The organism is Sulfitobacter sp. M22 (assembly GCF_021736025.1).
GTDB lineage: Bacteria > Pseudomonadota > Alphaproteobacteria > Rhodobacterales > Rhodobacteraceae > Sulfitobacter > Sulfitobacter litoralis.
On the sequence record NZ_WMEC01000004.1, the window covers coordinates 57,672 to 114,266 of the forward strand.

55 protein-coding genes, 4 pseudogenes and 1 other annotated feature (2 of these 60 running past the window's edge) are annotated in these 56,595 nt (G+C 57.7%); of the genes and pseudogenes, 32 read left to right on the top strand and 27 right to left on the bottom strand.

Annotation, left to right across the window (positions count from 1 at the left end):
* The 6 genes in view from GLP52_RS17125 to GLP52_RS17150 are tightly spaced (at most 11 nt apart) and all read left to right on the top strand, a layout consistent with a single transcriptional unit that may run on beyond the window.
* A protein-coding gene (locus GLP52_RS17125; RefSeq protein WP_237273798.1) for an ABC transporter permease crosses the window boundary here: on the top strand, window positions 1-735 show its 3' portion. The gene continues 372 nt to the left of window position 1, outside the view; only the last 735 of its 1,107 coding nucleotides appear in the window; the start codon falls outside the window, past its left edge; it ends in the stop codon at window positions 733-735.
* Window positions 735-1,661 (top strand): ABC transporter permease, encoded by a 927-nt coding sequence (locus tag GLP52_RS17130; protein ID WP_237273799.1) that lies wholly within the window; start codon window positions 735-737, stop codon window positions 1,659-1,661. Before GLP52_RS17125 ends, GLP52_RS17130 begins: the two co-directional genes overlap by 1 nt.
* A gap of 11 nt (window positions 1,662-1,672) precedes the next feature.
* Complete coding sequence (locus GLP52_RS17135; protein WP_237273800.1) at window positions 1,673-2,683, top strand: formamidase; 1,011 nt, start codon at window positions 1,673-1,675, stop codon at window positions 2,681-2,683.
* Window positions 2,680-3,360, top strand: coding sequence for a biuret amidohydrolase (biuH, locus tag GLP52_RS17140; RefSeq protein ID WP_237273801.1), 681 nt, complete (start codon window positions 2,680-2,682; stop codon window positions 3,358-3,360). Before GLP52_RS17135 ends, biuH begins: the two co-directional genes overlap by 4 nt.
* Window positions 3,357-4,892 (top strand): ABC transporter ATP-binding protein, encoded by a 1,536-nt coding sequence (locus GLP52_RS17145; RefSeq protein WP_237273802.1) that lies wholly within the window; start codon window positions 3,357-3,359, stop codon window positions 4,890-4,892. Before biuH ends, GLP52_RS17145 begins: the two co-directional genes overlap by 4 nt.
* The gene (locus GLP52_RS17150) at window positions 4,889-5,554 is read left to right on the top strand and encodes a cysteine hydrolase family protein (protein ID WP_237273803.1); all 666 of its coding nucleotides are present in this window, start codon (window positions 4,889-4,891) and stop codon (window positions 5,552-5,554) included. Before GLP52_RS17145 ends, GLP52_RS17150 begins: the two co-directional genes overlap by 4 nt.
* A gap of 65 nt (window positions 5,555-5,619) precedes the next feature.
* On the opposite strand, the gene GLP52_RS17155 is transcribed toward GLP52_RS17150, so the two are convergent.
* Window positions 5,620-6,228 (bottom strand): recombinase family protein, encoded by a 609-nt coding sequence (locus GLP52_RS17155; protein WP_027238575.1) that lies wholly within the window; start codon window positions 6,226-6,228, stop codon window positions 5,620-5,622.
* 94 nt (window positions 6,229-6,322) lie between these two features.
* Here GLP52_RS17155 and GLP52_RS17160 point away from each other — a divergent pair, with 94 nt between their 5' ends.
* From GLP52_RS17160 to GLP52_RS17180, 5 genes and pseudogenes are all read left to right on the top strand, one after another.
* Entirely contained in the window at window positions 6,323-9,226 is a 2,904-nt protein-coding gene (locus tag GLP52_RS17160) for a Tn3 family transposase (RefSeq protein WP_027238574.1), read from the top strand.
* 180 nt (window positions 9,227-9,406) lie between these two features.
* The gene (locus tag GLP52_RS17165) at window positions 9,407-9,691 is read left to right on the top strand and encodes a cupin domain-containing protein (RefSeq protein ID WP_237273804.1); all 285 of its coding nucleotides are present in this window, start codon (window positions 9,407-9,409) and stop codon (window positions 9,689-9,691) included.
* A gap of 220 nt (window positions 9,692-9,911) precedes the next feature.
* A pseudogene (locus GLP52_RS17170) lies at window positions 9,912-10,338 on the top strand (IS6 family transposase); the annotation flags it as partial.
* Between the two features lie 574 nt (window positions 10,339-10,912).
* Window positions 10,913-12,448, top strand: coding sequence for an alkaline phosphatase D family protein (locus GLP52_RS17175; protein ID WP_237273805.1), 1,536 nt, complete (start codon window positions 10,913-10,915; stop codon window positions 12,446-12,448).
* A gap of 111 nt (window positions 12,449-12,559) precedes the next feature.
* A complete protein-coding gene (locus GLP52_RS17180; RefSeq protein ID WP_237273806.1) occupies window positions 12,560-14,440 on the top strand; it encodes a PhoX family protein in 1,881 nt (626 codons plus the stop codon).
* A gap of 124 nt (window positions 14,441-14,564) precedes the next feature.
* On the opposite strand, the pseudogene GLP52_RS17185 reads toward GLP52_RS17180, so the two are convergent.
* The 6 genes and pseudogenes from GLP52_RS17185 to GLP52_RS17210 form a co-directional block, all read right to left on the bottom strand.
* Window positions 14,565-15,473 (bottom strand): annotated as a pseudogene (locus tag GLP52_RS17185) (IS3 family transposase); the annotation flags it as partial.
* A gap of 3 nt (window positions 15,474-15,476) precedes the next feature.
* Window positions 15,477-15,617 carry a hypothetical protein gene (locus GLP52_RS17190; RefSeq protein ID WP_237273807.1) on the bottom strand — a complete coding sequence of 47 codons (141 nt, stop codon included), beginning with the start codon at window positions 15,615-15,617 and terminating at the stop codon, window positions 15,477-15,479.
* A 93-nt stretch (window positions 15,618-15,710) separates the two neighbouring features.
* Window positions 15,711-16,954, bottom strand: a protein-coding gene (locus GLP52_RS17195) for an IS3 family transposase (RefSeq protein ID WP_237271147.1) whose coding sequence is annotated in 2 segments (ribosomal slippage) — window positions 15,711-16,651 and window positions 16,651-16,954 — 1,245 coding nt in all. Because the reading frame shifts where the segments join, the coding sequence is not laid out codon by codon here.
* Window positions 16,542-16,658: a sequence feature (AL1L pseudoknot), on the bottom strand. It overlaps the preceding gene by 117 nt.
* A 22-nt stretch (window positions 16,955-16,976) precedes the next feature.
* Window positions 16,977-17,213 (bottom strand): annotated as a pseudogene (locus tag GLP52_RS17200) (ABC transporter substrate-binding protein); the annotation flags it as partial.
* A 251-nt stretch (window positions 17,214-17,464) separates the two neighbouring features.
* Window positions 17,465-18,610, bottom strand: coding sequence for a CmpA/NrtA family ABC transporter substrate-binding protein (locus GLP52_RS17205; protein ID WP_237273808.1), 1,146 nt, complete (start codon window positions 18,608-18,610; stop codon window positions 17,465-17,467).
* On the bottom strand, window positions 18,607-19,191 hold the full coding sequence (locus GLP52_RS17210; RefSeq protein WP_237272869.1) for an ANTAR domain-containing response regulator: 585 nt from the start codon (window positions 19,189-19,191) through the stop codon (window positions 18,607-18,609). Before GLP52_RS17210 ends, GLP52_RS17205 begins: the two co-directional genes overlap by 4 nt.
* A gap of 519 nt (window positions 19,192-19,710) precedes the next feature.
* Here GLP52_RS17210 and GLP52_RS17215 point away from each other — a divergent pair.
* Complete coding sequence (locus GLP52_RS17215) at window positions 19,711-20,301, top strand: helix-turn-helix domain-containing protein (RefSeq protein WP_237273809.1); 591 nt, start codon at window positions 19,711-19,713, stop codon at window positions 20,299-20,301.
* A complete protein-coding gene (locus GLP52_RS17220; RefSeq protein WP_237273810.1) occupies window positions 20,282-21,526 on the top strand; it encodes a type II toxin-antitoxin system HipA family toxin in 1,245 nt (414 codons plus the stop codon). Before GLP52_RS17215 ends, GLP52_RS17220 begins: the two co-directional genes overlap by 20 nt.
* Window positions 21,527-21,593: 67 nt before the next feature.
* Here GLP52_RS17220 and GLP52_RS17225 read toward each other — a convergent pair.
* The 4 genes and pseudogenes from GLP52_RS17225 to GLP52_RS17235 all read right to left on the bottom strand — a co-directional run bounded on the left by GLP52_RS17225 (window position 21,594) and on the right by GLP52_RS17235 (window position 24,929).
* A pseudogene (locus GLP52_RS17225) lies at window positions 21,594-22,849 on the bottom strand (IS256 family transposase).
* 76 nt (window positions 22,850-22,925) lie between these two features.
* Window positions 22,926-23,834 (bottom strand): TrkH family potassium uptake protein, encoded by a 909-nt coding sequence (locus tag GLP52_RS17230; protein WP_336885948.1) that lies wholly within the window; start codon window positions 23,832-23,834, stop codon window positions 22,926-22,928.
* Complete coding sequence (locus GLP52_RS19625; RefSeq protein WP_336885949.1) at window positions 23,743-24,180, bottom strand: potassium transporter TrkG; 438 nt, start codon at window positions 24,178-24,180, stop codon at window positions 23,743-23,745. The genes GLP52_RS17230 and GLP52_RS19625 overlap by 92 nt, the downstream gene beginning before the upstream one ends.
* Window positions 24,181-24,263: 83 nt before the next feature.
* On the bottom strand, window positions 24,264-24,929 hold the full coding sequence (locus GLP52_RS17235) for a potassium channel family protein (protein ID WP_237273811.1): 666 nt from the start codon (window positions 24,927-24,929) through the stop codon (window positions 24,264-24,266).
* A 371-nt stretch (window positions 24,930-25,300) separates the two neighbouring features.
* On the opposite strand from GLP52_RS17235, the gene GLP52_RS17240 reads away from it, so the two are divergent.
* The 9 genes from GLP52_RS17240 to GLP52_RS17280 all read left to right on the top strand — a co-directional run bounded on the left by GLP52_RS17240 (window position 25,301) and on the right by GLP52_RS17280 (window position 33,272).
* Window positions 25,301-26,032, top strand: coding sequence for a universal stress protein (locus GLP52_RS17240; protein WP_237273812.1), 732 nt, complete (start codon window positions 25,301-25,303; stop codon window positions 26,030-26,032).
* Between the two features lie 126 nt (window positions 26,033-26,158).
* Entirely contained in the window at window positions 26,159-26,341 is a 183-nt protein-coding gene (locus tag GLP52_RS17245; RefSeq protein ID WP_237273813.1) for a hypothetical protein, read from the top strand.
* A 286-nt stretch (window positions 26,342-26,627) separates the two neighbouring features.
* The gene (locus GLP52_RS17250) at window positions 26,628-27,506 is read left to right on the top strand and encodes a LysR family transcriptional regulator (RefSeq protein WP_237273814.1); all 879 of its coding nucleotides are present in this window, start codon (window positions 26,628-26,630) and stop codon (window positions 27,504-27,506) included.
* Window positions 27,507-27,691: 185 nt separating this feature from the next.
* The gene (locus tag GLP52_RS17255) at window positions 27,692-28,360 is read left to right on the top strand and encodes a DUF4286 family protein (protein ID WP_237272877.1); all 669 of its coding nucleotides are present in this window, start codon (window positions 27,692-27,694) and stop codon (window positions 28,358-28,360) included.
* Window positions 28,361-28,429: 69 nt separating this feature from the next.
* Entirely contained in the window at window positions 28,430-29,389 is a 960-nt protein-coding gene (locus tag GLP52_RS17260) for a TRAP transporter substrate-binding protein (RefSeq protein ID WP_237273815.1), read from the top strand.
* A 97-nt stretch (window positions 29,390-29,486) separates the two neighbouring features.
* Window positions 29,487-29,996: a TRAP transporter small permease gene (locus GLP52_RS17265; RefSeq protein ID WP_237273816.1), complete on the top strand. Its 510-nt coding sequence runs from the start codon at window positions 29,487-29,489 to the stop codon at window positions 29,994-29,996.
* 2 nt (window positions 29,997-29,998) lie between these two features.
* Window positions 29,999-31,297, top strand: a complete 1,299-nt coding sequence (locus tag GLP52_RS17270; protein ID WP_237273817.1) for a TRAP transporter large permease — start codon at window positions 29,999-30,001, stop codon at window positions 31,295-31,297.
* Between the two features lie 11 nt (window positions 31,298-31,308).
* Window positions 31,309-32,514, top strand: a complete 1,206-nt coding sequence (locus GLP52_RS17275; protein ID WP_237273818.1) for an amidase family protein — start codon at window positions 31,309-31,311, stop codon at window positions 32,512-32,514.
* Entirely contained in the window at window positions 32,511-33,272 is a 762-nt protein-coding gene (locus tag GLP52_RS17280) for a hypothetical protein (RefSeq protein WP_237273819.1), read from the top strand. Before GLP52_RS17275 ends, GLP52_RS17280 begins: the two co-directional genes overlap by 4 nt.
* Window positions 33,273-33,402: 130 nt before the next feature.
* Here GLP52_RS17280 and GLP52_RS17285 read toward each other — a convergent pair whose 3' ends face one another.
* A complete protein-coding gene (locus GLP52_RS17285) occupies window positions 33,403-33,609 on the bottom strand; it encodes a hypothetical protein (protein ID WP_335755029.1) in 207 nt (68 codons plus the stop codon).
* 203 nt (window positions 33,610-33,812) lie between these two features.
* On the opposite strand from GLP52_RS17285, the gene GLP52_RS17290 reads away from it, so the two are divergent.
* Complete coding sequence (locus GLP52_RS17290) at window positions 33,813-34,028, top strand: hypothetical protein (RefSeq protein WP_237273821.1); 216 nt, start codon at window positions 33,813-33,815, stop codon at window positions 34,026-34,028.
* Here the strand turns inward: GLP52_RS17290 and GLP52_RS17295 are convergent.
* The 4 genes from GLP52_RS17295 to GLP52_RS17310 all read right to left on the bottom strand — a co-directional run bounded on the left by GLP52_RS17295 (window position 34,016) and on the right by GLP52_RS17310 (window position 36,474).
* On the bottom strand, window positions 34,016-34,450 hold the full coding sequence (locus GLP52_RS17295) for an ACT domain-containing protein (RefSeq protein ID WP_273073409.1): 435 nt from the start codon (window positions 34,448-34,450) through the stop codon (window positions 34,016-34,018). The genes GLP52_RS17290 and GLP52_RS17295 overlap by 13 nt on opposite strands.
* Window positions 34,451-34,654: 204 nt before the next feature.
* Entirely contained in the window at window positions 34,655-35,311 is a 657-nt protein-coding gene (locus GLP52_RS17300) for a transmembrane anchor protein (RefSeq protein ID WP_237273823.1), read from the bottom strand.
* 17 nt (window positions 35,312-35,328) lie between these two features.
* Entirely contained in the window at window positions 35,329-36,057 is a 729-nt protein-coding gene (locus tag GLP52_RS17305; RefSeq protein ID WP_237273824.1) for a HupE/UreJ family protein, read from the bottom strand.
* A gap of 60 nt (window positions 36,058-36,117) precedes the next feature.
* A complete protein-coding gene (locus GLP52_RS17310) occupies window positions 36,118-36,474 on the bottom strand; it encodes a hypothetical protein (RefSeq protein ID WP_237273825.1) in 357 nt (118 codons plus the stop codon).
* 81 nt (window positions 36,475-36,555) lie between these two features.
* Here GLP52_RS17310 and GLP52_RS17315 point away from each other — a divergent pair, with 81 nt between their 5' ends.
* Window positions 36,556-36,816: a metal-sensing transcriptional repressor gene (locus GLP52_RS17315; RefSeq protein WP_237272889.1), complete on the top strand. Its 261-nt coding sequence runs from the start codon at window positions 36,556-36,558 to the stop codon at window positions 36,814-36,816.
* Between the two features lie 7 nt (window positions 36,817-36,823).
* Window positions 36,824-38,146 carry an MFS transporter gene (locus tag GLP52_RS17320; RefSeq protein ID WP_237273826.1) on the top strand — a complete coding sequence of 441 codons (1,323 nt, stop codon included), beginning with the start codon at window positions 36,824-36,826 and terminating at the stop codon, window positions 38,144-38,146.
* Between the two features lie 228 nt (window positions 38,147-38,374).
* Here GLP52_RS17320 and GLP52_RS17325 read toward each other — a convergent pair whose 3' ends face one another.
* Window positions 38,375-39,094, bottom strand: coding sequence for a class II aldolase/adducin family protein (locus GLP52_RS17325; RefSeq protein WP_237273827.1), 720 nt, complete (start codon window positions 39,092-39,094; stop codon window positions 38,375-38,377).
* Entirely contained in the window at window positions 39,091-40,230 is a 1,140-nt protein-coding gene (locus GLP52_RS17330; protein ID WP_237273828.1) for a TauD/TfdA family dioxygenase, read from the bottom strand. Before GLP52_RS17330 ends, GLP52_RS17325 begins: the two co-directional genes overlap by 4 nt.
* A gap of 105 nt (window positions 40,231-40,335) precedes the next feature.
* Between GLP52_RS17330 and GLP52_RS17335 the strand changes: the two genes are divergently transcribed.
* Entirely contained in the window at window positions 40,336-41,223 is an 888-nt protein-coding gene (locus tag GLP52_RS17335; protein ID WP_237273829.1) for a LysR family transcriptional regulator, read from the top strand.
* A gap of 100 nt (window positions 41,224-41,323) precedes the next feature.
* On the opposite strand, the gene GLP52_RS17340 is transcribed toward GLP52_RS17335, so the two are convergent.
* The 5 genes from GLP52_RS17340 to GLP52_RS17360 are packed head-to-tail and all read right to left on the bottom strand — an operon-like array spanning window position 41,324 to window position 47,615.
* Window positions 41,324-42,106 carry a carnitinyl-CoA dehydratase gene (locus tag GLP52_RS17340; RefSeq protein WP_237273830.1) on the bottom strand — a complete coding sequence of 261 codons (783 nt, stop codon included), beginning with the start codon at window positions 42,104-42,106 and terminating at the stop codon, window positions 41,324-41,326.
* Window positions 42,103-44,121, bottom strand: a complete 2,019-nt coding sequence (locus GLP52_RS17345; RefSeq protein ID WP_237273831.1) for an acetate--CoA ligase family protein — start codon at window positions 44,119-44,121, stop codon at window positions 42,103-42,105. Before GLP52_RS17345 ends, GLP52_RS17340 begins: the two co-directional genes overlap by 4 nt.
* 10 nt (window positions 44,122-44,131) lie before the next feature.
* On the bottom strand, window positions 44,132-45,292 hold the full coding sequence (locus tag GLP52_RS17350; protein ID WP_237273832.1) for an acyl-CoA dehydrogenase family protein: 1,161 nt from the start codon (window positions 45,290-45,292) through the stop codon (window positions 44,132-44,134).
* Window positions 45,292-46,710 (bottom strand): carnitine 3-dehydrogenase, encoded by a 1,419-nt coding sequence (locus GLP52_RS17355; protein ID WP_237273833.1) that lies wholly within the window; start codon window positions 46,708-46,710, stop codon window positions 45,292-45,294. Before GLP52_RS17355 ends, GLP52_RS17350 begins: the two co-directional genes overlap by 1 nt.
* Complete coding sequence (locus GLP52_RS17360; protein ID WP_237273834.1) at window positions 46,707-47,615, bottom strand: 3-keto-5-aminohexanoate cleavage protein; 909 nt, start codon at window positions 47,613-47,615, stop codon at window positions 46,707-46,709. The genes GLP52_RS17355 and GLP52_RS17360 overlap by 4 nt, the downstream gene beginning before the upstream one ends.
* A 73-nt stretch (window positions 47,616-47,688) precedes the next feature.
* Between GLP52_RS17360 and GLP52_RS17365 the strand changes: the two genes are divergently transcribed.
* Window positions 47,689-48,636, top strand: coding sequence for a GlxA family transcriptional regulator (locus GLP52_RS17365; protein WP_237273835.1), 948 nt, complete (start codon window positions 47,689-47,691; stop codon window positions 48,634-48,636).
* A 114-nt stretch (window positions 48,637-48,750) separates the two neighbouring features.
* On the opposite strand, the gene GLP52_RS17370 is transcribed toward GLP52_RS17365, so the two are convergent.
* The 4 genes from GLP52_RS17370 to GLP52_RS17385 form a co-directional block, all read right to left on the bottom strand.
* A complete protein-coding gene (locus GLP52_RS17370; RefSeq protein WP_237273836.1) occupies window positions 48,751-51,906 on the bottom strand; it encodes an efflux RND transporter permease subunit in 3,156 nt (1,051 codons plus the stop codon).
* Window positions 51,903-53,333 carry an efflux RND transporter periplasmic adaptor subunit gene (locus GLP52_RS17375; RefSeq protein WP_237273837.1) on the bottom strand — a complete coding sequence of 477 codons (1,431 nt, stop codon included), beginning with the start codon at window positions 53,331-53,333 and terminating at the stop codon, window positions 51,903-51,905. Before GLP52_RS17375 ends, GLP52_RS17370 begins: the two co-directional genes overlap by 4 nt.
* Window positions 53,330-53,728: a FixH family protein gene (locus GLP52_RS17380; protein ID WP_237273838.1), complete on the bottom strand. Its 399-nt coding sequence runs from the start codon at window positions 53,726-53,728 to the stop codon at window positions 53,330-53,332. The genes GLP52_RS17375 and GLP52_RS17380 overlap by 4 nt, the downstream gene beginning before the upstream one ends.
* Window positions 53,729-53,833: 105 nt before the next feature.
* A complete protein-coding gene (locus GLP52_RS17385; RefSeq protein WP_237273839.1) occupies window positions 53,834-54,175 on the bottom strand; it encodes a hypothetical protein in 342 nt (113 codons plus the stop codon).
* A 164-nt stretch (window positions 54,176-54,339) separates the two neighbouring features.
* On the opposite strand from GLP52_RS17385, the gene GLP52_RS17390 reads away from it, so the two are divergent.
* From GLP52_RS17390 to GLP52_RS17410, 5 genes are all read left to right on the top strand, one after another.
* On the top strand, window positions 54,340-54,687 hold the full coding sequence (locus GLP52_RS17390) for a hypothetical protein (RefSeq protein WP_237273840.1): 348 nt from the start codon (window positions 54,340-54,342) through the stop codon (window positions 54,685-54,687).
* A 97-nt stretch (window positions 54,688-54,784) separates the two neighbouring features.
* Window positions 54,785-55,717, top strand: coding sequence for an exo-alpha-sialidase (locus GLP52_RS17395; RefSeq protein ID WP_237273841.1), 933 nt, complete (start codon window positions 54,785-54,787; stop codon window positions 55,715-55,717).
* 11 nt (window positions 55,718-55,728) lie between these two features.
* Window positions 55,729-56,226, top strand: a complete 498-nt coding sequence (locus GLP52_RS17400; RefSeq protein ID WP_237273842.1) for a DUF411 domain-containing protein — start codon at window positions 55,729-55,731, stop codon at window positions 56,224-56,226.
* Window positions 56,227-56,233: 7 nt separating this feature from the next.
* Window positions 56,234-56,380, top strand: coding sequence for a hypothetical protein (locus tag GLP52_RS17405; RefSeq protein ID WP_237272907.1), 147 nt, complete (start codon window positions 56,234-56,236; stop codon window positions 56,378-56,380).
* Window positions 56,377-56,595, top strand: partial view of a c-type cytochrome gene (locus GLP52_RS17410; protein WP_237273843.1) — the beginning only. Its footprint extends 258 nt past the window's final position; only the first 219 of its 477 coding nucleotides appear in the window; its start codon is at window positions 56,377-56,379; the stop codon falls past the right edge of the window. The genes GLP52_RS17405 and GLP52_RS17410 overlap by 4 nt, the downstream gene beginning before the upstream one ends.

A 56,595-nucleotide genomic window follows, 5' to 3' on the forward strand; every position in this document is an offset into this window, starting at 1 on the left:
GCGCTTGGTATGGTCGCAATGGCGATCGCCGCGATGATTGTCGGCGGCGTCTGGATCGGTGCCGTGGGCGCGTTGCGTATCAAACGGGGCGTGAACGAAACCATCGCATCCCTGCTGATGGCCTATATCGCCATCGCTCTGCTGAACCATTTCGTCGAAGGTCCGTTCCGCGATCCGGCCTCGCTCAACAAACCCTCCACGGTGCCGCTGACGGATAGTTTACGTGTCGGGGATATGCCGTTTCTTCCGTCGCATTGGGGCATCCTTGCAGGCGTGCTTGCCTGCATCTTTACGTGGGTTCTGATCGAACGTACGACGCTTGGGTTTGCTGCGCGTATTGCTGGCGACAACGTGCGTGCCGCGCAGGTGCAAGGGCTACCCGTCGGGCGTCTGGTGATCGGTTTTACTGCGCTTGGCGGCGCCTTCGCTGGACTGGCGGGCTACTTCGAAGTGACCGCGGTGCACGGTTCTGCCAATGCGTCGCTGGTCGCGGGCTATGGCTATACCGGCATCCTAATCGCCTTCCTTGCACGGCATAATCCGCTGGCAATCCTGCCGGTCGCGGTTCTGTTTGGCGGGTTCGAAGCCTCTAGCGGGCTGATCCAGCGGCGCATGGAATTGCCAGATGCCACAATCCTCGTCTTTGAAGGTATCGTGTTTCTGGTGATCCTGCTGAGCGAGGCGCTCTACGGGCGGCTGCCAATCTTTACCTCTGCCTTCTGGGAGAAACGCTAATGGAACAGGTAGATGTTGGCCTTTGGGGTGTGCTCATCGCCATTCTGGGCGGGGCCATCCGCGTCTCGACCCCGTTTATCTTTGTGTCTCTGGGGGAGCTTTTGACCGAACGTTCTGGCCGGTTCAACCTTGGTCTAGAAGGTATATTGGTGTTCGGCGCGATGAGCGGCTACGCCGTGGCTTACGAAACCAACAGCGCATTCATTGGCGTGTTGGCAGCGGCCGTGGCGGGGGCTTGTTTTGGGTTGTTGCATGGGTGGATCTGCAAGTTCAAAGGGGTGAACGACATTGCTGTCGGGATCGCCATGATGCTGCTTGGCATGGGGCTCGCCTTCTTTTTCGGCAAACCCTATATCCAGCCACAAGCGCCTGATCTGCCTGCGATCAGCTTGGGCTGGTGGTCTGATATCCCGCAGCTGCGGGCCGCACTTGAGGTGAATGTGCTGTTCATCGTTGGCGGGCTGCTAGCGCTTGCCATTGCATGGATGTTGCGTACCACCCGCATGGGGCTGCGCTTGCGCGTGGTCGGGGACAGTACCGATGCGGCGCGTGCTATGGGGCTGAGCCCCGATCGCATCCGGCTGCTCGCAACCGGCGCGGGTGGCGCGTTGGCAGGCGTCGGCGGTGCCTATCTGTCGCTGTATTATCCCGGCAGCTGGACGGAGGGCATTTCCTCGGGCCAAGGCCTGATGGCCATTGCGCTGGTGATCTTTGCCCGTTGGAACCCGATCAACTGCTTTTGGGCGGCATTGCTCTTTGGCGGGGCGGGCGCACTTGGCCCGGCCTTGCAATCGGTGGGCATCACCGAAGGCTATTACCTTTTTGGTGCGGCACCCTACGCCCTGACACTGGGGCTTTTGATCCTCACCAGCGCGCCGGATCGCGCGGTACAAGGCGCACCGCTTGCGCTGACACTGACGAAATAAGGATAGAGACTATGAATGGTTTGGGTGGACTGAACAAATCTGAGCAAGGTGTCGTGATTGGCATGGTGCAGTTGCAACTGCCAACTGTCGCGACCAAAGCTGAACTGACAGCACAAACTGCCCGCGTGGTTGATCTGGTCGGCAAGGCGCGCCGCAATATGGCGACGATGGATCTGGTGGTATTCCCTGAGTACATGCTGCACGGGCTGTCGATGAACACCGACCCCGAGATCATGTGCTCCATGGACGGACCGGAAGTTGCGGCGCTCAAGCAGGCCTGCGTCGACAATGACATCTGGGGCTGCTTTTCAATCATGGAGCTGAACCCCGGCGGGTACCCCTATAACACCGGCCTGATCATCGACCCGCAGGGTGAGGTTCAGCTGTACTATCGCAAGATGCATCCCTGGGTACCGGTAGAACCGTGGGAGCCGGGCGATGGCGGCATTCCGGTCTGCACCGGTCCCAAAGGGGCCAAGATCGGGCTGATCATCTGCCACGACGGGATGTTCCCCGAAATGTCCCGTGAAGCGGCGTACAAAGGGGCCGAGATCATGATCCGTACCGCGGGATATACCGCCCCGATGCGCGAGGCGTGGCGGTTTACCAACCAATCCAACAGCTTCTGTAACCTGATGATCACCGCGAACGTGTGTATGTGCGGCTCTGACGGGACGTTCGACAGCATGGGCGAGGCAATGATCATCGACCACGAAGGCACCGTCATCGCGCATGGCAAAACCGGACGCGTGGACGAGATCATTACCGCCGAGGTCCGCCCCGATATCGTCCGCGAGGCGCGCATTGGCTGGGGCGTCGAGAATAATCCCTATCAGTTCGGGCACCGCGGATATGTCGCGGTGAAAGGCGGCGCGCAGGATTGCCCTTATACCTATATGACCGATCTGGCGAAGGGGGCGTACCGCCTGCCGTGGGAAGATGAGGTCAAGATCACTGACGGCACAAGCTGTGGCTTCCCGCTGCCTAACCGCAAGTTCGCAGAGCAGGAGCCGCAGTCGTGACCACCGTTCAAAGCCACCCCTACGCCTGGCCCTATAACGGCGATCTGCGCCCCGAGAATACGGCTTTGGTCATTATCGACATGCAGACCGATTTCTGCGGGGTCGGCGGCTATGTCGATCACATGGGCTATGACCTGTCGCTGACCCAGGCACCGATCGCGCCAATCAAATCGCTGTTGGCGGACATGCGGGCCAAGGGCTACCACATCATCCACACCCGCGAAGGGCACCGCCCCGATATGGCCGATCTGCCCGCAAACAAGCGCTGGCGCAGCCAGCAGATCGGGGCCGGGATCGGCGACAGCGGCCCCTGCGGCAAGATCCTGATCCGCGGGGAGACCGGGTGGGACATTATTCCGGAACTTGCCCCGCTGGAGGGTGAGGCGATCATCGACAAGCCTGGCAAGGGCAGCTTCTATGCGACCGATCTGGAGCTGATCCTGCGCACAAGGCAGATCGAGAACCTGATCCTCACCGGCATCACAACCGATGTCTGTGTTTCCACCACGATGCGAGAGGCGAATGATCGCGGGTTCGAATGTGTGGTCGTCGAGGATTGTTGCGGGGCCACTGACCCTGCGAACCATGCTGCGGCGATCAAGATGGTCACGATGCAGGGCGGCGTCTTTGGGGCCGTGACCACCAGCGCTGATCTGATCGCGGGGCTTCCGGCATGAAGGCCCCCACGCGCTCGTCAGGCGGTGCCATCAGCGTCGAAGCCGTCGCCATGACCATGCGTTTTGGTGATTTCACAGCGCTCGATGATGTCTCTCTCAAGATACCGGCGGGCAGCTTCCATGTGCTGTTGGGCGAAAACGGTGCCGGAAAATCGACGCTGGTGAAATGCCTCATGGGGTTTAACCGCGCCACAAGCGGCGAGATGATTGTGGATGGCGCTCAGGCGTTCAGGACCGATCCGAAGGTTGCGCAATCACTGGGGCTGGGAATGGTTTATCAGCATTTCACCCTCGTTCCCGCGCTTACCGGCGCCGAAAACCTCGTGATCAGTCGGGCCGACACGCCAAGCATCATCGACTGGGCGCAGGAACATCAGTCGCTTCAAACCTTCATGGCGACCATGCCATTCAGCGTTCCGCTCGACCGTCCGGTGAACCAGCTTTCCGCAGGCGAAAAGCAAAAGCTTGAGATCATCAAACAGCTTTACCTTGGCAACCGGTTTTTGATCTTGGACGAGCCGACGTCGGTGCTGACCCCAACCGAAGCGGATGAGGTTTTGGGCCATATCCGCGCGATGACGGACGCGGGCGCGCTGACTGTGCTTATGATCTCGCATAAATTCCGCGAGGTGACGGCTTTTGCCGATCACGTGACGATCTTGCGCCACGGCAAATATGTCGCCGGCGGAGCTGTTGCCGAGATGAGCATAGAAGAGATGAGTGCAGCGATGATGGGCAAAGCGCCTGTCCTTAATCCGCGTGTTCGGGTTGATACGGCGCGCAAACCTGTGCTGCACCTACATAACATTCAGGCGCATGACCGCAGCGGGCTAAAGAGTATCCAGATCGACGAGGTGACCCTGCATTCCGGCGAGGTTCTGGGCATCGCGGGCATTTCCGGCAACGGCCAGATGGAGCTGATGGAAATCCTGACAGGCCAGCGCCGCATCCAAGCGGGCAAGATTCTGGCCAATGGCACCCCCTACACCGCCACAAGGGCAGAGGCTCGGAAGCACAAAATCCGCTACCTGCCCGAAGAACCCCTGCGCAACGCTTGCGCCCCAAAGATGAGCGTCGCCGATAATCTTGCGTTCAAGATGTTCGACGTCGGCCGCAATGGCCGGCCCGCGTTCTGGTGCAATCGCAAAGACATGGCGCGCAATGCGGATCAGCTGATTGCGGAATTTAACGTCAAGACAACCTCACCTGACGCACGTATCGCCTCGCTTTCCGGCGGGAACGTGCAACGCGCTGTTCTGGGGCGCGAGTTGACCGGCGAAGTGAATGCGTTGATCATCTCCAACCCCTGTTTTGGGCTGGATTTCGGTGCCGTTTCCGCCATCCGCGACCGCATCATCGAAGCACGCAACAACGGCACGGCAGTACTGCTGATAAGCGAGGATCTTGACGAGATCATGGAGCTTTCTGACCGCATTTTGGTTATGTCAGAAGGGCGCATTGCCTTTGAAACCACTGCCGCCTCGGCCGATCTTACCGAGATCGGGCAGCATATGGCAGGGCATGCCGCATGATGCAGATCCCAGCCCGACCATTCGACTTTCCGCTCGAACGTGATCGGGTTGCGCTGGTCATTATCGACATGCAGCGCGATTTTATCGAACCGGGGGGCTTTGGCGCAAGCCTTGGCAACGATGTCCGCCCGCTGCAAGCAATCGTGCCCACGGTTGCGCGGCTGCTTGCAGGCTTTCGCGCCGCTGGCTTGCCGATCTTCCACACCCGCGAAGCACACCGTCCCGACCTGTCCGACTGCCCACCCGCCAAACGTCTACGCGGTGCGCCGGCGCTACGTATTGGGGACGCGGGGCCCATGGGCCGTGTGTTGATCAAAGGCGCGCCCGGTTGCGAGATCATCCCCGAGCTGACCCCGCTGCCGGACGAGACGGTGATCGACAAACCCGGAAAAGGTGCCTTCTACGCCACAGATTTCGGCGACGAGCTTGCCGCACGAGGGATCACCCAGCTTGTATGCGCAGGTGTTACGACCGAGGTTTGCGTTCAAACCACCATGCGCGAGGCCAATGATCGCGGGTTTGAGTGCCTCTTGGCCACTGATGCCACCGAGAGCTATTTCCCAACCTTCAAGGCCGCTGCTATCGAAATGATCGTCGCCCAAGGGGGCATTGTCGGCTGGGCAACCGATACGGATACAATTCTAGGAGCGATTAATGGCTGAGGGTCTGTCAACACCACGCGTGTTTAGGGGCCTAGGGGTGGATTCCGGTAGGGGGCAGGATCGTATCACAAGGAACTCTGTCGCTGCCGCTTCATAATATCGAGCACAGTATTTTTGCTGATCCCAAGGTCGCGGGCGATCCATCGGTATGATCGACCGTCTTCCACGGCTTGAATGACCTTTGGCGCGAGCTTGTCGGATTTTGGGCGTTGTCCTGGCTGGCGACCGAGCTTCTTTCCTCGCGCCCTTGCGGCGGCGAGCCCGGATTTCACCCTTTCGCTGAGCAGATCGCGTTCAAACTGAGCAATCCCGGCCAGCATGGTGGCCATCATTCGACCATGTGGCGTCTCTACTTCGAAGGTCATGCCGCTCATGGCTACAACGGAGACTTTCCAGCCGGCGAGCCTGTTCAGGGTATCCAGCAGGTCCTGAGTGGACCGCCCCCACCGAGAAAGTTCGCTGACCAGGATGGCGTCGATTTGTCGTGCCTGCGCCAGGTCGAGTACCCGGTTGCGCGCAACGCGATTGTCGGACGCGCCAGAGGCTTTTTCCTTGAACACTCCCACCACGTCATACCCGCCGCGCTCGGCGAACGCGGTGAGCTCCGTGACCTGCCGCTCGCAGGACTGGTCGAACGTGGAAACCCGGGCATAGATAGCGGCGCGCTGTCCCATTTGAACCCCCTTTGAATCGGGCCTTGCAAGTCGTTGGTTTTGCTGGTGCGGGAATTGTCCTGAACAGACTAATGACTAACAAGGACAAACTCGTATGCCAAGACGCTCTATCCTGACCGCGCGCCAGCGCGCGGCGCTGTTCGATCTGCCGACAGACGAAGCCACCATCCTCTACCACTACACACTGGCGGACGATGACCTCGAATTCATTCGAACCCGTCGCCATGCACGCAATCGCCTCGGCTTCGCCCTTCAGCTTTGTGCTTTCCGATATCCTGGCCGACTGTTGGCGTCGGGTGAGGTCATTCCAGAGGCCATCAGCAGCTTCATCGCAGCACAGCTTGGCGAAGAGATGGATGAGCTTTGCCGATACGCCGAGACCGACGTAACGCGGCGCAGGCATTTGGTCGACTTGCGCCAGCTCTATGGCTTCAAGATGTTCTCCGGGCATCGCGCGCGGGAACTGAAGGCCTGGCTGGCAGGCGAGGCGGAGGTGGCAACCTCCAACCATGATCTGGCCCGCCGGTTTGTCGAAGAGTGTCGCCGGACCCAGACGATCTTGCCGGGTGTGTCCGTGATCGAGCGCCTCTGCGCGGATGCACTCGTGGCGGCGGAACGCCGGATCGAAAGCGCCATCGTGAACCGGCTGGATGAGGATAGAAAGGCCCGCCTGGACACCCTGCTCACGGAGATGGTCGATGGCACGGTCAGCCGGTTCGTCTGGCTGCGCCAATTCGAGGTTGGTCAGAACTCGGCCGATGTTGGCCGCCTCCTCGATCGGCTGGAGGTTCTGCGGGATCTGAACATCTCGCTAGATATCCTCGCGGGCATTCCACCCCATCGGGTGACCGGCCTGCGGCGTCAGGGCGAACGCTACTTTGCCGATGGTCTGCGTGACATCAGCAGCGACCGCCGCCTGGCCATTCTCGCGGTTTGCGCCGTCGAGTGGTGTGCCGCGATTTCCGACGCGGTGGTCGAGACCCATGACCGGATCGTCGGCAAGACCTGGCAGGGCGCGAAGAGGCTGTGCGACGCCAAAATCGCCGACGCAAAGGCGGCGGTGCAGGACACCCTGCGCGCCTTCAAATCTCTCGGGTCGGCCCTGCTGGACGCCAGAAGCGATGGGTCTTCCTTGGATCAGGCGACAGAGCTGGCTTGCGGGTGGGGTCGGCTCGAAGGGCTGGTCGCCACCGCCGCCGAGTTGACGCACACGATGGCCGCAGACCCATTGACCCATGTTGGCCAAGGTTATCTTCGGTTCCGGCGCTATGCCCCGCGCATGCTGCGCGTTCTCGATATCGAGGCGGCGGGTATCGCAGCTCCCTTGCTGCAGGCGACCGCGCTGATCGCAGACGATGAAAAGCCCGAAACCCGCCCAGTTGGCTTTCTGCGGCGCGGCTCGAAATGGCACCGCCATCTGAACGCTGCCGCCGGTGACGGCCATCGGCTCTGGGAGGTTGCGGTGCTGTTTCATTTGCGGGAGGCGTTCCGGTCGGGTGACATCTGGCTCCTCCATTCCCGGCGCTACGCTGATCTGAAGCAGGCCCTGGTTCCTGCGGAGGCGGTAGAGGGCGCGCCAAGGCTGACGGTGCCGCTCGACCCGGAAACCTGGCTTGCCGATCGCAAGGCGCGCATGACCGACGGGCTGGCGCGACTGGCCAAGGCGGCTCGCGCAGGGGCGATCCCGGGCGGGTCGATCGAGAATGGCGTCTTGAAAACTGACCGCCTGAGTGCGGCGGTGCCGCAAGAGGCGGACGAGCTGGTGCTCGATCTCTACGACCGGTTGCCGACCATACGGATCACCGAACTGCTGCAGGAGGTCGATGCAGATATTGGCTTCACGGAAGCCTTCACACATCTGCAGACCGGCGCGCCCTGCAAAGACCAGATCGGGATGCTGACCGTGCTGTTGGCTGAAGGTTTGAATCTTGGGCTCAGCAAGATGGCCGAAGCGACCAGCACACATGACTACTTCCAACTCTCCCGCTTGTCGCGATGGCATATGGAGAGCGATGCCATCAACCAGGCCCTCGCCTTGGTAATTGAGGCACAGGCCCGGCTGCCCATGGCCCAATTCTGGGGCGGGGGCGTCACCGCGTCCAGTGACGGGCAATTCTTCCCCGCCGCCCGGCAGGGCGAAGCCATGAACCTCATCAACGCGAAATACGGCTCCGAGCCAGGCCTCAAGGCCTATACCCATGTCTCCGACCAGTTCGGCCCCTTTGCCACCCAGAACATTCCGGCCACCGTGAGCGAGGCGCCCTACATTCTGGACGGGCTGCTGATGAACGAGGCCGGACAAAAGATCTCGGAGCAGTATGCCGACACCGGTGGCTTTACAGACCAGGTCTTTGCCGTGACCGCGCTGCTGTCCTACCGGTTCATTCCGCGCATCCGGGATCTGCCGTCAACGCGGCTCTATCTCTTCGATCCCGCCACCGCGCCGAACGAGTTGCGCGGCTTGATCGGCAGCAAGATCCGCGAAGGCGTCATCGTCCAGAACTGGCCTGGCGTCCTGCGTGCCGTGGCCACCATGGCGACGGGCGTCCTGCCGCCCAGTCAGTTGCTCAAAAAGTTCGCCGCCTATCCGCGCCAGCACGAGCTGGCCGTGGCGCTCCGCGAAATCGGCCGCATCGAACGCACCCTCTTCATCATCGAGTGGCTACTCGACGCCGACATGCAGCGCCGGGCCCAGATCGGCTTGAACAAGGGCGAGGCCCATCACGCCCTGAAAAACGCCCTGCGCATCGGGCGACAGGGCGAAATCCGTGATCGCACCGCCGAGGGGCAGCACTACCGCATGGCCGGCCTCAACCTGCTCGCTGCCATCATCATCTACTGGAACACCAAGCATCTCGGTCAGGCCGTCGCCGCGCGTCAGCGGGCCGGGTTGAATTGTGCGCCCAATTTACTGGCGCATATCTCGCCGCTCGGCTGGGCACACATCCTGCTCACTGGCGAATACCGGTGGCGGCGGCAAACCGGGGCCAGCTTGTGAAGTAATCAGCCCTATTTCTTGCCACCGTCACGGCTCCCAAACGGACGCACCGCGATCATCGCCACCACAAAGGCGGCACAGAGTTCAAAATGGAGGAAAGAAGGGGGTGTCAGGGCCTTGTGATACGATCCTGCCCCCTACCGGAATCTACCCCGCCTAGTGCCCGATGGCTGGCAAAACATGACGTTCGAGCCCTTTCGCGAAGGCGTCGAGATTTGCCACCTCACTCGCGGCGGCCCAGACGTCGCCCTGCTGCGCTACGCCCCGGGAGCCTCCGTCCCACGCCACCGCCATCAAGGGTTGGAGATGATCATCGTCCTGTCCGGAAGCCAAAGCGATGAAAACGGGCGGTATATGACCGGAGATGTAGTGCTGAATCCTGGAGGAAGTGAGCATGAGGTCTGGTCAGAGGATGGATGTACTGTCCTGATCCAGTGGGAACGGCCGGTGGCCTTTGTCGGGTGAGCGACAAACCTTATCTGAATCGCCTTGCTGAGCGAAGATCTTTTGATTGAATGCCACGCTACAGAGTTTTAGCAAGCCCGTTTGCACCGCATTTACAGGTCAGAATCTCATATTCTCCATTCCCATCGCTAGCGCGCGCTACCAACAAGAGTAAGCGGTGCTCCCACCCCACCTTCCTCGTGAGCTGCTGATCTGAGAATTTGAAGGTGAGTATCGGAACGTGAGGATTGCCTTCAAAGGCAGCCAGTATCCGAAAAGCGTCATTCTGGACGCGGTGTTTTGCTATGTCCGATATGCGGTTTCCTATCGCGATTTTGAAGAGATTATGGCCGAACGAGGTGTCGAAGTTGACCATACGACCCTAAACCGGTGGGTCGTGAAATATGCCCGTTGATCGCCGCAAACGCCCACGCCAAGAAGCGACCGACAGCCGTTTCCTGGCGGATGGACGAGACTTACATCAAGATCAAAGGCAAGTGGGCCTACTATTTCGAGCTGTCGCCAAGTTCAGAAAATCCCGTGATTTCATGCCGTTAGAGTGCCGGGATGAGGCAGAAGCCGCCGCATTTTTCGCTCGAGAAATTGGGAGTAACGACTTTTCCGACAGGGTGGTCACCGACAAAAGCGGCGCAAATCTCGTCGGGCTTTGACAAACTGCAATTTGCCAAACTTTGCGACAGAAACTAGGAAACCCGTAGTTTAACAGTCACAAAGGCGGTAAGCTCTGGTATGCGGAATCATGTCCTACGCCAATGTACGCTTTCACGGGTACGGTCTCGACGGCATGTGAATGCAGCGCACTTCGGGTTTCCGCCCGACCTGCATGAGTAACCTACGCGTCAGGACGGCAGATGGCGGGTCTGCTTAGGGCCGGGATCGGTCATCCGGTTGGTTGCGCCGAAGCCTGCGAGGTTAAGATCTGCATGCCGCACCGCCGCAAGTCCGGTTTAAGCCCGTTTCGCTAGAATTCTGCTTCGCAGCGAATGGCTGCTGATAAAACATTGCAAGAAACGTTCAGCTACCGCTTGGTTTTGGAAAGGGGATTATGAAAACATCAAGCAAGGTGGTAAGCGCATGTTCCAAAAGCGTGCGCTCTTGATCGCACCACGTTGGTGGCTGACAAAATGAACAATGCATAAAACTGTCGTATAACTGCAGCCCACCCGTCACTAGCATTATTTAAATTCTGAGGAATAGTCGTCATTTCTCGGAGATTTCTTCATGCCTCAAATCACGTTTTCGCGCCGTCAGGCTTTACTGAGTGGTGCTGCACTAGGTGCCTCGTTGGCCATGCCATCCCTGTCGCGCGCACAATCGCGCCCCCTGATCACGCACGGCATTATGTCGGGCGATGTCGCCCACGATGGAGCTGTCATTTGGGGGAGGGCCGACCGTGAGGTAAAAATGTTAGTTGAGTGGGCTACAACCGAAAGTATGTCGGACGCTCGGGCAGCCCCGTCTTTGGCCGTTGGCACACCCACGGATTTTTCTGGCAAACTCGCGCTGACCGGGCTGCCTAGCGATCAGGACATTTTTTATCGTGTGACGATGGCCGATTTGGCTGACGGGACTCGGTCAGAGCCGACCACGGGCCAGTTTCGCACTGCCCCGATGGGAAATCGCGATATTAGCTTCGTGTGGTCTGGTGATACCGCAGGGCAAGGCTGGGGCATCGATGAAGATCGCGGGGGCATGACTACCTACGCCACAATGTTGGGCCATGCACCGGATTTTTTTCTGCACTCTGGCGATACCGTCTATGCTGACGGCCCATTGCAAGAAGAGGTTGAACTTGCAGACGGTACCATTTGGAAGAATATTGTGACATCTGCCAAATCAAAGGTGGCCGAAACACTGGAAGAATTCCGTGGCCAACATCTTTACAACTACATGGATCACAATGTGCGGGCCTTCAATGCTGCTGTCCCAATCATTGCCCAATGGGACGACCATGAGGTCACGAACAACTGGTATCCCAACGAAGTTTTATCCGCTGATGATCGATATACCGTCAAATCAATGCAGCTCTTGTCATCGCGCGCAACGCAGGCATTTCACGATATGTTGCCGACCCGACAAACCCTCAGCGAACCCATGCGGGTTTATCGCAAGGTGCCGTATGGACCCCTGTTGGACATCTTCGTTATCGACATGCGCACGTATCGCGGTGACAACACCTCAAATACTGAGGCTGAGGGCGCACCGTTTCTTGGTGTCGAACAATTGGCTTGGCTTAAACGAGAGCTGGTGAATTCAACGGCTACATGGAAGGTGATCGCGTCAGACATGCCAATCGGCATGATGGTCCGCGACGGCGAAACCAATATGGAAAACGGCGCCAATGGCGACGGCCCCGTACTAGGCCGTGAACAGGATATCGCGGCGATCCTGTCCTTTATCAAAACTGCCCAGATCACAAACACGGTATGGCTGACGGCTGATGTACATTATACAGCAGCGCATCATTACTCTCCAGACCGCGCGGTTTTTCAGGACTTCGACCCCTTCTGGGAGTTCGTTTCTGGCCCGCTACACTCCGGTACGTTTGGTCCTTCGGATTACGATAACACCTTCGGACCAGAGGTTCGTTTTGCCAAACATCCCGAAGCGGGTCAGGCCAACCTGCCGCCCAGCGATGGCCTACAGTTTTTTGGCAAGGTCAATATTGCAGCAGACACAAGCGTGATGACGGTGCGCCTAATGGACAGCGCAGATGTGGAGCTATGGTCTGTGGAACTGGAGCCTACAATTACATGATTTCTGCTTAGCGCTTTGTCATAAAACCGAAGAGTTCGAGTTGTAATCGGACGAGCATCCCATGGCTACAAAGGCCGATGCATTTTATAATCACGTCAGGAAGTCACTACCATGGAAAAGCAGAATAACGCACATCTCTCTTGGGATGAATACGACGAGCTGCGCGACCCCCGCCCAGATAACAACGCGTTCGATGCTGTCGTCGAACGCGCGGTGTCACGTCGTGGTTTCTTGGGCGGCGCTTTGGCATTTGGATCAGGTGCTGCTGTAATGGGGACGGGCCTGTTTGGTTCCGCTACTTCTGCGCGGGCACAAGGATCTACATTCGCATTCCAGCCTATCGGTATTGCGACTGATTTCGATATACACGTCCCGCAGGGTTATCAGTGGAAACCTTTGGTACGCTGGGGCGATGCGCTATTCTCAGAGGCCGAGGGGGCATACTCGCCTGAAAACGGTGTCCAAAATGGCTTGTCAGACAGAGTTTTTGGCGAGAACACGGACGGTATGGAAACGTTTGTCGATGGCGACAAAATCATTTTGGCCATCAACTCAGAATACGCAAATCCTGACATCAACCTTCCTGCCGAAACCCTAGGTGTGCCGCAGTCTGCCGAACAGGTGCAGATTCTGAAGAATATTCAGGGCGTTACCGTTCTGGAGATCGCCGATCAGGGTGATGGGTACCAGGTTGTTGTAGATAGTCCCTATAACCGTCGCATCACACATGAAACGCAAATGACTATGGACGGACCGGCGGACGGTTCTGACCTTGTTCGCACCGATGCTGATCCGGAGGGCAAGTCCCCGAAGGGCACGATGAACAACTGTGGTTCCGGCAAAACGCTGTGGGGCACCTACCTAACCTGCGAAGAGAACTTTAACGGATACTTTGGCACCACGGGCGAGCGCGAAGCGACCGAAGGTGAAATCCGCTACGGCATCGGGGGCGAGGGTCGCTACGCTTATGAAAAATTCGACGCGCGGTTTGATTTATCCAAAGAGCCTAACGAACCTAATCGTCACGGATGGGTGACCGAGGTTAATCCATTAGACCCGCAATCTACGCCGGTCAAGCACACAGCTCTGGGCCGCTTCAAGCACGAGAACGCTGAGATGGTACAGGCCAAAGATGGCCGGATCGTTGTCTACATGGGCGACGATGAGCGCGGTGAGTTCATTTACAAATATGTCTCGAACGGTACTTGGGCAGAAGGTCAGCCGACCGATGGCCTACTAAGCGATGGCATACTGCATGTCGCTAAGTTCAACGACGATATGTCCGGCGAATGGCTACCACTAACACCTGAAACCACCGGTATGGATATCACAGAGATGCTCGTCTTTGCGCGCATGGCAGGTTCCAAGGTCGGTGCGACAACAATGGACCGCCCCGAATGGATTGCTGCCAACCCATTGCGCGTAGAGGCCTATTGCGCTTTGACCAACAATAAGAACCGTGGCGTGAAGCCGAACGCAGGCGGGGACGAAACCCCCGTGGGCGGTCCCAACCCACGCGAGACCAATAAATTTGGTCAGATTGTGCGTTGGCGCCCTACCGGTGAAGATCATGGTGCGCCTGACTTCACTTGGGATCTGTATGTCATGGCAGGCAACCCCGGCGTCTATGATAACAAATACGCTGGCTCCAACAACGTTAACGAAGGCAACATGTTCAACTCGCCTGATGGCATGGCATTTTCGTCTGATGGCCTGTTGTGGATTCAGACTGACGGCGACGACAGCAATGCGGAAGAGTTCAAAGGCCAGGGAAACAACCAGATGCTGATTGGCGACCCTAAAACCGGAGAGATCGCGCGCTTTCTTACAGCGCCCCACGGTGCTGAGGTGACCGGTCTAACTTGGTCACCTGACCGAAAAACTGCTTTTGTTGGCATCCAACATCCGGGCGGTTCGTGGCCCGACAATGTCGGCAAACCGCGCTCGTCCGTCATTTCCATCTGGCGCGAAGATGGAGCAACGATAGGCTAATCTTTATTAGCTTTAAAACTTAGGGCGGGCGGCATTGTAAAATGGTATTGCCCGTCCGCCACGTTCTTCTGAACCCGGCTGCCCTTCTATTCAGTCAGAGACAGTATGAGGTGACCCTGATTTCCTAGACGCCTGCCTCGTTCATTTTCTGTTGTTTCGTTTCATAGTCAACTGGTGACAGCATGCCATTGTTCGTGTGCTTGCGTGTTGGGTTGTAGAACATCTCGATGTAATCGAACACATCTTGCCTTGCCGCATCGCGTGTGAGGTAGGTTCGCCGCCTGATCCGTTCGCGTTTCAACAGGTGAAAAAAGCTTTCCGCTACGGCATTGTCGTGACAATTCCCACGGCGGCTCATGCTGGCGACCAAGTTGTGTTTCCCGAGGAATGATTGCCACTCCCCGCCGGTAAATTGGGAACCTTGGTCGGAGTGGATCATAACTTTTTGCTTTGGTTTGCGGCGCCAAACAGCAGCCAACAATGCCTGCAAAGCCAAGTCAGTAGTCATGCGGGATTGCATTGACCAGCCAACGACGCGCCTTGAGAACAGATCGATGACCACAGCCAGATATGACCACCCTTCGTGCGTCCTTATGTAGGTAATATCAGTCACCCAAACCGTGTCGGGTGCTGCAACCTCAAATTGCCTGTTCAGTGTGTTGTCTGCGACCACAGCAGGCTTGCCGCCGTAGCGACCAGGGCGGTGTTTGTATCCAATCTGTGCTGCGATGCCCGCAAGGCTTGCCAATCGTGCCACACGGTTCTCTGAGCAAGTCTCGCCAGCATCGCGCAGGTCGTCTGCCAATTTGCGATATCCATAAACCTTACCGCTATCGGCCCATGCCTGCTGGATCAACTCCGTTTGCCGTGCATCTTCAAGCGTTCGCTGGCTTAACGGTTCCTTAAGCCATGCATAGAAGCCGCTGAAATGCACAGCCAGCACGCGGCACATCGACCGCACCGAAAACTCTGCGCAGTGAGCCTCAATAAACGCATACCTCACTGACACTCGCGCGCGAAGTATGCGGTCGCCTTCCTAAGAAACAGCCATGTCGGCCTCCAGTGGTAACTCTTGCAAATCATACCCGAATGACTTGGCTCGGCGTTTGAGATTGCCAAGCACTCGATTGCGGTATCGTTCTTCATAATGGGATGCGCCGGGATCTTTGTAGGTCATGCCGTGTCGGAGGGTATTGTAGAATAGAACGGCAATTTTGCGCGCCGTCGCAATGAACCGCCCCGATTTTACCGGAGGGTGCTTTGTTCAACGTCAGGCTACTTTATCGAGTGTGTTTAGATTTGCATAGAATACCTCCTCTGCTTCTGCGGGTGTGATGTATCCGATGGGACCGAATAGCCGACGGTTGTTATACCAATCGACCCATTTCAGCGCTTCCCATTCGACTTCGCGCCTCGATTTCCATGGACCGATCTGGTTGATGACCTCTGTTTTGAACAGGCCAATGACGCATTCAGCGAGGGCATTATCATAGGAATCGCCGACTGTTCCAACCGATGGATCAATACCGAATTCGACAAGGCGCTCGGTATACTTGATCGAGAGATATTGCGATCCACGGTCTGAGTGGTGAACCAAGGTATTGTTATCAAGTGTTTTTCTTTGCCAGATTGCTTGATCCAAAGCGTCGAGAACGAACTGCGTCGCCATTGAGGTCGATACGCGCCAGCCAACGATCCGGCGCGCAAAGACATCGATGACGAAAGCGACATAGACCGTTCCCGACCACGTCGGGACGTATGTGAAGTCAGAGACCCAGAGCTGGTTAGGCCGATCTGCTTTGAACAAGCGGTTTACCTTGTCGTCAGGGCACGGCTGGGAGGTGTCCGGATTAGTCGTGACAACCTTTTTACCCCGAACTACGCCCTTGATGCCCAAATTGCGCATCAACCGCTCCACCGTGCATCGTGCGATCTCCTGATTATCGCGCAGTAAGACATGCCAGATCTTCCGCACACCATAGAGCTTGCGGTTCTCTTCCCAGGCCGCATTGATCTTGATGCACAGATCAGCGTCAGACTTCGCCCGGGCTGAAGCCCGATCAGGATCACGCGCGATGGAGCGCCGTTCATAATAGGTGGACTGGGCGATTTGCAGCATTTTGCACATCGGCTCGACCCCGAACTCACCGCGATGTTCTTCAATGAAAGCAGTCACTTGCGAAACGGGCGGTCGAGCTCCGCCTGGGCAAAATACGCTGATGCTTTCTTCAGGATCTCATTGGCCTGCCGGAGTTCGCGCACCTCGCGCTCCAACTCCTTGATCCGCGCTTTCTCGGCACTGGTTTGGCCAGGCCGTTCGCCGCCATCACGCTGAGCCTGCCGGACCCAAACGCGAAGACTGTCTGGCGAACAGCCCAATTTGCTTGCGATCGCTGTGAATAAAGCAGCTTCGCTACGATACTCATCGCGGTGTTCCATCGCCAACCGCACCGCACGTTCGCGGAACTCAGGTGAATACGGCTTCGAGGTCTTCTTGTTGTGTGACTGTTCCATAATGGGCAATTCTCCGAAAGTTTTGCCCTCCGGTAAACCCGGGGCGGTTCACTTTCCAGTTGGCCTGCGCTTGAAGCGTGACAAACAGCCCTTCGTCCTCGAAATATCCCAGCTCATAGGCCACGGCCAAAGGTGCCATATCGGTCAGCTTGATAAAGCCGAACGTCAACTCCTCTTTCTCGAGCGCCAGCATATCGGCCGAAGCCGCCGTCGCCAGCAGGCTTGTCGAGGCGAGCAGGAGTGCGAGTGTATTTTTCATGGCTCATGTCCTTTCATTGCCCCGAAGGGCAGAAACAAAAAAAGCCGCACGTATGGTTCACGGGGAAGAAAATCCGTGTTCCGTACGAGCGGCATTGCTCTTGAGAGATGTGCGACCAGCATTGGTCAGCGGTGTAGGTCGGACAACGTTGTCCCTTGGTATCAAGGGTGGCGCAGACGCGAGGCTTTGCGCAATGAATTTTCTGCATTGCGGCGCATATTCAAACGCCTATGCAGAACCCGCTTAATAATTCAGCGTGCAGCTGCAGCGAAATCAAACGTTTTGCCGTCAAAGAAGGCATCGGGAGAAAGAATCATCTGCCCCCGGATGGACGCAACAGCGGTTGAAGACATCAGCGCCCCCTCTTCTTTCTCGGACGCTTCGGGCATATCGGCCCCGATGTCGGATAGATTCTGACGGTAGAGGTCTGAGCGGAAGCAGGCTTTGGCTTTCTCAATGCCTTCGGCGTCTGCGCCCAACTGATGCGCGATCCATGCGGCCTGACTGCGCCACGGGAAAGACGCGGCATGGCGGTTGAACTGCAAGAACCGGTCTACAATAATCGGTGGGGCGTCCGTCTTCGGCACAATATGCCCCGTCAGGGCCGGATCAATCAGATCGGGCGACATACTTAGGTGTTCACTGCGGCCCAGTATCTCTACGGCCAGCGGTTTGTTTCCCGGCGCATCAAGCCAAGCAGAGGCCTGGTATACCGCCCGCATCAGGCGACGCACACTGTCTGCGTTCTGCGACGCCCAGTCATGGCGCGCGGCAAGCACCTTCTCCGGCGCGAATTGCCAAACATCGCGGCCTGCCATCATCAGCTGGGCAACGTTATTCTGCACGGCCACGCCGCCCCACGGCTCGCCGACCCAAAAGGCATCGACAAATCCGTCCGACACGGCGTCCGCCATTCGCATTGGCGGCACGGTGACTTCCTCGATCTGCAGGTCGGGCGCTTGGGCTGCCCAATAGGATAGCAGCAGCCGGTGCATAGAATAGTGGAAGGGGATACCCACGCGCAACGGCTTGCCGCCGCGCGCGCTCAGGCCCGCCAGCAACGCGGTGGTGTCCCCAAATCGCACATCACCCAACTCGGAAGCGACGGCGTTCGACACGCCAAAGACGGTGCCGTTTACAGACAATACCATCAGGGCATCCACGCGCGCGGGCAATCCGCCCATCCCGATGGTCATGGCCACGGGCATCGGTGACAGCATCTGCGCCGCGTCCAGATGTCCCAAGGCCAGCATATCGCGCAGCGCAGACCATGAAGGCTGGCGCAGGAGATTGAGCGCGAGCCCCTGCTCGGCGGCAAATCCCAGTTCTTCGGCAATCACCAGCGGCGCGCAGTCAACTAGCGGAACATAGCCGCAGTTCAGAACAAGCTCGCTCATGACAATAGATCCGCTGCCGTCACCAATGCATGCGCCACGTCGATGACCTTGCGGTTCTGGCTCATCGCGGTCGTGCGCAATAGTTTATAGGCCTCATCCTCGGGCATGCCACGCTGGCGCATCAGGATCCCCTTTGCGCGGTCTATCGTCTTGCGATCCTCCAGCGCCTGCTTGGCCGCACTCAGTTCCGAGTGGATCTGACGCATCATTTTGAAGCGCGCGATCGCGGTTTGCAGCACGGGCTTGATCCGGTCCATCTGGAGGCCATCCACCACATAGGCGCTCACCCCTGCATTCAGCGCGGCCTGGGTCAGGTTTTCATCTGTCTGATCCACAAACAGCGCGACCGCCCGCTTCGTCGTCTCGGTCGCGTAGGAGATATGTTCAAGCGTATCGCGGTCGGGGTTGGCAAGATCTATGAGGACAATATCAGGTGCAAATTCCCTGACCGTCCGGTTCAACTCCGAAATCTGCGACAGGGCTTTCACGTCGGACCAGCCCGCCTCACGTAACGCATCCACGATATCACGAACGCGGTCGGGGTTTGGTTCTACTACCAGAATGCGCAGGTTTTCATTCATCCGCTTTGATCCGCGATGAACGGTATAAGATCAATCTCGCCCATCTCATGAGGCCGAGGCAGCCGGCCCAGTCAGCGCAAAAACTAAGCGTAAGAGACGCAGGTGCCCATCTGTTGTGCAGATTAAATACAACTTCGACTTATTGCATCGAAGAACGGCGTTTCGGGGGGCAGCCAACCGTTACCTTAAAATTGGTCAGACCGTTGCTAACGTCCGAAGACGAGATGAAATATAAGGTGCCCCAAAAGTCCCACGGCAGGCCACGCGTCGATGATCGGCGCGCTTTGAGTGCCCAGACAAGACGCTGTACAACCGGTGGAAGCGCTGGAACGACAAGGGTATCTTTGCTCAGACGCACTCAGGGTGCCTCTTGGCTTGGCTAGTCGCATACTGATGTGTCAAAATATATCATGGCCGTATATGTATACACTTTAATAGATCATAACTTGATGATCCATGCCTCACATGATACATCAAAGAAGATCAACAGGTTTGTTTGATGTCTAGGGATATATCAAGATGAGCTATGAGAGCGAGAAGTTAGCGGCGACACTGAAGGCTGCGCGCGAGAATAAAGGGCTTAGCCAGCGCGCGTTGGGTGCCCGTGCAGGCGTGCCGCAGTCGCACATCTCCAAGATCGAGAGCGGCGCGGTCAATCTCACCGTCTCGAGCCTGACCGCCATCGCCAACGCACTCGATCTGGAACTGGCGCTTGTGCCGCGCAAGGCAGCGCCCGCCGTCAGAATGATCACCCGTAGCGTAAGCGACGCGCCGAAGGTCACGCCGGAAGTGCACAAAGAGATTGCACGGCTTGCCAAGCAGCTTGAGCATATCCAGTCGCTCAAGATCGATAGTCCCGCCGTCGAAAACCTGCAGCGGCAGTTTAGAGAGATCCGACAGTTTGGAAACTTGATCCGGAATACTGATACATTGCGCAGCATCCATGAGGCCCTCAAGGCCGTAGCTGGCGCGGGTGGCGTGGCAGCACTGCAAGAGGCGGAAAAGCACATGAATAGTTTGCGCAACACGCTGGCGCAGGGGATGGCTCACGAGGATCACGCGCGCGCGCCGCGTCCGGCCTATCGCCTTGATGGAGATAGCGATGAATAGTCTCTCCGTTCTCGACGTGAACCTGTATGGCAAGCCGATCGGCACACTCACCAATGTCGGCGGCGATCGCACCTTCTTCGCCTTCACTGACGCGTACATCGAAAACCCTGACAGGCCGATCCTCGGCCTCGCCTTCAAGGAAGAATTCGGGGAGCTTTATACGGACTTCAGGCCCTATCAAAAGCGCGTCATGCCTTTTTTCTCAAATCTTCTACCCGAAGGTCATCTGCGCAAATATCTGGCTGAACAAGCGGGCGTAAATCCCGAACGTGAATTCTATCTACTTTGGGCACTTGGCCGTGACTTGCCCGGCGCAATCACAATAACCCCTTCCGATGGTGAAGCATGGCCGCCGGATGCTGCCGGGGGTGCCGGCAACCATGGCGATAATCACCGCGAAAACGCGCTGCGCTTCTCGCTGGCAGGTGTTCAGCTGAAGTTTTCCGCCGTGATGGAAGCAAGCGGCGGACTGACCATCCCCGCCTCTGGCGTCGGGGGCTCTTGGATCGTCAAGCTTCCCTCTCGCGAATTCTCAGGTGTCCCTGAAAATGAATTCTCGATGATGAAGCTGGCTAGCCTTATCGGGATGAACGTGCCTGCCATTGATCTGGTCAGTGTAGATGCAATCAAGAACCTGCCCGAAGGCATCGATAAGATCGGCAAACATGCCTTTGTGATTGAGCGCTTTGACCGGCTCTCCGACGGATCGTGCGTGCATATCGAGGATTTCGCACAGGTCTATGGGCTCTATCCCGAGGACAAGTACGGCAATGGCACATTCCGGAACATCGCTCAGGTGATCGCCGCTGAAGGGAATGATGCGGACATCATCGAATATGTCCGGCGTCTGACCTTTAACATGCTGATCGGCAACGCTGATATGCACATGAAGAACTGGTCGTTGATCTATCCGGACAGGCGGCACGTATCGCTGGCACCGGCTTACGACTTTGTGGCGACCGTTCCCTACATTCCGGGCGATGCGACCAATATGAAGATCAGCCGCGCAAAAGTTTTCTCGGCGTTCTCGTTGGATGAGCTGTCACATCTCGCGGTGAAAGCGGCAATACCGAAAAAGATGGCGATTGATGCGGCTAAAGAGACCGTTCAGCTTTTTCGGGAGCATTGGGATGCAGAAGCGCCAAACTTGCCGATGAGCGATGAAGTCAGATCAGCCGTAGAGACCCATATGAAGACAGTGCCAATCTTGGAAGAGCTTTCATAGGTCAAGCGGTTAGGGAGTGTCATGAACTTTGTGTATCTGGTCTGGCCCATGCGGGTTTTAGATACAGTCACGCATTGAAGCGATCCTCAAACATTATGGCGAAATGATTGCGGGCCGCAAACCATTCTCGAACATTTCGGCCGCCTTTCTCAAACTTGCGGATCGCCAAGTAGATCAGCTTCGTGGCTGCGCCTTCGGTCGGGAACGATCCCCGCGTCTTAATCGATTTGCGGATTCCACGGTTCAAGCTTTCAATTGCGTTGGTGGTGTAGATGATCTTTCGGATGGCGGGATCAAAAGCAAAGAACGGGATCACTTCCTGCCAAGCCCTGCGCCAGGCCGGTGCGATGGAGGCATATTTTCCGGCCCATTTTTCCTCGAAGGCATCCAACTCCAAGCCAGCTTGATCGGCTGTAGGGGCGCTGTAAATCCGCCGTAGATCAGCGGCCACTTCCTTGCGATCTTTCCAGGCACAGAAGTTCAACGAGTGGCGCACGAGATGGACAATGCACGTTTGCACGGTCGCGTCCGGAAAGGCTGCTGTGATGGCATCAGGGAAGCCCTTGAGACCGTCTACGACCGCAATCAGGATGTCTTGCAGCCCACGGTTCTTAAGCTCTGTCATCACGGAGAGCCAAAATTTGGCGCCCTCGTTGTCAGCGATCCAAAGACCGAGAACCTCGCGCACGCCATCCTTGCTGACGCCAAGGGCCACGTAGACGGCTTTGTTCTTGACCATGCGGCTATCGGCGTCACGGATTTTGACCCGTAGAGCGTCAAAAATGACGATGGGATACATCCGGTCCAGCGCCCGGGACTGCCATTCCCGAACCTCATCCAGCACCGCATCGGTCACGCGGCTGATCAAGTCTGGCGAAACTTGCAGGCCATAGACGTCCTCAAGATGAGCACGGATATCGCGGACCGTCAGACCGGCGGCGTAAAGCCCGATAATCTTGTCATCCATCCCATCAATGCGGGTCTGTCCCTTCTTCACCAGTTCAGGCTCGAAGCTGCCGTCTACTACCCGGCAGGCGATTGCGAAGCAATCTGCCGAGAGGGCCGGTCCCGCGGCACAGCGATAGGCAGTTCACCGTCTTGCCCCTTCAATCTCTTGGCAGATGACCCGTTGCGACGGTTGGTCTGATCAGGCGGGGCATCCTTGCCGTCTTCATAGCCCAAATGTGACGTCAACTCAGCACCGAGCATTCGCTCCATCAGCTTGATCTTGAGCTCTTTCATTAGCCCGGCATCGCCAAGCAGATCTTCAGGCCGCTCGCAGCCCTTCAGTAGTTCGTCCAGCAGTTCCTTGGATATGGTCATCGTCCTTGCTCCTCTCAGGAAGCATGGACCAGATCGCAATTACACAGAAGATCGGACACTCTCAGCGGTTACTGCCTCACCCCAGATAGATCTGTCCCGCCGGATACTTCACCTTCGGAACGCTCCTTGTGGCGAAGAAGAAGCCGATCGCCAGTGGCCCGACCCGGCCCACAAACATGATCGTCATGATGATGCCGCGCCCGATGCCATCCAACTCGCTGGTAATTCCCCGCGACAGGCCGACCGTTCCAAAAGCGGATGTAACTTCAAAGGCAATGTCAGTGAACTGACCGTCATGGTTGATCGTCATCACGAAAACCCCTGTCAGGATGAGCAGCATCGAAATGGTGGTGAGTGCCAAGACCTTCATAACTTCGTCCAGCCCCAAGGACCGACCGAAAGCATGCAAGGTGGTTTGACGCCGGAAGAATGCGATCGTCGCAAGCAGCAGGACGCAGAGCGTCGTAACCTTGATACCACCCGCCGTGGAGGTACTACCGCCGCCCACCAGCATCAGCGTCATGGGCAACAAAGACGTGCTATTGTGCATCCCGCCGGTATTGATCGTGTTAAAGCCGGCGGTGCACGGCGTGGTGCCTTGAAACCAACTTGCCCACAGTTTTTCAACAACATTTAGGGGGCCGAGCGTCTCGGGGTTTTGCCATTCCAGCAGGCCGAACATGACACTGCCCCAAGTGATCAGAAGTGCGGTGCCCACAAGCATCAGCTTAGAATGCAGGGTCAGTTTGCGCCAATTCCGCGTACGGTACACGTCGCCGACCACGATAAACCCAAGCCCGCCGAGAATAAAAAGCGCAGGGATCACCAAATTGACAATCGGGTTTCCGACCCATTGCGAAAGACTGTCGGAATGCAGGGCAAATCCGGCATTGTTAAAGGCTGAGATCGAGTGGAAAACCGCTTGCCACAGCCCTGCCCAGCCAAATTCGGGGACAAAGACCAAGGCCAGCACCCAGAGCCTCACAGGCAACGGCAATAATCAGGATCATCCGGGCGATGTAAGACAGGTTCGACAGCGATGTCTGGTTCAGGTCCTCGCGCAGGATCAGCCGTTGCGGCATGCCAATGGGGATGCCAAGCGCGCCCAGCAACAGTACCGCAAAGGTCATGAGGCCGAGACCGCCAAGCTGGATCAGCGTCGCAATGACTGCTTGACCAAAGCCTGTGAAAGTCGCCCCGGTATCAAAGAGCACCAGCCCTGTGACGGTTACCGCAGATGTCGAGGTGAATAGCGCTTCGCCCAGACCTATGTCACCGTGATGCGAGATCGGCATCCACAGCAGGACCGCGCCCAGAATGATAAACGCCATGTAATAAAGCGACAAAAGCGCTGGCGGCGGCATCCCCAGGGTTTTTTTCCGCCTGAAGAGCACCCGAAACGACGTCGCCATTGTTAAAGGCTGGCCGCAAAGCTGTGCAGGTCTTTCCGCTGGCCCAACAGCAAAAGAAGATCATCGCGTTGCAATTGACATTCGTCACCATCCTGACCGATGAACTCGCTCCCCCGCATGACGCCGACGCAGCGCAGATTATAGGTTTTCCCATGCAGAAATTCGGTCAGGCGCCGGCCCCCAAGGCCCTCGGGGATGCGAAAATTCACTACATGGTAACCGTTCCCAAGGCTGACATAATCCCGCAAAAGCGGATTGTGCAGAATTTGCGCGATATGTTGACCGATCTCGACCTCTGGATGCACGATCCTGTCCACACCGAGCTTTTTTAAGATCCGGTGATGGGTTCTGGTCGTGGCCTTGGCCCACACAACCTGAACGCCCACGAGCTTGAGGTTCATCGCCGACAGGATACTGGCCTCCAGATCCGAGCCCATCGCAACCACGGCGGTATCACAGTCACCAAAGCCCGCATCGCGCAGTGCAGCATCATCGCGCGCATCTACGATCATGGCTTGCGACAGGGTATCTGCAAGGCTGGCAACGCGCGTTTCGGAGATGTCGATGCCGATGACGTGGTTGCCAAAACGTTGCAATTCCTTCGCAACAGAGCTTCCGAAGTTGCCCAAACCAACGACACCAAAGGTGCGTTTTTTGATCTTCGTCACGTTACTGTCCATTCAAACTGACTGCCTCGGAACATTGCCGCAACGTAGAATGAAGTCAATATGGGCTAGAAGCTGTCAGTCGTTGGACCTGCACGTTTTGCTGAGCGTGCTCAGTCACGCATTCAGTTCGGAATCGAGAGGCAGACCCGTGCTATTTGCCACTGACATTGATTTTTCCCTTTGTTTCTTGTATGAATAAACAGACGGACTGAGAAAACCTGCATGAAACTGGGTTTGAAGCGAGTGCTGGAACATGATGTCCAAGCCGCCCGCAGGGTCCAAATAGACTAACCCGAACAGGGTGGTCGCAACCCACATCATTCAGACACTTACTGCCGATTGCTTTTCAATCGCAGTAAAGAAAGTGCACCATGACCAGTTATGCGAAAGTAAGAGTATCAAACCCCTCGCGCTACTTTGAAACTCCGGATCATGTCCTAAGCGACGTAAGGCTCGGCCACGATGACAAGGTGAAAATTCTAAAGGCGATGGCTGACGATGCCGGGCAAAAGCTGGAAGCGACGTCTGAAGGCATGGCCAGATCAACGCCATCCTGCAACGCGGCGGATTTACAGTCTGCACTTGTTCATCTCGAAAACGTCAAAGATGTCGAAGGCGTAGAGACTACAAACGTCCAATCAGCGCGCTTCCAACGCATCATGGTCGTCACAACAGTTGATCAGAATCTCAACTACGAAATTGCCGGCGTCGCCTTTGATATGGCCGAGAGTATGAGCGGCAAGGTCGCTTTGCTCAATGTTGCCCCGTCCGCGTTCGACGGGGCGGGCCTGGCGGCGGCAGGACCAATGGTCACCGCAGTTCCCTTTTCCGCGAGTGACGATGCGCAAATCATCGAAGATCGCCGCGATCAGCTTGAAGAGCTAAAGATCGCCTGCGGATCAAGTGTCGAAACCGATATCGAGGTACGTAGCGGCCAGATCGAGGAGGTCATCGTCGCTTATGCCGATGAGTTTGACGCCGATCTGATCGTTGTCGGTTCCCCAAACCGATCTTGGCTCGAAACGTTTCTCGACACCTCGGTCGCCCGCAAGGTTACGAGATCGGCACTTTGTCCGGTTCTGGTCGTACCTGAACCAGCATAACCGTTCTTCCCACTTCATCTGTCAAAAGCACTTAGCCGCAAAGCCGTCCGGTTCTGCGGCCAGAGCGATGACCGGCCGGTTGGCTACGTCACGACATCGCTACATAAATATTCAAGGAGACCCATCATGGCCAAACTGCTTAAATCGACCGTCTTTAGCTCCGACACTTCCCCGAAAGAAACGTCACTGGATAAGACCACGCGCATTATGCGGCGTATTACTCAGGACGAGGCAGAAGTACGTCATCAGAAGACAGCCCGACTTCGCAAAGCCCGGTTTGAGAGCGAAGCCAACTCGTCGGACAGTTAATTCAGAAGCTGACATTCGTAGACTGCACTGCATTTGGAACAATGGGCTCACAGCCTTCATTTGCTGCGTCTGCGCGACTAAAAGAACGGGTCGATGGCCAAGCGGCCGCTTTCTGCGAAATGCCAGATTTAGCCCGATCGCGCTGTATGAAAGTGCTTTCAACACATCCGCCATTGGTGCCAAGCAACACGCAGCTTATGCCACTGCTACCTGCGGACAGGTGACTTTAACGTTGGTTTGCCCTACTCTCGTCCTTCGCGACCATACAATATAATCGAGGGTCTTAGTGAACACGCGCTTTTTAGAAACTTTTGTCACGGTCGCCAACTTGGGAAGTTTCCGGGCGGCTGCTGAGCAGTTGAATGTCAGCCAAGCAACGGTGTCCAGCCGGATTTCGTCTCTGGAGACGGACCTTCAGGTAGATCTGTTTGACCGTGAATTCCACGCGACACGGATCACGGTGGCTGGGGCAATGATCCTCGACAAAGCGCAGGACATGCTGGCGACGGAACGTAATTTGCGTAACACCCTGTCCGATCCTACCACCGCTGCGGGGCGGGTGCGTCTGGGGCTGGTGTCTTCGGTCGTGCATACCTGGCTGTGTGACCTGATCGAAGAGGTGGCGCGCAGCTATCCCCGACTGGAGCTAGAACTGACGGTCGAGCCCACACCAAACATCGCCACTGCCTTTGAACGCGGTGCTTTGGATATGTTGCTGACGACAGAGGATCGTCACGATGAAACCTGTGTCAGCGCGGATTTGCCGCCGCTGGCTATGGGCTGGTTCGGCCCTGAGGGGATGCGCCACGAAAAACTGTCCCTCGCCGATGTTGTCACCAGCCCGCTGATCACATTTACCCGCAATTCGCGGCCTCACGCCAATGTTCTTGCGCTTTTTAGCGACCGCGGTCTGCGCCCTTCGATTGTGCATTGTATCACCTCGATGGCAGCGATTGCCCGACTGACACAGCGCGGACTTGGGATTGCGACCTTGCCACTGGCCTGCGATTTGGCGGGGCCGGGCATTTACGAGCTTGATGTTGATGCGAAACTACCGCCTCTGCCCTTGTATTGCATCTGGCGGCGAAGCTCCGATGTGGCAACTTACAAGGCAATTGCCGAGCTGGCGCGGGCCTGCGCAGAGCGCCATCAACAACAAACTTGATGCAGCCAGAAATGGTATGATCGGAAAACCCTATCACCCCCCCCTGAATAATCCCGTTTGCCCATAGACCCAATCTTGGCGACTGTGGCGCAACAACAATCGACAGAGCTTGACCGCAGATCAACGGAGGTGGGCCGTGCCCCGCCACGTGACGAGATGGCTTTGTCCAGGGATTAGGATGCATAATGAGCAATATCCGTACGACAGATCAGGCACAGCTTTTCGTCTGGAGCGATATCGACCCCGATCACGAGGCCGATTTCAATCAGTGGTATGACCGTGAACATATGGAAGAACGCGTTCGCATTCCCGGCTTCACTGGTGCACGGCGCTATCGTGCGGTATCGGGCTCTGCACGCCGCTACCTTGCGCTATACCGCGCCACCAGCCTCGCCGACTTTACCTCTGATGTTTATCGTAAGGCCTTTACCAAACAGACCCAGTGGTCGATCACCAACTTCGGGCGGATGTCCAACACGCGCCGTCGGGTGATGCATGTCGCCCAAGAGGGCGGCTTTGGCTGGGGCGGTGCGCTGGTTCTGATTGAACTGGTGCCGGATGCAATGGATACCACTGCCGTTGGCGAAGTGCTGAGCGAGTTGATGGCCGAAGAAGGCGTGCTGCGTGTGCACCACATGATCCCCGACGAAACCCTTTCTACCCCGCTGCCGTCTGAGACCACCGAGGGGCGCGTGCTGGCACCCTGCATCGCCGTGGATGTAACCTCGGAGCCGATTGCCGAAGCGACCCTGCGCCAATTGACCGAAAAGCTCGGTGGTGCAGTGCGCGAGGCCGAAACCTTCCGCCTGATGTGGTCACTGGACGAAAATGACCTGCCCGCACTTGAAGACTGAGACATCTACCCTGTTCTGCGAACACGACAGGACAGGGACAACAAACCACCCAACAAGGAGATACCTCATATGAAACACCTTCTCATAGGTACTGCGATCGCAGCCCTCACAGCCGGTCTGGCACATGCCGAAACCTGGAAAATGTCAGCTGACGCGCCAGATGGAAATTATCTGACCAAGAACATCCGCGCCTTCGCCGATGATGTGGCCCGCCTGTCGGATGGCGCACTGGAAATTGACGTTGTGTCGAATTCGGTACTGCTCAAGCGCCCGGAACTAAAGCGCGGCGTCCAGCGCGGTATCGTTCCCATTGGCGAAGTCCTGATTTCGGCGCTTGGCAACGAAGACGCTGTTTACTCTGCTGACGCTGTGCCGCTTCTGGCGACGACATTCGACGAGGCCCGCACCCTTTGGGAGGCGTCCCGTCCTATCTACGAAGAAAAGCTGGCAGAAGACGGGCTTGTCTTGTTGTTCGCCGCACCTTGGCCTCCACAGGGCGTTTACATGAACCAAGAGGTGACCGACGCATCCTCCTTCGAGGGTGTCAAATTCCGCGCCTATAACCCGTCGACCGCGCGTCTGGCCGAGCTTTTGGGCGCCGTTCCGGCCACCATTGCCACCGCTGAAATCAGCCAAGCTTTCTCGACCGGTGTCATCAACGGCATGATCACGTCGCCTTCGACGGGTGTAGACAGCCAAGCGTGGGATTTCGTGTCGCATTACTATGACGTTCAGGCCTTCCTGCCCAAGAACATGGTGATCGTGAACAAAGGTGCCTACGACGGCTTGTCGGAAGAAGTGAAAACCGCGCTGCAGGAAGCGGCTGAACTCGCGGAAACCCGTGGCTTTGAAATGGCCGAAGTGGCCACCGGCGAAGCAACCGACACAATGGCAGACAATGGTATGAACGTCCTGCCGACGCCCGAAGGGCTGGCCACCGACTTTGAAACTATTGCCGCGACAATGCGTGCGGAATGGCTGGAACAAGCGGGCGAAGACGGTCAGAAGATCGTCGATGCTTTGAACTGATCCTAGCAGGCCCGGGCAGTCAAACGCCCGGGCCTATTTTGCAAACAGGTAGGGGTGTCCGCACCCTGCCGCCTCTCTTTATCCGGAGCCCGCCGCCATGATGCTGACCCGCCATCTTTTCAATTTTTGCGGAGCCTTGGCCGCGCTGTCCCTACTGGGAATCGCGGTCTTGATTTTGTCGCAGATTGGCCTTCGATTGATGGGAAGCCAAATCCCGTCGGCCGATGATTTCGCGGCATGGGGGCTCAGTGCGTCGATCTTCCTTGCCCTACCTGCCACGTTTATACGGGGTGATCATATTCGCGTCACATCACTGCGGCAGCTGATGCCGGATGGACTGGGTCATATCGCTGATATTCTGGCGGCAGCCTTTGCCACCGCGATGATGGGCTGGGTCGCTTGGGCGATCTTTGGCTACGTCCAAGAAAGCTGGACCTATAACGAAGTCAGCCAAGGCGTAGTCGCTGTCCCGCTTTGGTTGCCACAATCTGCAATGGTGCTGGGTTCGGTGCTTTTTGCACTGGCTTTTGCCGAACGTACGCTGCGCCTGATCCTTAGGTTGCCAGTTGAAAGCGATGATACCAACGAACAAGGTCGGGGCGAGTAATCATGGATATTTTTCTGCAATCGGCCGTTCTGGTCGTTACCTTGCTTTTGCTTTTGGGGCTGGGGGTTTGGGTTGGCGTAGCGCTCATGGCGTCGGGCGTGGTCATCTTCATGATGTTCACCTCAACGCCGGTCGATGCGATCCTCGGTACCACCATGTGGGCCCATTCCGCCAGCTGGACGCTGACAGCGTTGCCGCTGTTCATCTGGATGGGTGAAATTCTCTATCGTACACGTCTGGCCGAAGACCTATTTTCCGGCCTCGCCCCTTGGGTCGGTCGACTGCCCGGCGGTTTGGCGCATGTGAACGTTGTGGGCTGCGGGATATTTGCCGCTGTGTCGGGATCATCGGCGGCCACCACCGCTACAGTGGGCCGCATTTCCCTGCCCGAGCTAAAATCGCGCGGCTATGCCGACCGGCTGGCCATTGGCTCCTTGGCCGGATCGGGTACGCTTGGCCTCTTGATCCCGCCGTCCATCGTGATGATCGTCTATGGTGTCGCGGCCCAAGTGTCCGTGAACCGCCTGTTTATCGCGGGCGTGATTCCGGGGCTCATGCTCATGGCGCTGTTTTCGGGCTATATCGCAATCTGGGCAAAGATGAACCCCGACGGCGTTCCTGCCCCCGAACCACGCATGCCGTTGGCTGAACGTCTGCGCCGCCTGCGGATGTTGTTGCCGGTGGTCGGGTTAATTATCGGGGTCATCGGGTCGATCTATGCTGGCGTGGCCACCGCAACCGAAGCGGCCGCCATCGGCGTCGCCGGCGCACTGATTATCGCGGCTTTTGGGCGTTCACTGAACGCCGAGACTTTCATATCCTCATTGCTGGGTGCCACCCGGACCTCTGCCATGATTGGGTTGATCCTGCTTGGCGCAGCCTTCCTGACTTCGGCGATGAGCTTTTCCGGTCTGCCCGGGCAACTGGCGGAAATTATCTCTGCCAGCGGGTTGGGCGCACCGGGGTTGATTGCGGTGCTCACCGTATTCTTCGTTCTCCTTGGTTGTTTTCTTGACGGGATTTCTATCGTGGTGCTGACGACCTCGGTTGTCATGCCCGCCGTGGCAGCCGTGGGGATCGATCCGGTTTGGTTTGGTATCTATCTGATCATCGTCGTCGAGATGGCGCAGATCACGCCGCCGCTGGGATTCAATCTTTTCGTGATCCAGAACCTGACGGGCAAGTCGATCTTTGAGATTACCCGCATGATCGTCCCCTATTTTATGATCTTGGTGCTGGCCGTGATCCTGCTGACGGCATTCCCCGGCATCGCGACATGGCTTGTAGAGCCAACGATTTGAAGGACAACTTGATGACACATATTTCCCAATCCCTACTCGACGCAGCCCGTACCCGCGCAGCCGCGCCCGATTTCACCCGCACCTTCGATGATCCGGTCGAAGGCGAAGGACCGCTGTCAGGGCTGAATGTGGCGGTCAAAGACCTGTTCGACGTGCGTGGCCAAGTCGCCCATGCAGGATCATTGGTACGTAAGGGCATCGCGCCCGCCGCCAAGGACGCCGTCGCGGTCTCTCGGTTACGCAACGCCGGGGCGGGGCTCATCGGTCACGCCAATATGACCGAGTTTGCTTACTCTGGCCTCGGTCTGAACCCACACTACGGCACCCCCCTCACCCCGTTGCGGGAAGGCTGTATCGCGGGCGGGTCGACCTCGGGCGGTGCCTCTGCCGTGGCACGGGGTATGGCAGATATCGCGCTTGGCACAGATACGGGCGGCTCCGCACGTATTCCGGCCGCTTTTTGCGGGCTATTCGGGTTTAAAGCAACGGCGCAGACGATCTCCCGCGAGGGGGCTGTGCCGCTATCGCATTCGCTTGATAGCGTAGGCGTGCTGACGCGAGACGTGGGGCTGCTTCGTCCCGTGCTGAACGTACTGCGCGACCGTCCTCTTTCTCCCTCTGCCACACCGCGCGCTGTCATCGTGCCGGAAAACTTCGGTATGGACGATTTGGACGCCGAGGTTGCAGACGCCTTCGAGGCCGCTCTTGATGCGCTTCAGGTATCCGGAGTCAGCGTACGTCGACAGACACTGGATTTCTTCGATGACTATCGTGCCCTGCCCGTTTGGCATTTTTCAGCAGTGGAATCCCGCGCCCATCACGGAGCCCATTTCGACACGGCCCGCGAAACGCTTGATCCGCGTGTGGCCTCGCGTATGGCACGCGCCGATGGTGTCACCGCTATCGATTTTGCCCGCACAATAGCCGCGCGCGAAGCCCTGATCGCACGGGCCGCGCGCCTGTTCAGTGACACGCCAGTAGCCCTGCCAAGCGTGGCCATCATGCCACCAAAGCTTGATGATCTGCGCGACGATGCCACCTATGACCGCATCAATCTGCTCGCGCTCCGCAACACCAGCCTTGCGAATGTTATCGACGGCTGTTCGGTCAGTATGCCGATCGCCAGCCATCCCGGTGCCGGCCTGATGTTAACCGCCGCTGCGGGTCGGGATGCTATGTTGCTCAATATGGCTGAAACGTTACAGGGTGCGCCATGAGCGAAACGGCCGAGCGGCCCTCTGCCTATGTGGCCTTAGGTCCGCAGCGCTACCGCGTGACCCATGTCAGCAGTCCAATGCTGTCAGGTATCTCTGATGTCGCGGCGTTGGGCGACAGGATCGTGGTCCTCAGACGGCAAGCGCCCGAACTGGTCATGCTTGGATTGGACGGCACCTTACTTGGCGAAAGCGCAGACCTACCCCATTTCGTATGCGGTCACGGCCTGCGGGCGATTGGCGCAGGGCAATTAGCTGCGACGGATATGGACGGCCACAAGATTGTGCTGTTTGACGAGCGTATGCGGGAAACTGCCCGAAAGGACTGCGGCGAGCATCCCGGCTTGGGTCGGCCTTTCAATCATCCCTGTGATTGCACGCGTGGTCCGGATGGGCGCTATTATGTCGCTGACGGATATGGAAACAGCACGGTTCATATCTTTGGTCCAGACATGCGCCACCTCAAGACCTTTGGACGCCCCGGGACTGAGGCAGGCGCATTCTCGACGCCGCATAGTCTATTGTTCGACAGTCAAGGCAGGCTGTGCGTGGCAGACCGTGAAAACAACCGTGTACAACTGTTTGACCCCGAGGGCACATGGCTGGGTCAAATCGAAGGCCTTTACAAACCAATGGCGCTCGCTTTGTCTCCCAATGGCCTCCTGCTCGTCACTGACCAGACCCCCCGGCTGTCTGCCTATGCCCCAGATGGCCAGTTGGTTGGACGCTGTCGCACCTTTTCGACCTATGGGATGGTTTAGCTGTTCAAAACGATGGAACCATCGTGATCGCAGAAATGAATCCGGATCGTGTGACCCTTCTCGTCCCGGTGCCCAATGCAGGCGCATGTTAAGCGTCCTGCGGGGTTCAACCGAAGCCTGATGAGTGAACCTACGTTATTCCGAGGCAGGCAAAATGGTAGAGGGTGTCCACGCTGTCCACTTCGAGCCAACCAACGCGAATGTTCACATCAAAACCATCGTTGATAGGGTCTATCTTTTGATCCGAGAAGGCCAACGACAGGGCGACCTGCGGATGAAGGTGTGCGAACTTGGCGATGACCGTCGATAGCGATGAGGACGACATGAACGCAGGCATCGACACCCTCAGGCACCCACCGGTTCCAGTGACAGCGCGTTGAGTTCAATCAATCCGCTTTCAGCACGTCGGTCACACACGCATAGAAACTGCGCCCTTCATTGCTGAGCGCGATCTTGCGGGTCGTGCAATAAAGCAGCGTCGCGCCGAGGAAAACTTCGATTTCTTAAGCGGTTTCGCTCTCCCGCGAAGGCACCCCACCTATGGCTTTCGCCGCTGCACGAAGTGAGCTTTCGTCGACTACCCGCGCGAAGATGGCCAAAGCGGGCGAGATCCCCCCAGTGGTCGCCGAAACCTATCCGCTGCGCGATCTGCACGCGGCGCAATTGGCATTCCTGGAAAAGTCGCACATGGGTAAGATCGGAGTGGCGATCTCGGGCGGACCGTGGCAGGCGAAGCAGTGGCGTTATTTGGCTTGAGATTGAAGGCGCGCCAAGACGTCCATCGCCTTTGAAGCCTTGTCCGACGGTACAAACACATGGTCGTGATGGTACGCGGCGATCATGTTGCAGGGAATGCCGGCCTCCCCCAATGCGTTTGATACGGCGGCCGTAAGCCCGACCCCTTCCAGAGAGGAATACACATTAAGTGTTATGCACCGCATGGGGTGCGCCGCATCGAAACCGGCTTCTTCAGCTACGTCGGCAGGAACAAGCAACGACATCCCTTCGGCTTCCTTGAACGTCGATATCGCTTGGGATGAGAGTGCATTGAAGCATGCGGGGTCATCCGTTGTGATAAACACGAAAACGCCCGGTGTCAGTGTTGGGGTCATACCTGCGATCATATCGTGGGCTGTATGGGCAACTTCGGGCATTTTGCTCTTTCCATCGAGTGTCATTCGGGCTGTATCTGACGTCCTCAGCCGCAGTAAGTCGAGGCAATCTTTTTGAAGGCTGCACGTTTGCTTTGGCGTTTGGCCGACGGGTTTCGATGCGTCGCTTCCTTGATTTTTTATTTGGCTGCCGCTCACGGTGATGCAAAAGGGCGTCGGCTAAGATACGACTGCCAGCGCATGATCTTCTTGCGCTGGCAGTCAGAGGTTTTAGCTGGCGTCTTTGAACTCGGCATACTCACCGCGAACGCGCACGGTCACCGTGACGGCAGTCTTGTCACGATTGCGCCAGAACCAACCGTGCTGACCCGCAAATCCGGCAGTGATTTCGCCCTCTTCACCGGTCGAGCCGCGGCCTTTTTCGTAGGTCTCGGATTGGCCCGACCCATGACCGTGCAGGTCAAAGTTCACCCGGCCACCCTCGACCAGCATGACGAATTCAGCGGTCTGGCCTTCCTCCATCACCAACTTCCACTCGGCAGACTCGCCGGAAGGCAGCGTGAAGGTGATCTCATCACGCCATTCTTCGGCGGGCTCGGATGCGACTTCTTCGGCATGGGCGGCCCCGACGAAGACGTTGAAGATGTCGTTCATCAGGCTGGATTGCTCTTGGGTCACAAGCGCGCCCTGCTCTTCCAGTGCCTTGATACTGTCCGCTTCGGCCTCTGCCGCAAGCTGGCTCTTGATCTCGCCCATTTCGGCCAGACCGAGCATGCCGCCGATTCCGGTGGGGTCGATGTCGTATTCCGCGGGCAACACCACGGTCACAAGGATCGCGACAGCACTGACCGCAGCAATGGCGGTGGAGCGGATGAGCTGCGCGGAGGTGGGCAATTCATTGAGGCTTGGTTTTTCTGCGTTGAACATTTGGTTCTCCTATTTACTTACGCGGCTACGAAATAGCCGGTGATTTGAAGGCCCATGAGGATGAACCCCATAGCCATCATGATGACGTTTGCTGTGTAGGCTTGGCGGAAGAAGTTGGGTGATTTCCGCCAAAAGCCCATGACAATAAGGATGACGGCAAGCGCCATCAGCTGGCCCAACTCAACGCCCACATTGAACGCCAGAAGGTTGGCCAAAAGGCCGTCGGGGGCGATCTCGTAATCGAGGAGTTTGGTGGCCAGACCGGTGCCGTGGAAGAAGCCAAAGATCAGCGTTGCGATCTTGGTATTGGGCTGCACACCAAACCAGCGCTGATAGGCACCAAGATTGTCGAGCGCCTTGTAGACGACCGACAGACCAATGATGGCATCAACGATATAGGCATTGATGCCCCAGCCGAACCAGACGCCGGCCAGCATCGTGGTCGAATGCCCGAACGCAAAGATACTGACATAGATGCCAACGTCTTTCATCTTGTAGAGGAAGAAGACGACGCCGAACAAAAACAGGATGTGGTCGTAGCCCGTCACCATGTGTTTCGCACCGAGATACATGAAGGGAATGATGTTCACCCCCCAGATCTCCTGAATATAGCCCGCATCCCCGGGCGTGACATTATGCGCCAAGGCATAGCTTGCGCTCTGGATGAGCAAGGTAATTGTGACAAGAGACAGGATCGCGATCCGGCGTGCGCCAAAATCGGTCCAGCCCCGTGGGACTGTGTTCATGGATTGAACTCCGCGTATGTGGTTTGTGATAAAAGGGAGCGCCTGTAGGGGCGCGGCCAATCACACGCGCGGCGGACGTTCGATCAGGTAGACCCTTGAGATATTTGCAGATGTGGCACTGAGCCGCCATGCAGCCCTGAAGACGTCGACGGGTTGCGCGGCCAAGGCGCGGCCAAGCACGACGGCTTGGCTATGATCATGGTCCGCACGGTCGTGGCTGTGCCCGTGCATGGCCCACGCAAGGTCTTCTTCCATCCCGTGAGAATGCCCGTGGTCCGCAATCAACTGCTCATGTTCTTGAAGAACCTCCGGCACCGCAGGAACATGGGAGGACGTCGGCACCACGGACCAGACAAGCACGGCCACACAGAGAAGCATCGCAAACGCGGCTTGCCCAGTTGTCCGTAAAAAAATCATCAGCCCTGTCCGCCCTCTCGTCCAAAATGCGGCGCTCTTTGCCGTCTTGCTCTATCCCCCCTAGGGGGATACGGTCCTAGTATGTCAGACACCCACACTCATGCAAGTCATCCCGCCCTCATCGCCCGGCTGAAACGTGCCGATGGGCATCTGCGTGCGGTGATCGCGATGTTGGAAGCGGGCAAACCCTGCGTTGACGTGGCGCAGCAGCTGCAGGCCGTTGAAAAGGCCGTGACCAACGCCAAGCGCGTGTTGATCCATGACCACATTGACCATTGTCTTGAAGTCGATGGCTCCGAAAGTGACCGCGCAGAGCTCAAGACCATCACCCGCTACCTCTGAGGGCATTATGCTGGCTGTTCTATCGGATCGGACCTACAGACACCTCTACCTCGCCCAAGTTGTCGCGCTTTTGGGCACTGGCTTGGCGACAATGGCACTTGGCCTTATGGCCTACGATCTGGCCGGGGATCGGGCGGCAATGGTGCTTGGTACCGTCTTTACGATCAAAATGGTGGCATATGTCTGTATCGCGCCCATTGCCGGAGCCTATGCAGAACGTTTACCACGCCGCGCTTTGCTGGTGACGTTGGACCTTGTTCGGGCGGCGGTGGCCTTGGCACTCCCCTTCGTGACCGAGGTTTGGCAGATCTATATCCTGATCTTCTTCCTGCAATCGGCCTCTGCCGCGTTCACGCCGACCTTTCAGGCAACCATCCCTGACGTGCTGCCGGATGAGGCGCGCTATACCAGAGCGCTGTCCTTGTCCCGTTTGGCCTATGATCTTGAGAACATCATCTCGCCCGCGCTGGCCGCTTTGCTGCTGACGGTGATGAGCTACAACACCCTGTTTCTTGGGACGGCTATAGGTTTCGCGGCCTCAGCGTTGCTGGTGGTGACGGTCGTTCTGCCCGACCCCAAAGCGACAAATCCGCGCGGAGTTTATGACCGCACGACGCGCGGTCTCCGGATCTACCTCGCAACGCCGCGGCTGCGCGGGCTGCTGGGGCTAAACCTCGCGGTGTCGTCGGCGGGCGCGATGGTTCTGGTGAACTCGGTCGTGCTGGTGCGGGGGCAGCTGGGGCTTGATAATACGGCACTGGCTTGGTCGATGTTCGCCTTCGGGGCTGGCAGCATGATCGCGGCGCTGGTTCTGCCCAGAGTGTTGGACCGGTTTCCAGACAGACCCGTGATGCTGACCGGTGCTTGGCTGATGGTGCTGGCGCTGTTTGGGATCGCATCGGGCGTCATAGGCTTCGGACTATCTTGGCCCCTGCTGCTGGCGATCTGGCTGGTCATCGGGCTGGGCAATTCTGCGGTTTTGACCCCATCGGGCCGTCTCTTGAGCCGCTCGGCCCATCCAGAAGATCGGCCCGCGGTATTTGCAGCGCAATTTGCACTTTCTCATGCCTGCTGGCTGCTGACGTATCCGCTGGCAGGTTGGCTCATGACCGCATTCGGGACTGTTCCAGCGCTGCTGGTGCTGGGTGTTTTAGCTGCGTTCGGCATCGTAGCTGCCTTGCAGTTTTGGCCAACTGCTGCGCCAGACAACCTCATTCATAGGCACCCTGATCTGCCTCCCGATCATCCTCATTTGCGACGCTATGGTACCGAGAACCACCAGCACGACGTTCATATAGATGATCTTCACCGCCAGTGGCCTGAGAGTTAATCTGTTGCAACCCCCGCGGCCTGGAAACGATGCTGGCGACATCCTAACCCTCCTTGCAATTGGGCTAACATTGGGCTCCTCTCACGCCCAGAAAAACGTGTTGCTTCGGACATTTGTGCCAGAATGCGCAACCCTTACCGAGAAGACCGCTACGAGATCCACAGACCACGTCATGTTCGTCGCGTCCGGCACGTCTCGCGATCGCTTGGCACCTTGGCGAGAAGATCATCAAAGCGTTGATTTAAGATATTCGAAATGACGTTGGGCCATACCACGATAGGCTTTCCAGCCTTGCGCAGTAGCTTCTGCGACAGTATCGCTCAGCACCGCCAAAGGTTCCCCAGATGAGAGAGCGAGTATCTGGGTTTGGGCGGCTTTCTCGAAAAAATAGAGGTCCTCGAACGCCTCCGCGACTGTGGGGCCGGTCACTGTGATGCCGTGATTTCGCATGACCAGAACAGTGTTGTTCCCCATCGCTTGCGCTAGGTGGGCTCCTTCCTCTGCGCTGTCAGAGATACCGCCAAATTCCAGATCATACCCGACCCTGCCCCAAAATCGCGCAGTGTTGTTATCAATCGGTAGCAATGTGGGATCCTTCAGGCTGGCCAAGGCCGTCGCATAGGGCGAATGGCAATGCAGGATGACGCGCGCGGCGGGGATCTCGCGGTGTAGCGTCCCGTGCACGGCCCATGCGGATGGGTCCGGTGCATTGTCGCCCAACATCGTCTGGTCATCATCCACATCCAGCAACAGTAGGTCATCAGGATCAATCGTTGCGAAATGCTGCCAGCATGGATTCAGTAGAAATTGACGCCCGTCATCGGACACAGCCGCGCTGAAATGGTTGCCGACGGATTCGCTCCATCCCATTTGGTGGCATAGACGAAATGCAGCGGCGAGGTCTGCACGTAGGGCCGCTGTTGTATCAATTTCTGACTGCACATTCATGATTTAAACCGCCCTTCGGCGACAAGTGACCGGTACGTTGACCGCATTTCTGCCCTGTCTGTATATGTTCCGCGTAGATAGCGTTCACCGCTTGTCGCGGAATAGGCAGCACGTCCATGCACAATACGGTGGTTGTCAAATACGATACACTCCGTCGCTTGGAGCGTAAATTTCATGATGTATTTATCATCCTGCAACAGCTTTCCGAACCGACAGAAAGCGGGGTAATAGGTGTCCAACACCTCCTGCGGTAGGTCTATCAGATCTAGCATATGCTGGCTGATTGTCAGACCGGACACCGCGCCATTCTGGTCAAGTTCAATAACGCGCTGATGACTGCGCATGTCATAGTCATCATGCTCGCAGTAAAACGGGACATTGATTTCCGACAAGAGCTTGAAGCCCTCCGGGTCGATGTCGCGGAAATCATTGGCCGCTGCAACCCCGTCGCCAAACAGATTCAAACCCCCTTCTACGCTGTTGGCGCGCATGTGCAGATATTGAATGCCGGGCGCGGCCTCTTCTGCGGGGACATCCGTGTGCAGCTCAAGGGCCGCAGCGGTATAGGCGCTGTTGGTCGGTTTGATATGCGTTCGCACGTCAAAATAGTCCCCAAAGAAAGTTGGGCGCACGGTCCCCGCCAAATTCGCAAGATCCGTAAGCGCTGCATCTGTATCCGGCATCTGGGTCACGATAGAAATGCCTTCAACGATCATCGCCTCAAGCCACGCCGTCCGCTTGGTTCGATCTGTCTTTAACTCATCAAGGGTGAAACGGGTCACATCTGCCAAGTGATCTCCGAACCACGGTTTGCGTGGCAAATCGGCGGGGTCGGGCCGTCCTGTGCCATTTGCATATGTCTCCAGCGTTGTCAGCGGCATGCGCGTCACGTGGTCTTCATCAGCCCATGTGATCACCAAATTCTCGTTTTCGAGCTGAGCTGCACGGGCCCGCGGAGGAAGGTCTAAATGAAAGATATCAAACGTCCGCTCACGCGTGACGCTACTGAAGGATGTAGGACAATTATCGCGCAGCCAGTAGTAGTTGAAATAGGCCATCTCAGCGTTTGACAGTGCGATACGCAGGCCGTTTTCTTCTAATAAAACATGCGTTTTGGGTGAGGTTTGGATGTTCATGGTGTGATCCTTGTGCAAGGTGACATGTTTCATAGACCTTCGCCCAAACGGATCGCTTGAAAAAGCCGGAAAAAGCGGAATATAAGTTAACGAAGGGGTTAACTTATGGCTGATCGATCGTTTTTCCATGCGCTTGAAACCCTTGAACTGGTGTGCCGCTTGGGCTCCATGCATAAGGCGGCGGCGCGTTTGAATGTTTCCCCCCCCGCAATCACGCGCGCAATTCGTTTGTTGGAAGACGACGTCGGGGCCGCCCTTATGGATCGCAGCACAAAACCTGCGCGGCCCACCGAAGCCGGCGAAAGGCTGGCCCGCGCCACGCGAAACGGTTTGGCCTTGATCGAAGACACCATCGCCGACATCCGCGCCGAAAACAGCAACAACGACCGCCACGTCACGTTAGCTTGCACGATAGGTATGGCGACCTACTGGCTCATGCCGCGCCTGCCGGATTTCTATGCCAAGCATCCATCGATCACGGTCAATGTTCAGGCCCCGCCCCTTGACCGCCCTGTGCTCTCGCGCGGCATCGATATCGCGCTGCGCTACGGCACCGGGGATTGGCAGGAGGGCGAGACCATCAAGCTTTTTGACGAACGGATTTGTCCGGTGGGCCGGCCGGATGTGATTGAACGGGCGCTGAAAGAGGGTGGCTTGTCGGAAGCGTGGCTCATTGATGTGCGCTCAACGGCGCAGCACTGGCTTGGATGGTCGGACTACCTCAGGGCGTCGGGTGAAACATTCAAGCCCGAGGGAGAGGTGTTCGACAATTACATTCAGGCCGTGCAGGCAACGCTGGATGGCCGCGGGTTAATGCTGGGTTGGAAGTCCATCACGTCAGAGCATGTGAGTGACGGCACATTTGCGTCGTGGCCCGGTGGCGACAAAGATTTCGGAACGGCCTATTTTATTTCTTCGTCCAAAACCGGGGCGATGAAAGAGGCAGCTCGATCGTTTGTCGCGTGGGCCGTCGACGTGGCGCGGGAGCACTAGCCCCCCGCACCTTTCGGTCACAGCTTGTCCCGAAGGCTCAGTGGATCCTGATCCGGCTCAAACGGCGCTGGTGTCAGCCAACGCCATTTGAGCCGCTAAATCAGCGACCTTTCCAAATCGGATCCCGCTTTTCTGCGAAGGCGCGCGCGCCCTCGGCGTTATCCTCGGACCCGTAAAGGACATCGACAGTCTTGAGCTGGCGCTTGGTGACCCGGTTCATGGCATCCTGAAATTTGCTATCCTCGGCATCGCGCACGATTTCTTTGATCGCGGCATAGACCAGCGGCGGACCCGACGCGAGAATGCGTGCCATATCCCACGCCTGCGTCATCAGATCATCCGCCGCGTGGATGTGGTTTACAAACCCCCAGCGGTGAGCTTCTTCGGCGTCCAGCCAGCGGCCCGCAAACAGCATCTCCATTGCGATGTGGTATGGAATGCGCTTTGGTAATTTGATCGATGCAGCATCAGCCACCGTGCCTGACGTGATTTCGGGCAAGGCAAAACTTGCGTGATCAGCCGCCAGAATAATGTCAGCTGACAGGGCTAATTCGAGCCCGCCGCCACAGCAAATACCGTTTACCGCAGCGATCACCGGCTTGTTCATGTCGCGCAATTCCTGCAGGCCACCAAAGCCGCCAACACCGTAATTGCCATCAACCGCGTCCCCATCAGCGGCGGCTTTCAAATCCCAACCCGGGCAGAAAAATTTCGACCCTTCCCCTGTGATAATCGCAACGCGCAAATCAGGGTCATCGCGAAAGGCGGCAAAGGTATCGCCCAAGATACGGCTGGTTTGCAGATCAATGGCATTGGCCTTTGGGCGATCCAGAGTGATTTCAAGTACGGCACCTTCGCGGCGCGTTTTAACGGGGCTTGTCATGTTGTTCCTTTCACCAAAAGCGTATCGGCGATCATCGCGCGGTCTTTTGTACAGATGAGGGGATTGATTTCGATTTCGGCAATCTCGTCGGCGTGGTCGCTGACGAAGTCTTGCAGCTTTAGGACCGCGTCAACAATGGCGTCTATGTTCGCTGCCTCGCCACCGCGATAGCCAATCAGCAGGGGGGTTATTCTTACCTGCCCCAAAGCGTGGCGAATATCGGCATCCGTCGTGGGCAGCAGCAAAGATTGACCGTCCTCCAGAATTTCCGTCAGCGTACCGCCCGCGGCCAACGTCAGGACAAACCCGTGAGCGGGGTCCGCGACGACGCCCAGCAAAAGTTCGGCGACGGTGCCGGTGATCATTTCTTCGACAAGGAAGGTTCCGGCCTGCATCGCCTGCGCCGCCGCGCCGACTTGCTCGGCGTCTGTCAGGTTCAGCTTTACCGCGCCGGCTTCGGTTTTATGGGCAACCCCTTCACCCTTCAAGACCACAGGAAAACCGATCTTTTGGGCGCAAGCGATCACATCTGCAAAGGCGATGCCTGCACGGCTTTTAGGGATATCCAAGCCGTATGCCGCAAGGGCCCGTTTGGCATCGCCTTCGGTGGCCGTGGTGGTGGTTGCGAAGCTAGGGGCAGGTAGCAGGGGCTGGTGATCTTGGCTATTTGGTATGCGCGCTGCGCTGATTGCTTCACACGTCGCGCCAAAGTCGCACAGCGGCACAATCCCCGCACCAAGCAGGCGTTTTGCAATCGCTTCGGGAAGGTTTTCGACGATCGACCCAACCACGCCAAATGGGCGACCCGTTTGTCGGGCCGCGTCCTCGATCGCCTCGATCGCGATCATCCAGTCATCAGCGGTGCAGCTGTCCAAGCGTGGGAAATCAAGCACCACAAGCGTCAGATCGATATCATCGCCTGTCATGGCCGCGAACACCGCCGTCATGGCCGCCTTATCACGCCAGATTTGCGTGTGGTAATCCAGAGGGTTTGCCAGATTGACCAGTGAACTGAGGTGCTGCGAAAGTGTATCTACTTGATCAGATGTCAGCGGTGGAAACGTAAGCCCATATTGCGCGGAGGTATCCGCCATAACGCTCGCCTCGCCACCTGAACAACTTAAGGAAGCAATTCGCGCCCCGGACAGGCGGCCATGGCAATGAAACAGCTTCAACGTTTCAAGCAGTGCGGCGGGGGAGCCGACCCGCGCAATGCCAAGCCGTGCCAGTACCGCATCCGACCCCGCGCTGCTACCTGCGAGCGACGCGGTGTGCGAAATGGTTGCCAGTTGCGATTCCTGCGAACGCCCCACCTTCAACGCCACAATCGGTTTGCCGAGCGCGCGCGACAGCCGTGCCAATTCCTCAAACGCCGCGATGTCACCAAAGCTTTCGATATAAAGCCCAAGCGCCGTCACGCGGTCGTCGCGGATGACAGTTTGGGCGATACTGGCAAGCCCTTGTTGGGCCTGATTGCCCGCAGTGATGGTATAGGCAATCGGCAGTCCGCGTTGCTGCATAGTGAGATTAATCGCGATATTGGACGACTGCGCAAGGATCGCCACGCCGCGTTCAACGGGCACCAGCCCATGTTGATCCGGCCAAAGCGCCACCCGATCCACGGCATTCAGAACCCCGTAGCAATTCGGCCCCAGAATGGGCATTCCCCCTGCTGCGGCCAGCAATTGGTCGTGCAAATCCGCACCGTCGGCTGTTTCTTTGAACCCGCTGGCAAAACATACCGCGCCCCCTGCACCCATCTGGTTCAATTCGCCGATCAGACCGATGGTTGCGTTACGGTTCACTCCGATAAATGTCGCATCCGGTGCCTTCGGTAAATCAGCAAGCGTTTTGAAGGCTGGCAAACCACCGACAATGTCCTTTTGGGGATGTACGGGCCAAATATGGCCCTTAAAACCAATTTTCTGGTTCTGCTCGATGACGGCTTCACACCATGCACCGCCTCCGACCACGGCAATGGATCGCGGTCGGAGGAGACGTTCAAGATCACTCATACCCGTGGTCCTATGCGCCAAGGGGGCGCAATAGATCGCGGCTGATGATGTGGCGCTGGATTTCAGACGTCCCATCCCAAATCCGTTCGACCCGCGCATCACGCCAGAAGCGTTCAATGGGGAAATCGTCCATCAATCCCATGCCGCCGAATATCTGCAGCGTGGCATCCGTAACCCGTGCCAGCATTTCAGACGCATAAAGTTTTGCACTGGCGATTTCGCGGTTTGCAGGCAGGCCTTGATCCAACCGCCACGCCGCTGCCAATGTCAGGTGCTCGGCCGCATCGATTTCGGTAATCATGTCGGCAAGCTGAAAGCTGATGCCCTGATATTTGCCAATCTGCTGACCAAACTGTTTGCGTTCAGCCGCGTAGTTCAACGCCATGTCAAAACAACGGCGTGCTCGCCCTACAGACATCGTGGCGACCGTGATCCGCGTGGCATAAAGCCATTCGTTCATCACCGCAAAGCCACCATCAACCTCGCCAAGAACCTGAGCATCCGGCAGGCGGCAGTTGTCAAATTCGAGGATCATGTTCTTGTAGCCGCGGTGCGAGACGGATTTGTAGCCGTCGCGGATGGTGAATCCGGGGGTGCCGCGGTCGACCAGGAAGGTCGTGATGCGTTTTTTGGGGCCGCGCAGCGTGTCGTCTTCGCCGGTTGCCACAAAGACGATCAAGAAATCCGCATGATCCGCGCCAGAGATGAAATGCTTGGTTCCGTTCAGAACCCAGTCACCGCCATCGCGTTTGGCTGTGCATTTCATGCCGCGGACATCGGACCCTGCATCGGGTTCAGTCATGGCCAGCGCATCCATCTTTTCGCCGCGAATGGCGGGGGTCAGATAGCGTTCAATCTGATCGTCCTTGCAGGCCATCAAGATATTCTGCGGCCGCCCAAAGAAGTGGTTCAACGCCATAGAGCCGCGGCCCAGCTCGCGTTCAACCAGCGCAAATTCTAGATGCGAGAGGCCAGCCCCGCCAACGCTTTCGGGGAAGTTGCAGGCATAAAACCCAAGATCGATAGTCTTTTGTTTGATCGCCTGCGCGACGTCATGGGGGACTTCGCCAGTGCGCTCTACCTCGGCCTCGTGGGGGTAGATTTCGTTTTCGACAAAGGACCGCACGGTGGAAACGATCATCTCTTGTTCTTCGGTCAATCCAAAATGCATCAGGTCAACTCCGGCTTGGGCAGGGCGGCTTGGGCCGCGATGATGGATGCGAGCTTGTCGCCGATATGCGCCGCTGGGTCGCAGGATTTGCGGGTTTCCAGACTGACGTGCAGCAGGAACTGGTTGCAGGTCGCCACGACATCGCCATCGGTATTTTTCAATTCATGGAACAGCCGCAGCTTTTTACCTGCACCCTCAAGAATGGTTGTGACAACTGTTACGTTGTCGCCTGCATGGCATTCATTGCGGAACTTGGTGTGGGTATCTGCGGTAAAATAACTGAGGCCCGATTCAATGTAGGCCGCATCGGCCCCGATCATGCGCATAAGTGCGTCGGCTGCATCCGACCACAGCTGCCCATAGCGGCTTTCGTTCATGTGGCCGTTGTAATCCGTCCAATCGATTGGAATGGCGCGGGCGACACTGATGATGGGTTTGGTAAAGTCAGGATCAGCTTTGGCTTCAAGGCGGGCGTCATGCGCATTCAACAACGCACCTGCACCCCAATCGCGGCCTTTCAGGGATCGCATCATCGACACCAGATTGTCGTCGCGAATGCGTTCAAGCTCGCGGATCGTATGTGCACCTGATTGTTCATCCGATTGACTGGCGATCATCTGCACCAATTCGTCGGTTAGTTCAGGCACATCCATTAATTTGGTCCAGGGCCATTGCAGGCAAGGCCCGAACTGTTCGATGAAGTGGGCCATCCCGGCCTCGCCGCCCGCAACGCGGTAGGTTTCGAACAAACCCATCTGCCCCCAACGCAAGCCAAAGCCAAACCGGATCGCGTCATCAATTTCTTCGGTTGTGGCGATCCCGTCCTTGATCAGCCAAAGCGCCTCGCGCCAGACCGCTTCGAGAAAGCGATCGGCAACATGTGCGTCTATTTCCTTGCGCACCTTCAGTGGTTTCATGCCGATTTCAGCGAGCACCGTATGCGCGCGCGTGGTCGTGGCATCGTCACCGACCAGTTCGATAAGCGGCAACAGATAGACAGGATTGAACGGGTGCGCGACGAAAATCTGGTTTGGGCGCAACGCCCCCTGCTGAAGCTCGGACGGTTTGAACCCTGACGTCGAAGACCCAATAAGCGCGTCTTTGTGGCAATAGGACTGGATATCGTTGAAGACCTTGTGCTTCATCTCCAGGCGTTCCGGCGCGCTTTCTTGAATCCAGTCTGCGCCTGCAACGGCTTCGGCAATTGTGGGGACGATTTTGACCTGCCCCTCGGGCGGCAACGCGACCTCGGACAAGGCCGGCAAGGATCGTCGCGCGTTCGCCATGACTTCACTGATTTTGCGTTCGGCTTCGGCATCAGGGTCGAAAATCGCGACGTCCCATCCAGACAATGCAAACCGCGCGGCCCAACCGCCACCAATGACTCCACCGCCGATGATTGCTGCTGTTTTGGTCATCGTGGAGCCTGCTTTGTCAGGCCAAGTTTTTGGCGCACGGCATCGGGGCCCATGACGGTTGCCCCCATGTTTTCGATGATCGACACCGCACGCGAAACAAGCGCTTCGTTCGTGGCGAGCTCGCCTTTGCCAAGCCACAGGTTATCCTCTAGCCCGACGCGCACATGCCCGCCTGCCAAAACAGATGCGGCCACATAAGGCATCTCGTCACGGCCAATCGAAAACGCGGACCAGTTCCAGTCGGCAGGGACATTGTTGACCATCGCCATAAAGGTGTTCAGGTCATTGGGTGCGCCCCACGGAATGCCCATGCACAGTTGCACCAGCGCGGGCGACGACAATACACCATCCTTAACCAGTTGTTTCGCATACCAAAGGTGGCCCGTGTCAAAGGCCTCGATCTCTGGCTTCACGCCAAGCGCTTCCATGCGCGCGCCCATCGTCGTCAGCATGCCGGGCGTGTTCGTCATCACATAATCAGCTTCGGCAAAGTTCATCGTGCCGCAATCGAGGGTGCAAATTTCGGGCAGGCAGTCTTCGATATGCGCCAGCCGTTCTTCGGCGCTGACCATATCAGTGGCGTCATTCAGCGGCAGTGGGGCGGATGGCGGGCCAAATACTATGTCGCCGCCCATGCCTGCTGTGAGGTTCAAGACCACATCGACATCTGCATCGCGGATGCGGTCAGTCACTTCGCGGTAGAGTTTCGGATCACGTGAGGGAACGCCCGTTTCAGAATCGCGTACGTGGCAATGCACAATCGCTGCTCCGGCCTTGGCGGCGGCGATGGCCGAATTGGCAATCTGTTCCGGGCTGCGTGGAACATGGGGTGAGCGATCCTGGCTGCTGCCAGATCCGGTCACGGCGCAGGTGATAAAAACATCACGGGTCATGTGCAGGGGCATCTTAATTTCCTCTCAGATTTTATACGAAACTACACGGATTGATCAGTCGAGGTGTGCAGTGCTAGACGTAAACATGCATGAAAAGACAAAATCGCCCTTTGATACTGTAACAATCGACGTGCTGCTTTTTGATGGGTTCTCCAATCATTGTCTGGCCAACACGCTGGAGCCGTTTCGCGCCGCAAACACCATTACCGGTCAGATGCCCTATCAATGGCGCCTGCTTTCGCTTGAAGGAGGCCTTGTGCGGTCTTCGAGTGGGATGTTGGTTCAAACTGAAATGGCCACAGCAAGCAGACCGACGTGTGATTATCTTATGGTGACAGCCAGCTATGGCCACCTCGCACTCTGTAGCAGCCAGGTCCTGACCGCGCTGAGGGCCCTTTTCGCAAACGCCAAATGTCTGGTTGGGCTCGATATGGGGTCGTGGCTGCTGGCGGCGGCGGGGCAACTGAACGGCAGGCCGGCGACAATCCATGGGCATCTTTTTGAAAGCTTTTCAGAGACGTTCACGCAGGTAGATGCACGGCAAGAGCGGTTTGTGATAGATGGCAACCGGATCACCTGCGGGGGTGCCATGGCGTCCTTTGACCTGGTCCTTACACTGATCGGGCAGCACTGCGGCGAAATCATACGTCTCGATGTCGCAAGCCTTTTTCTGCATCAAACCAATCAGCCGTTCGGGAACGCCGACAACATACCCGTGCGCTCAAAACTGGTGTCTCGTGCTCTTGTCCTGATGGACCAGAATATTGAGACGCCTGTGCCTATCCCGCTTATCGCGCGTCACCTTGGGTGTTCACTGAAAAGCCTGCAAAGACGGTTCGCACGCAGTTTGAATGCAACGCCCGGTCAGGTCTACAGACATAGGCGCCTGATCGCTGTCAGAAGCTTGGTCGAAAGCACCAATCTGTCCATCGTTGAAATTGCCGCGCGGTGCGGTTACGAAAACGCAAGTTCCATGACACGCGCCTTTAAGAACCAGTTTGGCACGACGCCAATGGATATGAGAACAGACTGATCGGAACCTCTCCGTCTTATTCAGATGCGGTTAAAAGCTATCCAATCTCGGACGCCGCTCTAGGGCGGCGCCGTCCAAAATCCCCAAGCAAAAGCCCTACAAATCTAAGGCGCGTCATGACGACATCGCGCGCCCTTCATTGCCCTGCTCGACCGGGCCCTTTTTTCGCTCAAGCCCCCACCCCTTGATGACCCCGTAAACCGCAGGGATCACGATCAGCGTGAGCAAGGTCGATGACACCATGCCACCAATCATCGGCACGGCGATCCGTTGCATGATCTCGGAGCCGGTTCCATGCGCCCACAAAATGGGCATCAAGCCTGCCATGATCGCCACGACGGTCATCATCTTGGGGCGTACGCGGTCAACGGCGCCGACCATAATCGCGGCATATAGCTCCTCTTGTGTAAGCGGGCGGCCCTTGGCGCGGTCCTTGGCCTCTGAGAGGGCTTGATCGAGATAGATCAGCATGATGACACCCGTCTCTGCCGCGACGCCCGCAAGCGCAATGAACCCCACGGCAACTGCGACGGACATGTTGAACCCCATGAACCACATCAGCCAGATCCCCCCGACGAGCGCGAAGGGCAGTGACAGCATGACGATCAAAGTCTCGGTCAGGCGGCGGAAGTTGAGGTAAAGCAGCAAAAAAATCAACGCCAAGGTCAACGGCACCACGATAGCAAGTCGCTGTTTGGCGCGTTCCAGATATTCGAACTGACCGCTCCATCCCAAAGAATAGCCCTGCGGCAGGGTGATCGAAGCCGCCACTGCCGCCTGCGCATCGGCCACATAACCGCCCAGATCCCGCCCGGCTATGTCAACGAAGATATAGACGGCCAGCTGCCCGTTCTCGGTTCGGATCGACGTGGCGCCACGCTTACGCTCAATCGTGGCGACATCGCCCAAGGGGATGGTGCCGCCACCGGGCAAGGCAACCTGCACCTCGCGCCCGATTGCGTCGGGGTCAGAGCGCAGCGCCGCAGGGTAGCGCACCGCGACGTTGTAGCGCTCGCGCCCTTCAACGGTCTGAGTGATCGCTTTCGCCCCCAACGCCATGCCGATCACCTCCTGAACGTCTTGAACGGACAGGCCGTAGCGGCCCAAGGCGGCACGGTTGGGGGTAATATCAAGGTAATACCCGCCAATGACTCGCTCCGCATAGGCGCTGGTGGTCCCGGGGACCGCGCGCACGACTGCTTCAACCTCTCGGGCTACTTTCGCCATTTCTGTCAGGTTGTCGCCATAGACCTTGATCCCCACCGGCGTGCGAATGCCCGTCGACAGCATATCAATCCGCGCACGGATCGGCATGGTCCAAGCATTCGAGACACCGGGAAACTGAAGCGCTGCGTCCATTTCCTGACGCAAGCTTTCGGTCGTGACGCCCGGTCGCCAATCCTCTTCGGGCCGCAGCTGTATGATGGTTTCAAACATCGATGTCGGCGCAGGGTCAGTCGCGGTGAGCGCGCGCCCGGCTTTGCCGAAAACTGTCAGAACCTCGGGAAAGGATTTGATAATCCGGTCTTGCGTCTGCATCAGCTCCGCGGCTTTTGTCACTGACAGGCCGGGCAGGGTGGTCGGCATATACATCAAAGTACCCTCGTTCAGCGTCGGCATAAATTCAGACCCCAACTGTCGCGCGGGCCAAATGGTGACGACAAGTGCGGCCAGCGCTATGACAATGGTCAGGGTCTTGGCCTTCAGCACCCATGTGATAACCGGGCGATAGACCGTAATCAAAAAACGGTTCACTGGGTTCTTGTGCTCTGGAATAATCCTCCCTCGCACGAAAACGACCATCAGCGCGGGCACCAAAGTGACCGATAGAAACGCAGCTGCGGCCATTGCAAATGTCTTGGTATAGGCCAACGGGCCGAACATCCTGCCTTCTTGCCCCTCCAGCGAGAATATCGGCAGGAAGGATACGGTGATGATCAGCAAGCTGAAGAACAGCGCAGGGCCAACTTCGGTCGCGGCATCGATCAAAACCTCGACACGCGGCTTATCAGGGGCGGCGCGTTCAAGGTGCTTGTGCGCATTCTCGATCATCACGATGGCCGCGTCGATCATCGCGCCGATGGCAATGGCAATGCCGCCAAGGCTCATGATATTGGCCCCAATCCCGAGCGCTTTCATCGCGGTAAAGGCCATCAACAGCCCCACCGGCAACATCACAATGGCCACCAAAGCGGAACGGAAATGCAGCAAAAACAGGATCGTCACTGCTGCCACTACGATGCTTTCTTCCAGCAAGGTCGTTTTGAGGGTCTTGATCGCGGAAAGGATCAGGTTCGAACGGTCATAGACCGGTACGATTTCGGCCCCTTCAGGCAAACTCTGGGCAATCACCTCGAGCTCTGATTTTGCGTTTTCGATGACATCAAGCGCGTTGGCACCGACACGTTGCAGTACAATCCCGCTGGCGACCTCGCCTTCACCGTTCAGCTCTGTAATGCCGCGCCGCCCATCTGGGACGATCTCTACTCGCGCGACATCGCTGAGCAAGATCGGCACGCCCGCAACGCTGCGTAAAGCGATGTTGCCGATGTCTTCGGTCCCTGACAAATAGCCGCGACCACGGACCATGAATTCGAATTCTGAAAGCTCCACGGTGCGGCCGCCGGTGTCCATGTTACTGGAGGCGACCGCTTTGCCGACGTCTGACAGGGTAATGCCTTGGGCGCGCATTCGAACCGGATCGACCGTGACCGAGTATTGCTTGACGAAGCCGCCGACACTGGCGACTTCAGACACGCCCTCGGCACGGCTGACGCCATAGCGTACCACCCAATCTTGCAGGGTGCGCAATTCGGCCAGCGACAGGTTTTCGCCGGTTACAGCGTATTGATAGACCCAGCCCACCCCGGTGGCGTCGGGGCCAAGGGCAGGTGTGACACCAGCAGGCAAATTGGCGGCGGCGGCGTTCAGGTATTCCAGCACCCGCGAACGGGCCCAGTACGGGTCTACGCCGTCTTCGAATATGATGTAGACAAACGAAATGCCAAAGAAGGAAAAGCCCCGCACCACGCGCGACCGCGGCACCGTCAGCATCGCGGAGGTCAGTGGGTAGGTAACCTGATCCTCGACCACCTGCGGGGCCTGACCGGGATAATTGGTCATTACGATAACCTGCACATCAGACAGGTCTGGGATCGCATCAATCGGCAGTGTTCTCAGCGACCAAACGCCAGCACCCACGATCATCGCCGTGGCAAAAAACACGAGCATCAGGTTGCGCGCTGACCATGCGATGATACGCCCGATCATTGCGTCGCCTCCGGCGCGACCAAAGCTGCTAGCGCTGCGTTCAGGTTGCTTTCAGCATCTATCAGGAAGGTCGACGTGGTGACGATACTGTCGCCGCTTGCAATGCCCTCGCGGATTTCGATCATCCCGTCGCCCTGTCGTCCGATCACCACATCTTGCGGTGCGAACGTGCCCTCCCCCATATCGCGGATCACCACCTGACGGTCCCCCGTATCGATAACAGCGGTCTGGGGCACCTGCACCACGGGCGTCGCATCGCCTGCCGCCAGTGTGACCTCGGCGAACATATTGACCAGCAGCCGTCCGTCCTGATTGGGCAGTTCGATCCGCACCCGTGCGGTTCTGGTTTGCATATCGACTGCGGGGTAGATCTCGTCGATTGTGCCTTTAAACGTCTCTGCGGGCAGTGCGGGAAATGTGATCGAGGCTGGCGCGCCGCGCGCCAATCCCGCGAGCGAGGATTCAGGCACCTCTGCCATCACCCACACCACTGACGTATCAGCAATGCGGAACAGTGGTGCGCCAGCAGGCGACATCATGCCCTGCACAGCCATCCGTTCCAAGACCACGCCAGACAACGGCGCCATAAGCGGTGTGTTCACGGGCGGTGTCTTTTCAGCGCTTATCTGTTCAATCACCGCCTGTGGCACTCCGAGGTTGGCCAATCTTTGTCGGCTGCCCTTGGCACGCGCTTCGCCACTGCGCAGGTCCGAGACATAAAGCGCGGCCGCAGCTGCAATCTCGGGCGAATAAAGCATCGCCAAAGGGGCTCCGGCGATGACAACGGTACCAACTGTCACGTCCTCTACCTGTTCGACAAAGGCATCGGCGCGCAGCGAGATGATGCTAACCTTGCGCGTGTCCAGCTCAACGATACCGGGCGCACGCACGGGCATCACCATCGGGGCCAAGACCGCCACCGAAGTACGGACGCCTGTTCTTTGCAGCTTGCCCGGGGAGACGCTTACGGAGCCTGCGTCCGTGGCCTCATCCGCATAGACTGGCAGATAATCCATATTCATCGAGTCTTGTTTGGGTACTGGCGAGGTGTCGGGAAGCCCCATCGGATGTCGGTAATAAAGGATCGTGCGTTCGCCGTCGGTGGCGGCAGGCGCAGCTTCCTCTACTGGCGCGAAAGAGACATCTTCGCTGGCCAGCACGGCGATGAAGTCGCGGCCGTCCTTTGTCTGCGTGGACTGGGCCGACCATTCGGCAAGCCCGTCAGGGTGGCGGTAATAGATCACCGGTCCGGTGGCTGCGGGGGCTGGCATGGCCTCGGCTTTCCGCCCGATCAGGGCTGTGAACGCCATCTGGGCTTCGCCGCTTAGACGCGCGGGGGTCCAGCCCTTGCCGCCTGCCGACAGACCGATCCACCCTGCGGTGCCACTGACGATGGTGATCAGGGCCAATTTTCCGAACACGCTCATTCCTGCACCTCGATAACGATGCGCGCCTGAACCGTCTCGGCCTCGCCTTGCACCTTGGCCGCGACCGAAATCTGCCAGTTGCCCTCCATCGAAAGATCGGTGGCAAAGCGGTACTCGCCCAGCGTTTCAACAGGCAACGCTGTGATCTGTGATGTCATCATCGCCATACCGTCAGGCTCCATATCGACCCGCGTTGCAAAGATAATGGCCCCCTCAACGGGCTGCTGGCTGCGCAAATCCGTTAGGCGCAGGGTCAGCACAGCATTGTCACTGACGGAGTAAACAGTCTCGACGAGCTCGAACGCATAGTCGGCTTCACCTGCCTGAACGGCGGAGACAGTCAAAAGGCTGGCGGCAGCAAAGGCCGCGCAGAAACGCGAGATAATATGGGGCATAGCGGGTCTGAAATTTTATAAATGTATTGGGCGCGCGCGCGACATCGCACCTGTCAGGGGCGTGCTGCGATCGCGGAGATCAAGGTGCGCAAGGCACCTGAGTTTTCAGGCTTCCGGGGGTCTTTGCAGATCATTGCCGGAGCGTTGCGCCGTGTGCGCAATAACCGCGGTGGAAAGCGGTACAGCGTCGACAAGAATGCGGCTCGGAACCGGCACCCAATCAGGGCCTACTAGGCCAACCGCGCCGCGACACTGGGACGATAGGTGGCAAGGGGCGTCGCAACCGGGGATATCTGCGCAGTCTTCCATTGCAACATCGGGCGCGACTTCGGCTTGCATCATTTCCATCGTGGCCGCTTGGGCCGAAGACACTAAAGCAGTGCCCGTCTGCGCAAGAATTGCACCGACCAGCAGAGACATCAGGAAAAGGCGGAATTTTACCCACATAAGATTGCCTATGTCGCTTTATCTCAGGCGCAGCAATACACTTTTTGTTGAAGCGCGCAGGGGTGCTCCGACGCGAGTCAGTGAACTCACAAATCCTACGATCATAACCAGGTATTTCAAAGCAAGGCATCGACAGAACTGCACGGCGTTCCTATATCAGGACCATGCGCATTCTGCTTCGCCTCACCACCTTCTGCCTCTCGCTCGCTCTGTTGAGCGGCGTGCTCGCGCATGATCTGGCGGCTGCGAATATGTCGATGGAGATGTCCGGCCTGACCACGTCCGCACACATCGAACAGGATGACGATTGCACTGCGTGCCTACAAGATGACCAAGGCGCAATTGTTTGCGACATTGATTGCACGGCTCCCGTCTTTTTGATCGCTCAGTTGCTCCATCCTCAGCCGGAAACTTTGCACCGCTTTGCTGTGCCTATGCCGAAAGACCTTGGTCTTAGCGGCACCGATCCCGCGTCTGACCCGTTTCCTCCGCGAACCATCTCCCTGATTTGATCGGCCGCACCCTCGGGTGACGGCCAGGTTCCGCGATTTTGCCGCTAATAGGCAGTTTCACGGTCAATCCTATCTTTCACTTTTGGGAACTACTTTCATGTCACAAAATCTACCGCGCGCCCTGTCGCGCAGGTGCTTGTTGTGTGGCGGCGTCGCTGCATTCGGGGCAGCGCTACTCCTGCCCCATACTTCTCTTGCCGCCACGACGGTGGTTTCGAGCGGCAGCCTTACATACGCCGACGGCGCGATACTTGCGGCGTCCAAGCGCACCCTTTGGCGCGTTGACGCTGCGGGCAAAATTGAACATCGCCCCCTCGACCGTTCAATCACCGCCTTCGCCAGCCACCCCGAAACCCCGGGCACGCTTTTCGCGGCAGTTGCCCCATCCGGCCTTCTTCGCAGCCGTGATGGTGGACGCACATGGGCCGATATCAGCGCGGGCCTGCAGGCCACCCGCATCACGGCACTCGCGCAGGCGGCGCTAGAACCGGACATGCTGTATGCAGCACTGGAAGGGGACGGGCTTTGGCGCAGCAAGGATGCTGGGATAAGTTGGGAATTTGTCATGGATAGGCCCTATCTCGACGGCACCGAGCGCGACGTGCTCACCCTCGTGTCCGTCGGCAATCCGACCGGCATGGGTGGAATCTGGCTTTATGCCGGAACCGAAGCCGGATTAACCCGCGTGCCCGATTGCTTTTGCCGCTGGCAAGATGTGACCGCTGGGGACGCCATGGACGCCTTGGTCGCGGGTAAGACCCCACCGCCAACCAAGCCATTGCCCGAGAGGGAGCAGGTCAACCATCTCGCCCTCTCTCCCGAGGAGCCCGAACGTATTTACGCCGTGCTGAAAAGCGGAATTTGGACGTCGACGGATGCGGGCGTGAATTGGACCATGACGGCTTCTGGCACTTTCGACGCGCTGGCCGTCAATCCTGAAAACCCCCGACACCTTGCGGCCCTCCGCAATGAAACCCTTTCGGTCAGTCGCGATGGCGGCATGACCTTTGACCCCCTCAACCTCTCTTAAGGAGACTCGGAATGACCAATAAATTCACCCTTGGTGCAACCGTGGCGCTTACCGTCGCCGGTATCGCCAGTTTCGCGGCCTTTGGCATCGCTGAAAGCGACAGCACGCCCGTGTCGGACACCCTCACGGCCGCCACCGTACCAGCAGACCGGCAGATGACGATTTGGCGCGACCCCTCTTGTGGTTGCTGCGATGCCTATGCCGACTATGCCGAAGAAAACGGGTATCACGTCACCCGCATCGACGACCGAGACTTCGACAAACGGTCGGTCGAGGCCGGCGTGCCTGAACAAGGTCTGGGCTGCCACCTCGCTGAGGTCGACGGGTACTATGTCAGCGGGCTGGTGCCCGTTGAAATCATCCAGCGTCTCACGTCTGAACGCCCCGATGTCATCGGCATCACGCTGCCAGGTATGCCCAGCAATGCGCCCGGCATGGCTGGTAAAAGTGGCACGCTCAAGACCTACGCCTTCGGCGAAGATGGCGTAAATGTGTACTCCAATGAATGAGGATAGAATGATGGAAATGATGAACGGTTCAATGATGAGCGGCCCGATGTCGGCCTGGATGATGATCGGATGCGGCGTGCTGTTCCTGCTGGTGCTGGCCTTGCTCGTGCTGGGTGCCGTCGCCCTAATCAAATATCTGAGGCAGCCAAGATGAAGCGCGTGGTCATAGCTGCCGTGATTGGCTTCACGGGTGCGGCGGCAATCGCTGTCTGGGCCGGGGGCAAGGGCGAAAGCCCCCCGGCGCTAACCGTCCTTGGCAGCCCGGTCGACGCAACGATGGTCGATTTGGGTGCAGGACTGTATGCCGACAACTGCGCCTCGTGCCACGGCGCCAAGCTTGAAGGTCAGCCTGATTGGCGCAGGCGGCTC

Bases quoted from the DNA above. Each gene is read 5' to 3' on its own strand.
- GLP52_RS17130 (WP_237273799.1), top strand. From the start codon at position 735: ATGGAACAGGTAGATGTTGGCCTTTGGGGTGTGCTCATCGCCATTCTG.
- GLP52_RS17135 (WP_237273800.1), top strand. From the start codon at position 1,673: ATGAATGGTTTGGGTGGACTGAACAAATCTGAGCAAGGTGTCGTGATT.
- GLP52_RS17145 (WP_237273802.1), top strand. From the start codon at position 3,357: ATGAAGGCCCCCACGCGCTCGTCAGGCGGTGCCATCAGCGTCGAAGCC.
- GLP52_RS17150 (WP_237273803.1), top strand. From the start codon at position 4,889: ATGATGCAGATCCCAGCCCGACCATTCGACTTTCCGCTCGAACGTGAT.
- GLP52_RS17155 (WP_027238575.1), bottom strand. From the start codon at position 6,228: ATGGGACAGCGCGCCGCTATCTATGCCCGGGTTTCCACGTTCGACCAG.
- GLP52_RS17160 (WP_027238574.1), top strand. From the start codon at position 6,323: ATGCCAAGACGCTCTATCCTGACCGCGCGCCAGCGCGCGGCGCTGTTC.
- GLP52_RS17165 (WP_237273804.1), top strand. From the start codon at position 9,407: ATGACGTTCGAGCCCTTTCGCGAAGGCGTCGAGATTTGCCACCTCACT.
- GLP52_RS17175 (WP_237273805.1), top strand. From the start codon at position 10,913: ATGCCTCAAATCACGTTTTCGCGCCGTCAGGCTTTACTGAGTGGTGCT.
- GLP52_RS17180 (WP_237273806.1), top strand. From the start codon at position 12,560: ATGGAAAAGCAGAATAACGCACATCTCTCTTGGGATGAATACGACGAG.
- GLP52_RS17190 (WP_237273807.1), bottom strand. From the start codon at position 15,617: ATGACCTACAAAGATCCCGGCGCATCCCATTATGAAGAACGATACCGC.
- GLP52_RS17205 (WP_237273808.1), bottom strand. From the start codon at position 18,610: ATGAGCGAGCTTGTTCTGAACTGCGGCTATGTTCCGCTAGTTGACTGC.
- GLP52_RS17210 (WP_237272869.1), bottom strand. From the start codon at position 19,191: ATGAATGAAAACCTGCGCATTCTGGTAGTAGAACCAAACCCCGACCGC.
- GLP52_RS17215 (WP_237273809.1), top strand. From the start codon at position 19,711: ATGAGCTATGAGAGCGAGAAGTTAGCGGCGACACTGAAGGCTGCGCGC.
- GLP52_RS17220 (WP_237273810.1), top strand. From the start codon at position 20,282: ATGGAGATAGCGATGAATAGTCTCTCCGTTCTCGACGTGAACCTGTAT.
- GLP52_RS19625 (WP_336885949.1), bottom strand. From the start codon at position 24,180: ATGGCGTTTATCATTCTGGGCGCGGTCCTGCTGTGGATGCCGATCTCG.
- GLP52_RS17240 (WP_237273812.1), top strand. From the start codon at position 25,301: ATGACCAGTTATGCGAAAGTAAGAGTATCAAACCCCTCGCGCTACTTT.
- GLP52_RS17245 (WP_237273813.1), top strand. From the start codon at position 26,159: ATGGCCAAACTGCTTAAATCGACCGTCTTTAGCTCCGACACTTCCCCG.
- GLP52_RS17255 (WP_237272877.1), top strand. From the start codon at position 27,692: ATGAGCAATATCCGTACGACAGATCAGGCACAGCTTTTCGTCTGGAGC.
- GLP52_RS17260 (WP_237273815.1), top strand. From the start codon at position 28,430: ATGAAACACCTTCTCATAGGTACTGCGATCGCAGCCCTCACAGCCGGT.
- GLP52_RS17265 (WP_237273816.1), top strand. From the start codon at position 29,487: ATGATGCTGACCCGCCATCTTTTCAATTTTTGCGGAGCCTTGGCCGCG.
- GLP52_RS17270 (WP_237273817.1), top strand. From the start codon at position 29,999: ATGGATATTTTTCTGCAATCGGCCGTTCTGGTCGTTACCTTGCTTTTG.
- GLP52_RS17275 (WP_237273818.1), top strand. From the start codon at position 31,309: ATGACACATATTTCCCAATCCCTACTCGACGCAGCCCGTACCCGCGCA.
- GLP52_RS17280 (WP_237273819.1), top strand. From the start codon at position 32,511: ATGAGCGAAACGGCCGAGCGGCCCTCTGCCTATGTGGCCTTAGGTCCG.
- GLP52_RS17285 (WP_335755029.1), bottom strand. From the start codon at position 33,609: ATGCCTGCGTTCATGTCGTCCTCATCGCTATCGACGGTCATCGCCAAG.
- GLP52_RS17290 (WP_237273821.1), top strand. From the start codon at position 33,813: ATGGCTTTCGCCGCTGCACGAAGTGAGCTTTCGTCGACTACCCGCGCG.
- GLP52_RS17295 (WP_273073409.1), bottom strand. From the start codon at position 34,450: ATGACACTCGATGGAAAGAGCAAAATGCCCGAAGTTGCCCATACAGCC.
- GLP52_RS17300 (WP_237273823.1), bottom strand. From the start codon at position 35,311: ATGTTCAACGCAGAAAAACCAAGCCTCAATGAATTGCCCACCTCCGCG.
- GLP52_RS17305 (WP_237273824.1), bottom strand. From the start codon at position 36,057: ATGAACACAGTCCCACGGGGCTGGACCGATTTTGGCGCACGCCGGATC.
- GLP52_RS17310 (WP_237273825.1), bottom strand. From the start codon at position 36,474: ATGATTTTTTTACGGACAACTGGGCAAGCCGCGTTTGCGATGCTTCTC.
- GLP52_RS17315 (WP_237272889.1), top strand. From the start codon at position 36,556: ATGTCAGACACCCACACTCATGCAAGTCATCCCGCCCTCATCGCCCGG.
- GLP52_RS17320 (WP_237273826.1), top strand. From the start codon at position 36,824: ATGCTGGCTGTTCTATCGGATCGGACCTACAGACACCTCTACCTCGCC.
- GLP52_RS17325 (WP_237273827.1), bottom strand. From the start codon at position 39,094: ATGAATGTGCAGTCAGAAATTGATACAACAGCGGCCCTACGTGCAGAC.
- GLP52_RS17330 (WP_237273828.1), bottom strand. From the start codon at position 40,230: ATGAACATCCAAACCTCACCCAAAACGCATGTTTTATTAGAAGAAAAC.
- GLP52_RS17335 (WP_237273829.1), top strand. From the start codon at position 40,336: ATGGCTGATCGATCGTTTTTCCATGCGCTTGAAACCCTTGAACTGGTG.
- GLP52_RS17340 (WP_237273830.1), bottom strand. From the start codon at position 42,106: ATGACAAGCCCCGTTAAAACGCGCCGCGAAGGTGCCGTACTTGAAATC.
- GLP52_RS17345 (WP_237273831.1), bottom strand. From the start codon at position 44,121: ATGAGTGATCTTGAACGTCTCCTCCGACCGCGATCCATTGCCGTGGTC.
- GLP52_RS17350 (WP_237273832.1), bottom strand. From the start codon at position 45,292: ATGCATTTTGGATTGACCGAAGAACAAGAGATGATCGTTTCCACCGTG.
- GLP52_RS17355 (WP_237273833.1), bottom strand. From the start codon at position 46,710: ATGACCAAAACAGCAGCAATCATCGGCGGTGGAGTCATTGGTGGCGGT.
- GLP52_RS17360 (WP_237273834.1), bottom strand. From the start codon at position 47,615: ATGCCCCTGCACATGACCCGTGATGTTTTTATCACCTGCGCCGTGACC.
- GLP52_RS17365 (WP_237273835.1), top strand. From the start codon at position 47,689: ATGCATGAAAAGACAAAATCGCCCTTTGATACTGTAACAATCGACGTG.
- GLP52_RS17370 (WP_237273836.1), bottom strand. From the start codon at position 51,906: ATGATCGGGCGTATCATCGCATGGTCAGCGCGCAACCTGATGCTCGTG.
- GLP52_RS17375 (WP_237273837.1), bottom strand. From the start codon at position 53,333: ATGAGCGTGTTCGGAAAATTGGCCCTGATCACCATCGTCAGTGGCACC.
- GLP52_RS17380 (WP_237273838.1), bottom strand. From the start codon at position 53,728: ATGCCCCATATTATCTCGCGTTTCTGCGCGGCCTTTGCTGCCGCCAGC.
- GLP52_RS17385 (WP_237273839.1), bottom strand. From the start codon at position 54,175: ATGTGGGTAAAATTCCGCCTTTTCCTGATGTCTCTGCTGGTCGGTGCA.
- GLP52_RS17390 (WP_237273840.1), top strand. From the start codon at position 54,340: ATGCGCATTCTGCTTCGCCTCACCACCTTCTGCCTCTCGCTCGCTCTG.
- GLP52_RS17395 (WP_237273841.1), top strand. From the start codon at position 54,785: ATGTCACAAAATCTACCGCGCGCCCTGTCGCGCAGGTGCTTGTTGTGT.
- GLP52_RS17400 (WP_237273842.1), top strand. From the start codon at position 55,729: ATGACCAATAAATTCACCCTTGGTGCAACCGTGGCGCTTACCGTCGCC.
- GLP52_RS17405 (WP_237272907.1), top strand. From the start codon at position 56,234: ATGATGGAAATGATGAACGGTTCAATGATGAGCGGCCCGATGTCGGCC.